This window comes from Chamaesiphon sp. VAR_48_metabat_135_sub (genome assembly GCF_031418915.1).
GTDB lineage: Bacteria > Cyanobacteriota > Cyanobacteriia > Cyanobacteriales > Chamaesiphonaceae > Chamaesiphon.
Genome location: NZ_JANOJV010000268.1, coordinates 1 through 57,671, shown reverse-complemented (window position 1 = coordinate 57,671; position 57,671 = coordinate 1). Strand labels below are relative to the sequence as shown.

General features: G+C 43.8%; 52 protein-coding genes (1 of these 52 running past the window's edge). 33 read left to right on the top strand and 19 right to left on the bottom strand.

Features of this window, described 5'->3' with window-relative positions:
- A protein-coding gene (gene glgP, locus RMO55_RS18905; RefSeq protein ID WP_310429169.1) for an alpha-glucan family phosphorylase crosses the window boundary here: on the bottom strand, positions 1-2,137 show its 5' portion. Its footprint begins 422 nt before the window's first position; only the first 2,137 of its 2,559 coding nucleotides appear in the window; the start codon lies at positions 2,135-2,137; its stop codon lies off the left edge, out of view.
- Between the two features lie 429 nt (positions 2,138-2,566).
- Here glgP and RMO55_RS18900 point away from each other — a divergent pair, with 429 nt between their 5' ends.
- Positions 2,567-3,052 carry a hypothetical protein gene (locus RMO55_RS18900; protein ID WP_310429167.1) on the top strand — a complete coding sequence of 162 codons (486 nt, stop codon included), beginning with the start codon at positions 2,567-2,569 and terminating at the stop codon, positions 3,050-3,052.
- A 59-nt stretch (positions 3,053-3,111) separates the two neighbouring features.
- On the opposite strand, the gene RMO55_RS18895 is transcribed toward RMO55_RS18900, so the two are convergent.
- Entirely contained in the window at positions 3,112-3,549 is a 438-nt protein-coding gene (locus RMO55_RS18895; RefSeq protein WP_310429165.1) for a peroxiredoxin, read from the bottom strand.
- A 192-nt stretch (positions 3,550-3,741) separates the two neighbouring features.
- A complete protein-coding gene (locus RMO55_RS18890; protein WP_310429163.1) occupies positions 3,742-4,161 on the bottom strand; it encodes a hypothetical protein in 420 nt (139 codons plus the stop codon).
- A gap of 107 nt (positions 4,162-4,268) precedes the next feature.
- Here RMO55_RS18890 and tmk point away from each other — a divergent pair, with 107 nt between their 5' ends.
- The 8 genes from tmk to RMO55_RS18850 all read left to right on the top strand — a co-directional run bounded on the left by tmk (position 4,269) and on the right by RMO55_RS18850 (position 17,072).
- Positions 4,269-4,919: a dTMP kinase gene (gene tmk, locus RMO55_RS18885; protein ID WP_310429186.1), complete on the top strand. Its 651-nt coding sequence runs from the start codon at positions 4,269-4,271 to the stop codon at positions 4,917-4,919.
- 168 nt (positions 4,920-5,087) lie between these two features.
- The gene (locus RMO55_RS18880) at positions 5,088-6,092 is read left to right on the top strand and encodes an S-layer homology domain-containing protein (protein ID WP_310429161.1); all 1,005 of its coding nucleotides are present in this window, start codon (positions 5,088-5,090) and stop codon (positions 6,090-6,092) included.
- Positions 6,093-6,218: 126 nt separating this feature from the next.
- The gene (locus RMO55_RS18875; protein ID WP_310429159.1) at positions 6,219-7,484 is read left to right on the top strand and encodes an MFS transporter; all 1,266 of its coding nucleotides are present in this window, start codon (positions 6,219-6,221) and stop codon (positions 7,482-7,484) included.
- A 136-nt stretch (positions 7,485-7,620) separates the two neighbouring features.
- The gene (locus tag RMO55_RS18870) at positions 7,621-8,754 is read left to right on the top strand and encodes a DUF5009 domain-containing protein (protein WP_310429157.1); all 1,134 of its coding nucleotides are present in this window, start codon (positions 7,621-7,623) and stop codon (positions 8,752-8,754) included.
- Between the two features lie 8 nt (positions 8,755-8,762).
- Positions 8,763-11,198, top strand: a complete 2,436-nt coding sequence (locus tag RMO55_RS18865; protein ID WP_310429155.1) for a glycosyltransferase family 39 protein — start codon at positions 8,763-8,765, stop codon at positions 11,196-11,198.
- 232 nt (positions 11,199-11,430) lie between these two features.
- Positions 11,431-14,214 (top strand): filamentous hemagglutinin N-terminal domain-containing protein, encoded by a 2,784-nt coding sequence (locus RMO55_RS18860; protein WP_310429154.1) that lies wholly within the window; start codon positions 11,431-11,433, stop codon positions 14,212-14,214.
- Between the two features lie 208 nt (positions 14,215-14,422).
- Positions 14,423-16,012 carry a glycosyltransferase family 39 protein gene (locus tag RMO55_RS18855; RefSeq protein ID WP_310429151.1) on the top strand — a complete coding sequence of 530 codons (1,590 nt, stop codon included), beginning with the start codon at positions 14,423-14,425 and terminating at the stop codon, positions 16,010-16,012.
- A gap of 61 nt (positions 16,013-16,073) precedes the next feature.
- The gene (locus RMO55_RS18850) at positions 16,074-17,072 is read left to right on the top strand and encodes a pentapeptide repeat-containing protein (protein ID WP_310429149.1); all 999 of its coding nucleotides are present in this window, start codon (positions 16,074-16,076) and stop codon (positions 17,070-17,072) included.
- A gap of 154 nt (positions 17,073-17,226) precedes the next feature.
- On the opposite strand, the gene RMO55_RS18845 is transcribed toward RMO55_RS18850, so the two are convergent.
- The gene (locus tag RMO55_RS18845) at positions 17,227-19,164 is read right to left on the bottom strand and encodes a nucleoside-diphosphate sugar epimerase/dehydratase (protein ID WP_310429147.1); all 1,938 of its coding nucleotides are present in this window, start codon (positions 19,162-19,164) and stop codon (positions 17,227-17,229) included.
- Between the two features lie 476 nt (positions 19,165-19,640).
- Here RMO55_RS18845 and RMO55_RS18840 point away from each other — a divergent pair, with 476 nt between their 5' ends.
- The 6 genes from RMO55_RS18840 to RMO55_RS18815 all read left to right on the top strand — a co-directional run bounded on the left by RMO55_RS18840 (position 19,641) and on the right by RMO55_RS18815 (position 26,726).
- Positions 19,641-21,377, top strand: coding sequence for an S-layer homology domain-containing protein (locus RMO55_RS18840; protein ID WP_310429146.1), 1,737 nt, complete (start codon positions 19,641-19,643; stop codon positions 21,375-21,377).
- 97 nt (positions 21,378-21,474) lie between these two features.
- Entirely contained in the window at positions 21,475-22,152 is a 678-nt protein-coding gene (locus RMO55_RS18835; RefSeq protein WP_310429144.1) for a hypothetical protein, read from the top strand.
- Positions 22,153-22,330: 178 nt separating this feature from the next.
- A complete protein-coding gene (locus tag RMO55_RS18830) occupies positions 22,331-22,972 on the top strand; it encodes a hypothetical protein (RefSeq protein WP_310429142.1) in 642 nt (213 codons plus the stop codon).
- Positions 22,973-22,981: 9 nt separating this feature from the next.
- On the top strand, positions 22,982-23,845 hold the full coding sequence (locus tag RMO55_RS18825; protein WP_310429140.1) for a pentapeptide repeat-containing protein: 864 nt from the start codon (positions 22,982-22,984) through the stop codon (positions 23,843-23,845).
- Between the two features lie 182 nt (positions 23,846-24,027).
- On the top strand, positions 24,028-25,962 hold the full coding sequence (locus RMO55_RS18820; RefSeq protein WP_310429139.1) for a fumarate reductase/succinate dehydrogenase flavoprotein subunit: 1,935 nt from the start codon (positions 24,028-24,030) through the stop codon (positions 25,960-25,962).
- Positions 25,959-26,726, top strand: a complete 768-nt coding sequence (locus RMO55_RS18815; protein WP_310429137.1) for a succinate dehydrogenase/fumarate reductase iron-sulfur subunit — start codon at positions 25,959-25,961, stop codon at positions 26,724-26,726. The genes RMO55_RS18820 and RMO55_RS18815 overlap by 4 nt, the downstream gene beginning before the upstream one ends.
- A 95-nt stretch (positions 26,727-26,821) precedes the next feature.
- On the opposite strand, the gene RMO55_RS18810 is transcribed toward RMO55_RS18815, so the two are convergent.
- The 3 genes from RMO55_RS18810 to cdaA all read right to left on the bottom strand — a co-directional run bounded on the left by RMO55_RS18810 (position 26,822) and on the right by cdaA (position 30,405).
- Positions 26,822-28,387, bottom strand: a complete 1,566-nt coding sequence (locus RMO55_RS18810) for a peptide ligase PGM1-related protein (protein WP_310429136.1) — start codon at positions 28,385-28,387, stop codon at positions 26,822-26,824.
- A 306-nt stretch (positions 28,388-28,693) separates the two neighbouring features.
- Positions 28,694-29,443 (bottom strand): isoprenyl transferase, encoded by a 750-nt coding sequence (locus RMO55_RS18805; protein WP_310429134.1) that lies wholly within the window; start codon positions 29,441-29,443, stop codon positions 28,694-28,696.
- 62 nt (positions 29,444-29,505) lie between these two features.
- Positions 29,506-30,405, bottom strand: coding sequence for a diadenylate cyclase CdaA (cdaA, locus tag RMO55_RS18800; RefSeq protein ID WP_310429132.1), 900 nt, complete (start codon positions 30,403-30,405; stop codon positions 29,506-29,508).
- Between the two features lie 322 nt (positions 30,406-30,727).
- On the opposite strand from cdaA, the gene RMO55_RS18795 reads away from it, so the two are divergent.
- Positions 30,728-32,428, top strand: coding sequence for a DUF3084 domain-containing protein (locus RMO55_RS18795; protein ID WP_310429130.1), 1,701 nt, complete (start codon positions 30,728-30,730; stop codon positions 32,426-32,428).
- A 50-nt stretch (positions 32,429-32,478) separates the two neighbouring features.
- On the opposite strand, the gene RMO55_RS18790 is transcribed toward RMO55_RS18795, so the two are convergent.
- The gene (locus tag RMO55_RS18790; protein WP_310429128.1) at positions 32,479-32,964 is read right to left on the bottom strand and encodes a helix-turn-helix transcriptional regulator; all 486 of its coding nucleotides are present in this window, start codon (positions 32,962-32,964) and stop codon (positions 32,479-32,481) included.
- Between the two features lie 469 nt (positions 32,965-33,433).
- Between RMO55_RS18790 and RMO55_RS18785 the strand changes: the two genes are divergently transcribed.
- Positions 33,434-33,718 carry a hypothetical protein gene (locus RMO55_RS18785; protein WP_310429126.1) on the top strand — a complete coding sequence of 95 codons (285 nt, stop codon included), beginning with the start codon at positions 33,434-33,436 and terminating at the stop codon, positions 33,716-33,718.
- Between the two features lie 191 nt (positions 33,719-33,909).
- Here the strand turns inward: RMO55_RS18785 and RMO55_RS18780 are convergent, their stop codons facing one another.
- From RMO55_RS18780 to RMO55_RS18765, 4 genes are all read right to left on the bottom strand, one after another.
- Complete coding sequence (locus RMO55_RS18780; RefSeq protein WP_310429124.1) at positions 33,910-34,428, bottom strand: DUF1003 domain-containing protein; 519 nt, start codon at positions 34,426-34,428, stop codon at positions 33,910-33,912.
- 11 nt (positions 34,429-34,439) lie between these two features.
- Positions 34,440-35,564 carry a glycosyltransferase family 4 protein gene (locus RMO55_RS18775; RefSeq protein WP_310429122.1) on the bottom strand — a complete coding sequence of 375 codons (1,125 nt, stop codon included), beginning with the start codon at positions 35,562-35,564 and terminating at the stop codon, positions 34,440-34,442.
- A 542-nt stretch (positions 35,565-36,106) separates the two neighbouring features.
- Positions 36,107-36,424 carry a c-type cytochrome gene (locus RMO55_RS18770; RefSeq protein ID WP_396134407.1) on the bottom strand — a complete coding sequence of 106 codons (318 nt, stop codon included), beginning with the start codon at positions 36,422-36,424 and terminating at the stop codon, positions 36,107-36,109.
- A 318-nt stretch (positions 36,425-36,742) separates the two neighbouring features.
- On the bottom strand, positions 36,743-36,877 hold the full coding sequence (locus RMO55_RS18765; protein WP_310429188.1) for a hypothetical protein: 135 nt from the start codon (positions 36,875-36,877) through the stop codon (positions 36,743-36,745).
- Here RMO55_RS18765 and petG point away from each other — a divergent pair.
- Positions 36,831-36,944, top strand: a complete 114-nt coding sequence (petG, locus tag RMO55_RS18760; RefSeq protein ID WP_310429119.1) for a cytochrome b6-f complex subunit V — start codon at positions 36,831-36,833, stop codon at positions 36,942-36,944. The genes RMO55_RS18765 and petG overlap by 47 nt on opposite strands.
- Before the next feature lie 230 nt (positions 36,945-37,174).
- Here petG and rsmD read toward each other — a convergent pair whose 3' ends face one another.
- Positions 37,175-37,738 carry a 16S rRNA (guanine(966)-N(2))-methyltransferase RsmD gene (rsmD, locus tag RMO55_RS18755; protein WP_310429117.1) on the bottom strand — a complete coding sequence of 188 codons (564 nt, stop codon included), beginning with the start codon at positions 37,736-37,738 and terminating at the stop codon, positions 37,175-37,177.
- Positions 37,739-37,843: 105 nt separating this feature from the next.
- A complete protein-coding gene (locus RMO55_RS18750) occupies positions 37,844-38,377 on the bottom strand; it encodes a hypothetical protein (RefSeq protein ID WP_310429114.1) in 534 nt (177 codons plus the stop codon).
- Here RMO55_RS18750 and RMO55_RS18745 point away from each other — a divergent pair.
- Positions 38,372-38,584, top strand: coding sequence for a hypothetical protein (locus RMO55_RS18745; RefSeq protein ID WP_310429112.1), 213 nt, complete (start codon positions 38,372-38,374; stop codon positions 38,582-38,584). The genes RMO55_RS18750 and RMO55_RS18745 overlap by 6 nt on opposite strands.
- Positions 38,585-38,686: 102 nt before the next feature.
- Here the strand turns inward: RMO55_RS18745 and RMO55_RS18740 are convergent, their stop codons facing one another.
- The gene (locus RMO55_RS18740; RefSeq protein ID WP_310429110.1) at positions 38,687-39,028 is read right to left on the bottom strand and encodes a hypothetical protein; all 342 of its coding nucleotides are present in this window, start codon (positions 39,026-39,028) and stop codon (positions 38,687-38,689) included.
- Between the two features lie 314 nt (positions 39,029-39,342).
- On the opposite strand from RMO55_RS18740, the gene RMO55_RS18735 reads away from it, so the two are divergent.
- The 4 genes from RMO55_RS18735 to RMO55_RS18720 all read left to right on the top strand — a co-directional run bounded on the left by RMO55_RS18735 (position 39,343) and on the right by RMO55_RS18720 (position 44,576).
- Complete coding sequence (locus RMO55_RS18735) at positions 39,343-40,170, top strand: photosystem II manganese-stabilizing polypeptide (RefSeq protein ID WP_310429108.1); 828 nt, start codon at positions 39,343-39,345, stop codon at positions 40,168-40,170.
- A gap of 188 nt (positions 40,171-40,358) precedes the next feature.
- The gene (locus RMO55_RS18730) at positions 40,359-41,561 is read left to right on the top strand and encodes an argininosuccinate synthase (protein ID WP_310429106.1); all 1,203 of its coding nucleotides are present in this window, start codon (positions 40,359-40,361) and stop codon (positions 41,559-41,561) included.
- A 539-nt stretch (positions 41,562-42,100) separates the two neighbouring features.
- Complete coding sequence (locus RMO55_RS18725) at positions 42,101-43,579, top strand: MBOAT family O-acyltransferase (RefSeq protein ID WP_310429104.1); 1,479 nt, start codon at positions 42,101-42,103, stop codon at positions 43,577-43,579.
- Positions 43,580-43,607: 28 nt separating this feature from the next.
- Entirely contained in the window at positions 43,608-44,576 is a 969-nt protein-coding gene (locus RMO55_RS18720) for a hypothetical protein (RefSeq protein WP_310429102.1), read from the top strand.
- Positions 44,577-44,603: 27 nt separating this feature from the next.
- On the opposite strand, the gene RMO55_RS18715 is transcribed toward RMO55_RS18720, so the two are convergent.
- Entirely contained in the window at positions 44,604-44,993 is a 390-nt protein-coding gene (locus RMO55_RS18715) for a DUF2358 domain-containing protein (protein ID WP_310429100.1), read from the bottom strand.
- Between the two features lie 94 nt (positions 44,994-45,087).
- Complete coding sequence (locus RMO55_RS18710) at positions 45,088-45,732, bottom strand: hypothetical protein (protein ID WP_310429098.1); 645 nt, start codon at positions 45,730-45,732, stop codon at positions 45,088-45,090.
- 100 nt (positions 45,733-45,832) lie between these two features.
- Here RMO55_RS18710 and RMO55_RS18705 point away from each other — a divergent pair, with 100 nt between their 5' ends.
- Together RMO55_RS18705 and RMO55_RS18700 are read left to right on the top strand one after the other, a co-directional pair.
- Positions 45,833-46,504, top strand: a complete 672-nt coding sequence (locus tag RMO55_RS18705; protein ID WP_310429096.1) for a DUF3386 domain-containing protein — start codon at positions 45,833-45,835, stop codon at positions 46,502-46,504.
- A gap of 256 nt (positions 46,505-46,760) precedes the next feature.
- Positions 46,761-47,507, top strand: coding sequence for a Ycf66 family protein (locus RMO55_RS18700; RefSeq protein ID WP_310429095.1), 747 nt, complete (start codon positions 46,761-46,763; stop codon positions 47,505-47,507).
- Positions 47,508-47,597: 90 nt separating this feature from the next.
- On the opposite strand, the gene RMO55_RS18695 is transcribed toward RMO55_RS18700, so the two are convergent.
- Positions 47,598-48,284 carry a response regulator transcription factor gene (locus RMO55_RS18695; RefSeq protein ID WP_310429093.1) on the bottom strand — a complete coding sequence of 229 codons (687 nt, stop codon included), beginning with the start codon at positions 48,282-48,284 and terminating at the stop codon, positions 47,598-47,600.
- A gap of 436 nt (positions 48,285-48,720) precedes the next feature.
- Here RMO55_RS18695 and RMO55_RS18690 point away from each other — a divergent pair, with 436 nt between their 5' ends.
- The 7 genes from RMO55_RS18690 (at position 48,721) to RMO55_RS18660 (ending at position 54,871) form a co-directional block, all read left to right on the top strand.
- Positions 48,721-49,272, top strand: coding sequence for a hypothetical protein (locus tag RMO55_RS18690; RefSeq protein WP_310429091.1), 552 nt, complete (start codon positions 48,721-48,723; stop codon positions 49,270-49,272).
- Between the two features lie 670 nt (positions 49,273-49,942).
- A complete protein-coding gene (locus tag RMO55_RS18685; protein ID WP_310429089.1) occupies positions 49,943-50,071 on the top strand; it encodes a hypothetical protein in 129 nt (42 codons plus the stop codon).
- A 9-nt stretch (positions 50,072-50,080) separates the two neighbouring features.
- Positions 50,081-50,509, top strand: a complete 429-nt coding sequence (locus RMO55_RS18680; protein WP_310429087.1) for an AMIN domain-containing protein — start codon at positions 50,081-50,083, stop codon at positions 50,507-50,509.
- Between the two features lie 48 nt (positions 50,510-50,557).
- The gene (locus RMO55_RS18675) at positions 50,558-52,018 is read left to right on the top strand and encodes an N-acetylmuramoyl-L-alanine amidase (protein ID WP_310429085.1); all 1,461 of its coding nucleotides are present in this window, start codon (positions 50,558-50,560) and stop codon (positions 52,016-52,018) included.
- 43 nt (positions 52,019-52,061) lie between these two features.
- Positions 52,062-52,904 carry a glutamate racemase gene (gene murI, locus RMO55_RS18670; protein ID WP_396134400.1) on the top strand — a complete coding sequence of 281 codons (843 nt, stop codon included), beginning with the start codon at positions 52,062-52,064 and terminating at the stop codon, positions 52,902-52,904.
- Between the two features lie 199 nt (positions 52,905-53,103).
- A complete protein-coding gene (sds, locus tag RMO55_RS18665) occupies positions 53,104-54,075 on the top strand; it encodes a solanesyl diphosphate synthase (RefSeq protein WP_310429083.1) in 972 nt (323 codons plus the stop codon).
- A gap of 94 nt (positions 54,076-54,169) precedes the next feature.
- Positions 54,170-54,871, top strand: coding sequence for a RibD family protein (locus tag RMO55_RS18660; RefSeq protein ID WP_310429081.1), 702 nt, complete (start codon positions 54,170-54,172; stop codon positions 54,869-54,871).
- A gap of 203 nt (positions 54,872-55,074) precedes the next feature.
- On the opposite strand, the gene serS is transcribed toward RMO55_RS18660, so the two are convergent.
- On the bottom strand, positions 55,075-56,358 hold the full coding sequence (serS, locus tag RMO55_RS18655; protein ID WP_310429079.1) for a serine--tRNA ligase: 1,284 nt from the start codon (positions 56,356-56,358) through the stop codon (positions 55,075-55,077).
- 384 nt (positions 56,359-56,742) lie between these two features.
- On the opposite strand from serS, the gene RMO55_RS18650 reads away from it, so the two are divergent.
- Complete coding sequence (locus RMO55_RS18650) at positions 56,743-57,645, top strand: ParA family protein (protein WP_310429077.1); 903 nt, start codon at positions 56,743-56,745, stop codon at positions 57,643-57,645.
- Positions 57,646-57,671: the final 26 nt, after the last annotated feature.

Below are 57,671 nucleotides of genomic sequence, written 5' to 3'. Positions count from 1 at the left end.
TAGCTGGGAAGTAGCCAGTATTGGCGTAATCGCGCAGCATCCGTGAGGTGTTGAAGGTCGGACAATTGAGGCGGATTGCATCTTTCATCTTGGCTACCCATTTGCGAGGTAAGCCTTCTTTATCGCGATCGTAGAATAGCGGTACGATTTCCTGTTCTAACAGGTCGTAGAAGGCATTTGCTTCTACTTCATCCTGATACTCTTCATCTGAGTATAGTTCGCCATGTCCGATCGGCCAACCAGTCCGCACGTAATCAGCTTCATCCCACCAACCATCGAGAATACTCAAGTTTGGTAAGCCATTCATGGCTGCTTTCATCCCACTGGTACCGGATGCTTCATGTGGACGGCGTGGAGTATTCAGCCAGATGTCGCAACCTGCTACCATCACTCGCGATACATAAATATCGTAATCGGGGACGAATACGACTGAGTTCATCCCCTCGGTGCGAGTGAAGTGAACGATATCACGGATCAGAGCTTTACCTGGAATATCCTTGGGGTGAGCTTTTCCGGCGATTACGAATTGAACTTTACGTCCTTTCGTACCCACCATGATCTCTTTGATTCGATCGAGATTCCGCAGGAATAATGTGGCACGCTTATAAGTAGCAAACCGTCGGGCAAATCCGATCGTGAGTACGCCTGGATCTAATGCTTCCTGCGCGTGGTTGATTTCTGCCAGGGTCGCACCGCGCTCCTTGAGATGACCTACAATCCGATCGCGGACGTAGACGACCATTTCCGAGCGACTATGCTCGTGATTGCGCCAGAGTTCTTCATCGGGAATAGAGTCAATTTTATTCCAGATTGGATCTTCGATCGATTTCTCCGACCATTCTGGGCCGAGATAGCGATCGTATAGTTCCTGTACGGATTTCGCTACACAACTGCGGGCGTGAACGCCATTAGTGATTGAAGTAATCGGTACCTCGTCAATGGGGACATCTTTCCACATATTCTGGAACATTTCTCGCGAAACGACTCCATGCAGTTTCGCTACACCGTTGACGAAGCTGGAGGTTTTCATCGCCAGGGCTGCCATACTGAAGGGCGACTCTAGATCTCCAGTATTTTCGCGTCCCAAGCCCATAAACTCATCCTTACCCAAGCCATAGACACTAGCATAGTGTCCGACATAGTACATGGTTTTGTCTGGTGGGAATAAATCGAATCCCGCACTTACAGGCGTATGGGTGGTGAAAATTTGGGTAGATTGAGCGACTTGTTTCGCTTCGATAAAAGAAAGTCCATCTCGTTGCATCAAGACTTTGATGTGTTCGAGGATCAGGAAACCAGAGTGTCCCTCATTCATATGATAGACGCTAGGCTTGTGTCCCAACGCTTCGAGCGCGCGGAAGCCACCGATACCCAACATGATTTCCTGATGGATGCGCGTATCTAAATCGCCACCATACAGGGCATCGGTAATATCTTGGTCATAGGCGTTATTTGGCTCGATATTGGTATCCAATAGGTACAGGGATACAACACCGACTTGAACGCGCCATACTCTGGCGTAGACCATCCGTCCAGGGTATTCTACCGCGACCCGTAGCTCGGTGCCATCAGCCTTGCGTTCGAGTTGAACGGGAATATTATGGAAGTCGTTAACAGGATAACGTTCTTGTTGCCAACCTTCAGCATTTAGATACTGAGCGAAATATCCTTTTTGATATAATAATCCAACTGCAACCAGCGGTAAACCTAAGTCACTCGCTGATTTGAGGTGATCTCCAGCCAAAACGCCTAAACCACCCGAGTAAATCGGTAGACAGTCTACCAACCCAAATTCAGCGCAGAAGTAAGCAAAACACTCTTTACCCGCACGGTTAGTCCGCTGGTGCTTGTACCAACTGCGATCGTGTAGGTAGGTGTTGAGTTCTCCCAAAGCCCGTTCCATGTGTGCTAGAAAACCATCATCAGCCGCAACTTCTTGCAAGCGCGACTGACTGACTCTAGCTAACAGTGCGACTGGATTGTGACGAGTGGTTTCCCACAAATCTCGATCGAGTCTTCTAAATAGTTCTTTGATCTCCGTGTTCCAGTCCCAATACAGGTTATAGGCAAGCTGCCGTAGGGGTTCGAGGGAGACTGGTAGGGAAGGAGAAACATTGAATGTACGAATCGGCTGCATCAATAAACGTCCTCGGCAATTAATTCCACAATCTTCTATTGTCGCCGACCTTAGTCAGTCGAGACAATTTTCTCCACAATATCTTTATAAGTTGGCGATGCTCTTGTCGCAACTCTTCACAATCGAACACACCAGTAGTTGGCGATCGATTTGTTGTAGTCGCTGTGAGCCAGTGCCAGATCGTGTATCTTCACACCAACTTTAGATGACTGATCGTAATTATGTCTGTCTAAATGGGTACAAATAAGATAACGCAGTTGTGGCTGAGTTTTCGATCCTTGACAGTGGGTTAGCACTATGATGTCATAAATCGAAGTCCAGCCAATATGCGGAAGCTATACCCAGCTTTGACGATCGCTAAAGCAAACCGATTAAAATGGTTGGTATGGCAAGACACACATCTCTCAACACAACACACGGTACCACTGTATGAAAACCAGCAAATATTTGTCTGCCATCATGTTTATCAGTGCGATCTGGATTTTGCTAGATGTCCAGTCTCCCGCCCAAGGTTTCAGTCTAGAGTTACCATTTGGCAATCTCACTCTGGCGAAATCGCTACAGAAACCGACCCGAACCATCGCCCAAAATTCAGCAGCTAGTTCGGAGAATACTGCTGTCAATAAGGATCTAAGATTACAAGATATCAATATTACTCGCGATAGCACCGACAAATCCCTATTAACGATCGCCGGATCGATTAATAATCAGAGCGAGCAGCCTCACTATGTTTACTATATAGTCGCCAAATTTATCTCGAAAGACACATCAATCAAGCAAACTATTATTCCCGTAAATATTAATCTCGAACCTGGCGAATCCAAATTATTCACTCACGAAATTTCTACCACTAGTAGCAACTCGATCTTGCTAGAAACGGTCAAGCCCGTAGTTGTTAAGTATGAGTACCGTTAATTAGGGGATAGGGAATAGTGAATAGGGGATAGTAAATATCCGCCCTATTCTAGAATTAATTAATAACCTAACGCCGTTAAAACATCGTTGGCGTGAGTATCGGTTTTGACGCTGGCATCGACATGGACAATTTTACCAGTTTCGTCGATCGCGTAGGTGACACGTTTGGCATAGCCGCCGCCATCTACATCATAAGCAGTAACGATCTCACCATTTGTATCGGCTAAGAGTGGGAACGGGAGACTAAATTTTTCAGTAAAAGCTTGGTGGGAAGATTCATCGTCTTTGCTCACGCCGAGAATCACAATCCCCTTATCTTGATAGACAGCATAATTATCGCGGAAACTGCAAGCTTGTTTGGTACAACCAGGGGTATCATCCTTGGGATAGAAATACATGACAACTTTCTTGCCAGCTAACCCAGCGAGAGTTACAGAATTACCATTGGTGTCTTTAACGTTAAAATCAGGAGCCTTTGTGCCTACAGCCAGAGCCATGAGATGATTTCCCTACGAATTTAAGATTGATATCACGTTCACTGTAGACGGAATCACCTTGTTTTTCAAGGAAATAGTAATAAAATACTATTCATGGATAGTTGTGGTAATTATCTGAAACACAATAGTTAAAAAGCAAGCAACTAAAAATCGGGGTGATAAGCTAAAATCCACAATCTAAAATCCAAAGTTCTAATTACACGATCTCGCGTACTCATCTGCTGCGGATGGATTGGCTGCTAATTTTGGTGCTGAAGGAGTGGCATTCGATTGTAAACTACTAATAGGTTCCCAGTCATAGTTGTGAGCGAGTGTATAACGCAGGAGATCGAAGACTTGACGGCAGTGATTATTTTGCTGGAGTGGTAATTCCTCATTTTTGAGGACAAAGCTGAGTTTGACGGTATTTTGAGTGGCATTGGTGACATCGATTAATACTTCCGCTCTGACCAGTTTTGCAAATGAAACTCGACCTGGAATCTCTCGCGCCATTAGGTAATCCTCGACCTCATAGATTGTTTCCATTCCGCAAGTCTCCAGCAATTTTCGCAATGGAGATCGAACATTCTGGGATGAAAGATTGACTGAAAAATGGCAGACATAACGAGACATAGGATGTAATCTTTTTCAAAGTAAAGTTTAGTTATCTCAAATTCTCTTGACATCCTAGCAGATTAGCTGACTAATTTATAGTGAAGATATATCGAGCTGGCGGGAAAATGAGTGGTAAGTTTATCGTATTTGAAGGAGTCGAAGGTGCTGGTAAAACTACCCAGATCCACAAGACAGCAAATTGGCTCCAAAGCTGGTGTGGTAAGGATCGATCTGTATTTATTACCCGCGAACCAGGTGGCACAAAGTTGGGACGACAGATTCGCCAACTTCTACTCGAAGATCCAGATACTTGGGTAAGTAATCGAACAGAATTGTTATTGTATGGTGCCGATCGAGCACAACATGTCGAATCGGTAATTAGACCTCAGCTCGATCGCGGTGATATTGTATTATGCGATCGATTTACTGATTCGACGATCGCCTATCAGGGCTATGGTAGGGGGTTCGATCGAGATGAGATCGATCGGGTGAATCAATTGGCTACAGGCGGTTTGCAGAGCGACCTTACCTTCTGGCTCGATTTGGATGTCAAAATTGGGTTACAGCGCGTTTTATCGCGCGGAAAACCCGATCGAATGGAACTGGCAACTTTAGATTTTCATCAACGAGTCAGACAGGGCTACCAAGAGTTAGCAAATATCTATCCAAATCGGATTATCAGAATTGATGCAGATCGATCTGAATCAGTCATCCAAATCGAGATTCAGTCAATCCTAATGCAGATAGACTGGATCGATTTTAGCGGTTTGACTTAGACAATCGATCGGTACGAATATTGCCAATCTTTAGTACTAAATACTCAACATTTGTGCAACTCAAGACAAATAATGCGATAATCCGATCTAAAATCAGACCAAAGCTGGGTAAATAAACATAGTATTTCTATCTGTTTAACTCTATCAATCTAGTACTAAGGTAAAAACATGACTAATTCACCTAATCCTACTCCAAATCCTAATCGTCGCCGACGGCTGACTGCGGATGAATTAATTGCGATCGTCGTAGCGATGGCAGGGATTGGCACAGTATTTTTCTGGGGAATCGGCCAAAAGTACCAGTCAATGAATTTTTTCAACGGTGGAACTTCAATTCTGGGCAACGATGGAGCTAATCGTAAAATCGGTCTGTTCGATCGTGGTGATAATAGTGCTGGACAGGAAAGACGAACGATTGCTAATGTTGCGACTAGAGATCGACAGGAGCAATCCACAACAACGATAACGGCTCCAGCCCAGACAATTATTAAAACAGTTGAAGTTCCGGCCGAACCGACTAAAACTACGGCTCCTGTGGCGATTGTGCCAGCACCTATAGTACCAGCAGTCGCACCAACTACACCTGTTTCGACAACACCAGTATTTACAGATGTCCCTAAACAGTTTTGGGGTGAAACCTATATTACCGAGCTGAAAAAACGCGGTATTCTCGATGATTTTGGTACTGGTAAATTCGATCCTAGCAAGGAGATTACTAGAGGAGAATATGCCAAAATGCTCGACCGGGCATTTGCGGATAAACCAACTACTGCCATAACATCTAATTTTAAGGATATTCCTGCCAATTATCCGCGTAAAGAAGCTGTGTATAAATCGGTACAGCTTGGGTTTATGACTGGCTATTCACCGACAAAATTTGCACCGAATCAATTGATTCCTCGCTACCAATTACAAATCTCCCTCGCAAAAGGGTTGAAACTTCCAGTCGCAACTAGCTCAGATCAAACATTGAGCAAGTTTAGTGATGCTAAAGAAATGCCAACATATACACGGGAAAAAATGGCAGCCGCAGTAGATGCGGGATTGGTAATTAAAGATAAAACAGCAGATCTGCTCAAACCCATCCAAAAAGCCACCCGTGCTGACGCAGCAGCTTTAATCTATGAAGTGTTAGTCAAAGAAGGTAAAATTCAACCCCAACAACCACAGTAATAAGAGTTGGGGCGTTGGGGCGTTGGGGAGTAAGGTAATAATAATAAACGATCCAACACCCCCACACCCCCGCACCCACATACCCCCACCCCGACTCCCTACCCTCTACTCCCTACTCCCTAATTTATGAGACTCGATCGACTGCCGCGCCATGTGTGGATTTTGAGTATTGCTAGCCTATTGACAGATATCAGCGCGGAAATGATTCGATCAGTGTTACCGATCTTCGTATTGTTAAAATTACAGGGCGGAGCTTTGACAATTGGCGAGATCGAAGGCGTTGCAGCAGCAACAGTCGCCATTATGCGAGTATTTTCGGGGGGACTGAGCGATTTTCTGGGGATGCAAAAGGGATTGGCTGTAATTGGCTATGGAATTTCCACTTTGACGAGAACGATTCTGCCGATCGCGATCGATCCATTATGGGTGATCGGTGCCCAGTTTGGCGATCGATTTGGACAGGGAATAAGTGTCGCACCTCGCAAAGCTTTGATGGCAGATATTACTTCTGAAGAAATGCGGAGTGAAGCTTATCGGTTGCGACAGTCGCTACTAATTGCTGGGGCATGTATTGGTTCGATTATCGCTGGAACGATCTTATTTTTTTTCCAGAATGACTACCAAATGGTGTTTTCTGCGGCAGTAGTACCCAGTTGCATGGGGTTAGCCCTACTCATTATCGTCGTTAAACCAGTCCAAAAGCAACAAAAACTATTGATGATGCCTGCGGAGATGACGGGCTTACTGGCTGGCAATGATGAATTCTACGAGCCAAGTCCACGCCCGAAATCATCATCGGTAGCTGATAATTACAACCCAATCTACTGGCGAGATTTACCTTATTTGGGTACAGAATATTGGCTGCTGCTCACCGTCGCAATTTTCTTTAATCTTGGTAACTCCAGTGATGCCTTTCTATTGATCCGATCGGTAGAAATCAGCATTTCTCCAGCATTGATTCCCGTGGGGCTGATTATCATGAATTTAGTCTTTGCCTTAGTATCGTATCCGGTAAGTGCGATTGTCGATCGAGTTCTGAAGGTTCGGCTCCTGCTGGCAGGCTTTTTGCTACACATCATTGTTTACTTTGGATTGGCAGTCGTCTCTACAAATGTCCAGATTTGGTGTTTATTTGCCCTGTACGGGCTGCATTTGGCAATGATTCAGGGTTTGCTCCTCGATCTGGTCGATCGCTCTGTAGAGCCAGCTAGAAGGAGTACAGCGTTTAGTCTGTTTAATTTAACGATCGGCATCACATTACTAGTTGCCAATCTGATTGCTGGTTGGTGTTGGTACGCTGTCGGTTCTGGATTTACCTTCGCTGTCGGTGCCTTTTTTGCAGGAATTGCAACTCTAATTCTCTTGATTGGTAGTGAAGAAGTTGAAAGTTGAAAGTTGCGTTGCGCGCACGCCCTAGTTCCCCGACGGTTTAGCGCAACAAGACAGAAAGTTGATAAATTAATTATTTCCCCTTTCCCCCCTTCCCCCACTAAGGTGGTACAGCACACCCCTACAACCCCACTCCACTATGCGCCTAACTTCCCTAGATGTCTTCCGTGGGATGACGATGGCTACGATGATTTTGGTGAATATGGCTAGTCTCGGTGATACTTATCCCTGGCTGGATCATGCGCCTTGGCATGGTTGGACGATCGCAGATTTAGTCTTTCCATTTTTTCTGTATATTATTGGCGTGGCGATGGCTTTTTCACTCGCTAAATATACGAGTGGAAATGCACCAATAACGAAGCAGGTATATTTCCAGATTATTCGTCGCAGTCTAATTTTATTTGGATTGGGCTTGATTTTAAACAATTTATTATGGAATTACAATTTAACCGATCCTAAAATCTTCCCCGATCTCGAACACTTGCGGATTATGGGAGTATTGCAGCGAATTGGAATTGCTTTTTTACTGAGTTCGATCGCAATTTTAATGCTCTCGCAGCGGGGGCTTTGGATTTTAGCTGGAACGATTTTAATTGGGTATTGGTTAATATTGACTTTTATCCCAGCGTTGGATAATAGCGATGGGGTATTTACCCAATTTGGCAATTTTGGATCTTATGTCGATCGCTTAATTATTACTAAAGCTCATCTACATAAAGGTTCTAAATTTATGAGCGATCCAGAAGGATTATTTAGTACGATCCCAGCTATAGTTAGTATCTTATTTGGTTACTTAACAGGGGCATGGTTAAAGCGTCAATCGGTAGCTTCTCGAACTAGCCTCAATCTGTTAATGTTTGGATTTGCGGCTGTGGTCATCGGGTTAGTTTGGAATGGATTTTTCCCAATTAATAAAAAACTCTGGACGAGTTCTTTCGTGCTATTTACGACTGGTTGGGGTTTGATTTCCCTGGCAGCTTGTTATGAGTTGGTGGATGTCCGCAAGTATGGGAAGTGGTTTAAACCGTTTGAGATTATGGGTTTAAATGCAATTTTTATATATGTAGCTTCGATCGTGTTAATTAAGTTATTGATGGTAAATCAAATTGGCAAGGGAGAGCAAGCTAAATCGATCTACGAGGTATTAAATAGTCAGTTATTTGGATGGGCGGGTACCCTTAATAGTGGCGTACTATTCGCAGTCGTGACTGTCTTGCTATGGTTTGGTGTATCCTATCTAATGTATCGTCAACGGTGGTTTTTGAAAATCTAAACTAGTGCATGAGAAAATCTATCGCCGTAGTTAAATTAAGTTCCGAGCAGTTAATACTAATAGCAATTATCTCGATCGCCACCAGTATACATGTTATTTGGTTGATACTCGATCGATCTGTGCCGACATGGGATGATGCAGCACATTTTACTAATGCTTTAAACTACCAACGAGTCATCAGTCATATTCAAGTTTTTTCTCCAGATTGGTGGCATGAACTATGGGCACAATCGCCTTCGTATACAGCACCATTTATTTATCTGTTAACGGTTCCATTTTTAAACATTTTTGGTCAGTCTGTCGATTCAGGTATTCTCGTTAATATCCTGTTTATTATCATTACTGTCTTAACAACTTACTTTCTTAGTAGCACCGCATTTAGTACTCAAGTGAGTTTATGGGCATCTGGCTTATGTTTGATGTTTCCCGCCCTGCTAAATATCCAAACTATGTATATGCTCGACTATGGTATTGTTGCCATATCCTGTCTGACATTTTTAGCTCTCACTCATTGGAAAGATGCCGATACGAGATTAAAAAGTTGGCAATGGAGTTTAATTTTTGGAGTTACTTTTGGTTGCTTGATGTTAAGCAAACCAACAGGATTTTTGTTCATGCTCTTCCCTATCATTTTTTTGATAGGCTCGTTTATCAAACATCGCAACTGGTGGGGCATATTCCAGTTTGGAGTAGCTTTAATCATTGCTTGGACGATCTTTGGTGGCTGGTTCAGTCAAAACTGGCTGACAGTGATTACGTCAGCAATTGGAGCCAATGGGATGGGTAAAATAGAAGGCGATCCTGGTGGTGATACCCTAGCAGGTTGGTTTTACTATCTCAAAATGTTACCAGAGCTGATTTCTCTACCAATTTTAGTTGTGACAATCGGGCTGATGATACTCTGGGTATTTAAAAACCAATCCAGCAATATTCTCGTTAGAAATCGACATTCATTTTGGTTGATATTGTATTGTTTGGGCGGCTACTTCTTCTGTAGTTTAGCTATAAACAAAGATTCTCGATTTATCTTACCAATCTTACCAGTGCTGAGTATTTTTTTCGCCTATGGTTTGAATTTATTTCAGACTACTTGGGCAAGAAGATTGAAGTGGGGGGCAATTGGGGTAACGGGATTAATCTTATTAATTAATCTGTTTGCGATTCCTGGAATAAATAGTTTATCAAAAGTACCCTATATTCATTATGGGCTAATCCATAGAGCAGATATCGGATCGAAGTTTCCTCATCAAGAGATAATTAGTGAAATTACGCACGATCGACCGTATCTCAAGTCAACTATTGGTGTATTATCAGCTAGTCCCGAATTTAATGCTGAAAATTTAGATTCATACGGACATCTCGCGGACTTTCAAGTTTATGCTAGATATTTAGTTGAAAGTTCGACAGAGAAACAGCAGTTTATCGATCGAGGTTTAAAAGCTTTGAATTGGTATGCGATCCAAATCGGTAATGCCAGTCATAATATTATCGAGAAAGTACCATTATCGATCGTCGAACAAAATCCAGACTTACAGCTTCATAAAACATGGACGATGCCAGATGCTAGTACTGTCAGATTATATCGACGTAAAAATACATCAATTTCTGTCGAGCCTATTTTAGATAAGATTGAGAAAGTTAAACTAGAAAAAGTTATTATTTCTCCATCATCAAGACTAGCAGTTAATACCAGTTATCAAGTAAGTGGCGATCGAGAGTTACTCCAAAATGGCTTGCTAATATTAACCTGGCAAAGTAAAGATAAAACTTGGCATCACGATCGAAGTATTGGTTTAGGCAATCTATATTTAGATCGAACAAGTAACTCGAATTTTAGAGTTACTGAAAAATCTAGTATGTTCCCCTCAGGACAGCTACCATTAGACACCTATCAATTAACAGCTACTTACCTAAATCGACGAACTGGAAAAACATTTCCCTTAGCAGTTCCCAAAATTGAAATTAAATCTTTACCAGAAAATCTACACGAACCAGACTCGATCGTCAAATTAACACAATTAAATAAATTATTCGCGCGTGGGAAGATCGATCCAGTCTTTAGCGAAGTTAATACTCTCAATCAATACGATCCCACTCAAGATTACTTAGCACAAGCACGACAGGCGATCGAATACCGCATCAAACAAGGCGAATCTCAAGTAGAATTAAAATACACCCTCGCGCTGATTCAAGCCTTGCAGCGGCGAATTGAACCATTACTAGATAACTTAACCAAAATTACTCAAACAGACCCTCAAAACCTTTATGCTTGGACTTACTTGGGATTTATTAGACTATATAATTGGCAGCCACAAGCAGCAGAAATAGCTTTTCAAGTGGCAAGTAAATTACCATCACCACCACCAGAATTAGCTACACTAAAAGTAGTCTCATCGATATTTCGATTCAATCTATTAGAAGCTTGGCAACGATCGAAAATTTAGATCGGACAATCCGTGTAATTTTAGAGTAGGGGCAATTCATACCGCAAATCAGCAACGCTGATGTTTAAAAATACAGAGATAGTAGATTCGATCGATATCTGCATCAAGAATTGTAACCAAAATTACCACAACTATTTGAGATCGATCGAAAGAGAACTATTATATATTAGATAATCGCAAAATTACACTATTGGGAACTATTTAAAAGGTTTAATCTTCATCCTTCCTTATCATGATTAAACATGTTCTTCCGCTCCTGACTACTACCACTTTATCTTTCCTCCCTATCATCGCCTACGCCCAAACATATCAACCTTCTAACCGCATTCCGCAAGCCGATAATATTCAAATTGGTACTCAAGTAAAAAACTTAGGTAATAATAACTTTGGTATCGAAGGTGGACTCAAACGCGGGCAAAATTTATTCCATAGTTTTACAGATTTTTCCATACCGACGGGCGGATCGGCGAACTTTAATAATCCTGTCGGGAATCAGTCAATTATTTCCCGCGTGACGGGAAATTTATTTTCGGATATTAATGGGTTATTAAATACTAATGGAGCAAACTTTTTACTCATTAATCCTCATGGAGTGGTATTTGGAGCGGGTGCAAAATTAGATGTGGGTAAGGCATTTGTAACGAGTACGGCAAGTGGAGTAGACTTTGTCGATCCTCAAGGCAGAAATTATAATTTTGGAACGAACAAAGCGGGTGATGCGCTGTTATTAACTATCGATCCAAATGTTGCTTTCAATCCAGCAAGATTGATAATAAATGCCAGTATTCCTGGGAGTAGGGGCATCGAAAATTATGGGACGCTGACAACTAATAACAAGAGTCAATACATCGGGTTAATTGGCGGAAATGTGAATTTGAATGGCGGCAAGATTATCGCTCCTGGTGCAAAGGTAGAATTAGGGGGACTACAGCAAAGTGGATCGATCTCGTTTAGTCTCAATAATGGTGTCCAGTTTCCGGCAAATGTAGAAAGAGGGAATGTATCGGTGGGATCGATCGAAACATCACCTAGTATAATTGATGTTCGATCGAGCGGGGATGGCAGTCTTAGTATTTTTGCTAAAGATATTACCATCCAAGGAACGGGAACGAGAATTAGGGCGGGTATTGCCACGGGATTGGGAAATTCAACTGCCATCGCAGGCGATATCAAGCTAGATGCGACAGGCAATATTCGGCTTGCGGACACGGCTTTCATTGTCAATATCGTCTATCCTGGCGCAGAAGGAAAAGGAGGTGGAATTGAAATTAAAACTGGAAATCTCTCCGTCACGAATGGTGCTCAATTAGTTACCAACACTCGCGGTAAAGGAGATGCTGGGAGCATCAAAATTATCGCTACTGGTAACGTCTCCTTTGATGGCATCCAAGATGGTTTTGGTACTGCCGCCTTTAGTTCGGTAGGCAGGGGCGGCGAAGGAAAAGCGGGTGGGATTGAGATTACGACGGGGAGTCTTTCTGTTACTAATGGTGCTCAATTAATTGCCAGCACTTTAGGCAAAGGAGATGCGGGAAATATCAAAATTACTGCTACGGGAAATGTCTCCTTTGATGGCAATAAAGATGGTTTCCTTAGTGCAGCATTGAGTACAGTAGAACCAGGTGCGATGGGTAAAGGGGGTGAGATTGAGATCGCAGCTCGCAATCTACGTGTCACTAATGGTGGTGGATTAGCTGCCAGTACTGACGGACAAGGAGATGCGGGGAGCATTAAAATTACGGCAGCAGAGAATGTTTTATTTGACGGCGAAAGTGTGGCATTGAGTACATTAACACAGAATGCAGAGGGAAAAGGCGGTGGGATAGAGATTATGACAGGGAATCTTTCTGTCACTAATGGTGCTGAATTATCTGCCACCACTTTCGGCAAAGGAGATGCGGGGAACATCAAAATTACCGCTACTGGTAACGTTTCCTTCGATGGCAGCCAAGATGATTCGGGTAATAGTACAGCATTGAGTGCAGTAGCACCAGGTGCAGAGGGGAAAGGTGGTGGAATTGAGATTAAGACAGGAAATCTCTCCGTTACTAATGGTGCTCAATTAATTGCCAGCACTTTAGGCAAAGGAGATGCGGGGAATATCAAAATTACCGCTACGGGTAACGTCTCCTTTGATGGTAGTAAAAATAGTTTTAGTAGTGCCGCAATCAGTCAAGTAGAAGAGGGCGCAGTGGGCAAAGGGGGCGGGATTGAGATTAAGACTGGGACTCTCTCTATTACTAATGGTGCTGGATTATCTGCCAGCACTGGCGGACAAGGAGATGCGGGGGATATTTTCCTGAACAGCAACACTATCAGATTAAACAAGGGCGAAATTTCATCAAAATCGACCAGTTCTACTGGCGGGAATATTAATATCATCACTAATGACTTCCTGCTGCTGCAAAATAGTAGTTTTATTGCTACCGATTCTAAGAGCACTGACAAAAATGGGAATGGTGGAAATATCACTATTGGTAGTCCCCTAATTATTGCTCTACCAGGAAACAATGACATCACGGCTAATGCCAATCGGGGTAATGGTGGTAACGTCAAGATTGATACCCAAGGACTATTCGGCATCCAATATCGCCCAATCGGTACAGCTTTTACTAATGATATTACAGCTAGTTCGACCTTCGGACAAAGTGGAATCGTCCAGATAAACACCCCAGGCACAGATCCAGGGAAGGATAAGGGCGAACTTTCTGCGGCTACTAACGATGCGAGTAAGCAAGTTTCCCAAGCCTGTAGTGCAAGTCAGCGGGATCATAAATTTTATATGACTGGACGCGGTGGATTGCCACCCAATGCTAGCGAACCCCAGGAGAGTGATGCTTTGTGGTCAGATGCGCGTGCGGAGGAGGCTCAAGCTGCGACTACAGCAAGTCTACCACCAAAATATGCACCGCCCGCGATCGGGTTAGTATTGGAGCCGAATGGACGGGCGCGATTGATTGCGGCTCAGACGGCAGGGGGATTGACGGAGACAAAGGTTGTTTGTCCGAATAAATAACGCTAAAAATTTGTAGGGACGGATTTATGCCAGTAATCGTGGCTATAACGATATCGGGCGTTGCTGAATTCAGGTACGATTTACCTCTGAGACAAGCCCTGAAATTCAAGGTAGGGGTAATTCATGAATTACCCCTACCTTGAATTTCGAGAGCATTTCATACATCAATTCAGCAACGCCCAATTTTACTATTAACCTTAAGAATATCATGCAAATATCGATCGATCGCAAATTAACTCAACTAGTCGATCGATATCTTATTCCAATATTAATTGGATTATCACTATTACTCTGGCTAATTTTCTTAGGAAATGTACCATTAAAAGATTGGGATGAAGGTACATATGCTTTAATCGCTCGCGAAATTATGAGAACTGGCGATTGGATATATCTCAAAATCCAAGGCGATCCATTTTTATTAAAGCCACCATTGGGGATGTGGGCAATTGCCTTTGCCTACCAGATTGGTGGAATTAGTGAATTTACCACTCGATTACCCTGTGCGATCTTGACAGCGATCGGCGTACCAATTTTATATCAAATTAGTTATCTACTATTTAACCAAAAAACTCCAGCTTTATTATCTGCATTAGTCTATCTAACGCTGCTACCTGTAGTTCGGCACGGTCGATTGGCAATGTTAGACGGCATGTCAATTACCTTTTGGCTGTTATCATTACTCTGCCTGCTCTACGCTCATCGCGATCGACGATGGAGTATCGGGATTGGCTTAATGTTGGGCTTAATTACCCTCACAAAAGGATTACTCGTTATCGTATTTGGACTGATTATTCTATTAATTTTAATAGCGACTAGACAGCTATCTTTACTCAAAAGTCCCTATTTATGGTTAGGATTAACCATCGGTCAAATTCCGGCAACTGCTTGGTATCTGGCTCAGTATCATCAATATGGCGATCCCTTTATTCAGGTACATTTTTTCGCCCAATCATTCGATCGATTGTCCCAATCTGTCGAAGATCATCAAGGGCCGATTTGGTTCTATGCTTTCGATATTATTGAATATACATTTCCGTGGTTGCTATTTATCCCTGGCGGGATGGTATTGGCATGGCGCAACTCCAATCAAAATTGGGCGAGATTTGCCCTAATTGGAGGCGTTGTATACTTTGCGATCGTCTCGCTGATGAAAACGAAACTGAACTGGTATATCATGCCCGTATACCCCTTTCTAGCGGTCTTTGCTGGTGCTTATTTATCCCTCATCTGGCAAGGGGAAAAACCAATTTATACAACGGCTCGATTTGGCTGGCTATCATTTGCCGCATTCGCGGGGATGGTGGGTTGTGGCTATTTTGCCATCGTCGAACGAGATCCGATTTTAGTCTTAATGAGTTTATCCCTAGCAGTCTCAATGGGATTAGCAGCAGCGTTTGTTAAACAGCAGAATCGGTTATTTATCCCGACATTATTTATCGGTATGTATCTAGTCTTATTTGGGTTGATGAGTTCCCATTCCTGGATTTGGGAAATTAATAGCGACTTCCAGGTGAAGCCCGTCGGACAATTAATTCATCAACATGTCGCTAGAGATAGTAAAGTCTATTCCTCATTGCCAGGTGGTAGACCCAGCCTAGATTTCTATGCCGATGCCAAAATAGAACCGACTCCACTCGATCGATTACCCCAGTTATTAGCTCAACATCAAACTATTCTGATCGATCGACAGTTCCTGCTGAAATCCGCCTCCTTACCAGCAAATCAACAGTTAAAGCAGCCATATCAGATCTTGGGACAAACAGAAAAATTTGCATTAATTAAATCTCATCAGCAGTAATAGCGATCGCAATCTAGGGAATACTAGGCAAGACATCATCAACAAAGATACTAGCCAAGTTATGGATGCGGAAGAACTATTGTGGCGATATCGTGGTGGGGAACGGGACTTTACCTCCGTCGATTTGAGTGGATTTAGTTTAGTTTCTCAAGACTTAATCGATATTGTCCTCAACCAAGCCGACTTACGCAAGAGCAACCTCACTTTTGCCTATCTCAATCGCGCGCAGTTAGTCAAAACCAACCTTTCTAGCTGCAAATTAGGCGGCGCGACACTGATCAGAGCCGACCTCCAAGGTGCTAATCTCCGAGATGCGGATTTACATGGAGCTAGTCTCCAATATGTCGATTTTCGCGGTGCAGATATGACCTGGATCAATCTCCTGGATGCCAATCTGATGGATGCCGATTTACGAAATGTCAATCTCAGCGGTGCCAATCTCAGTGGGGCTTGTTTGCGCGCAGCCAATTTTCGCGAAGAAAAGCGCAGTTATAATTCCAATCTCCGTAGTGCCAAACTCTGTCGTGCCGATCTCCGTAATGCGAATATGGCAGGGGCAAATCTATCGAAAGTCGATCTGAGTTATGCCAATCTCACCGAAGCAAATTTGAAAGGGACAGATCTTTCTGGCGCGAATTTGACAGGTGCAAAATTAAATAATGCCATCCTTACGGAAGCCAATTTGCATGAAGCAAATTTACCCCATGCCGATCTCTCCCTTGCCAAACTCGAACGCGCAATCTTGACAGCCTGCGATATGACAGGGGCAAATCTAACCAGAGCCATCATGTCCAAGATCAAGTTGGCAAATACCAATTTGAGTTATGCAGATCTTACGGATGCTCGAATGCACCATGCCGATCTCACTCGGACGATTTTGTGTTATTCAACCATGATCCGAGTGGAATTAATCGAAGCTCATCTGGCTAAAACCGATCTAGAAGATGCCAATCTCACCAATGCTAATTTGATGCGTGCAGAAATGAGCAGTGCCAGTATTGTAGGTACGATCCTCACTGGTGCCAAGATGCCCGATGGTCGCATTTATGCTAACGTCTAGATTTCTTGCAGAAATCAGGGGATAGGGGATAGGGAATAGGGAATAGGGAATAGGGAATAGGGAATAGGGAGTTGAAATATGATTCACCAAAGTTAGATACTGCTGTTGAACTCAGGGCCTCGCTATTCACTATCCACTATCCCCTATCCCCTATCTACACTGCAACAGCTTCATATTTGACCTTGGCGTACTGTCCCATTGGTTGATATTCTGGAACTAAGTGATGGAGAGCCGATACACATTCAGTGACCTCACACTTAGCCGCAGCTTCCAGTAGGTTAGTAAGTTGGGGTGCTAGCTCTTGCCAGCCTATTTTAGCCTCACGAGCACAAAAGATCTTGGGATGCCCTGTTGGTAACGCTGCATCACAATCGATCAACAGCTCTTCATATATTTTCTCCCCAGGACGTAAACCTGTTACCTCGATTTTGACATCCTTGTGTGGTTCCAGACCATGCAAGCGAATCATCTGAGCGGCAAGATCGTAGATTTTGACAGGTTCGCCCATATCTAAGAGAAATACTTCCCCTCCTTTGGCCATTGCGCCAGCTTGAATTACGAGAGTAGCGGCCTCAGGGATGGTCATGAAATAGCGAGTAATATCTGTATGAGTAAGGGTGATCGACTTACCAGAGATAATTTGTTCGCGGAAACGGGGGACGACAGAACCACTGCTTCCTAACACATTCCCAAACCGCACCATGGTAAAACAGGTGTCGTGAGAGGAAAGATCGGCTAAAGATTGGAGTACTAATTCTGCGACCCGCTTGGTTGCACCCATAATATTAGTGGGACGAACTGCTTTATCCGTGGAGATCAAGACAAATTTCTTAACTCCACAGGAGATCGCACATTGAGCCGCCGTGAGCGTCCCGCCGATATTGTTGTTCATGCCCGAAATGGGATTGGCTTCGACGATCGGGACGTGTTTGTATGCGGCTGCATGATATACAGTATCTACTTCATATTTTTTGATAACTCTTGTCAATACTTGAGCGTCAGTGACCGAACCCAAACAAGCAATTTTACTCAGATGGGGATAGTGTTCGCCAAGTTCCATGTCCATTTGATACAGAGCAAACTCATGTAGCTCGTAGACGATTAGCAGTTTAGGCTGCTGTTTGGCAATTTGACGACAGAGTTCGGAACCGATCGAACCTCCGCCACCAGTGACCAATACGACTCGATCAGTAATATCATGCTGGAGTAATTCGGGACGAGCAGCGATCGCTTTGCGGCCTAATAGATCCTCGATGTCCAGTTCGCGGACTTTATTAACGGAGACATGACCGCTTAAAATTTCAGTAATACTGGGTACAGTTTTTACAGGTACACCTAGAACTTGCAATTTTTCTAAAATATCGCGTTTCCGTTGTCCTTCGATCGAAGGCATCGCGAGGAGAATTTCCTCAAACCCAATTACGGCCTTCAATTTTAGTAATTCTGCTGGAGTGTATACCCGAATACCTTGGACATTCCGACCTTGGAGATAGGGGTTGTCATCGACAAAACCAATTAACTTTTTGCCATTTTCGCCAGCTAAAGCTTGAGCGAGGATACAGCCAGCACTTCCCGCTCCATAGATGACTACCGAACAAGTCTCTTGACCCGGACGATTAACCTGTCTGATTTTACTAAGAGTCAGACAGGCGCTGAGCCGAAAGGCAATAATTAAAATGAGTGTCAGCATTCCATCATTTATCAGCACAGAAGCTGGCATGATGGGCGGCGTAATCCAATTAAAAATTACGATAATTGCCAGGAGGCTGGTGACTACTGCTTTGGAGATCGTCAAGATAAATTCGCCACCTGCATAGCGTAATACCTGTTGATAAATTCTAAATGCCCAAAACAATCCAATTTTGATCCCGATCTCCAGCACCACAAACCTACCTTGGTGCAACATTTCCGTAGGCACTAGGCCTAGTCCCCACTCGAAGCCGATCGCCGCACTGATGGAAATCAGGAACAAACTGACATCGACACACGTCAGGATTGTATACTTCTGATTATTGGAAAGCGCATTAATAAGTTTTTCAAGAATCGTGGCGGTAGCTTCAATACTCAACAAAGATCGGCTTTTAGTGGACATAGTATTATGACACGATCGACAGGTTTTAAAAAGTTGAAAATTATTTTTTTACTCAAGTTAAAAACTTGATTTCCGACTTTTGCTAATGCGATTGCGACTAGCATTATCGTGTAGTGTAAGAAGTTGGCAACCGATCGATTGAAGCGATCCAAACCAAGTGATTCTGATTAACCACAATGACTAAAAACAGTCGTAGAAGTTTCGCCAATACATCTAAGGTATATTTTTTTTTGGCAAATGTACTCAGCCAAATATCTGAACTTGGAAGCTAGATGCTCAGAGCAATCGACGCGATGCCTTCATGTTTGAGTATTGGATTGAAATATATGTAAATTCAACCGATGGGTAAAAGCAAGCTGACTTAAAAATCGATCGCTGTGTAAACTTACAATAAACAACTAATTTATCTCGATCCGTAAAATTGCAGTAGAATGTAAACTGACAACTTTTCCGGTGAGGAGTGCACTAGGGAAACCATGAACCAAAATAAACAACAATCTAATTTCAAACGTGCCCAGATCGGTAGACTTGCATCCTTATTACTAGGATCTGTCTTCACTGGTGTATTAATTACTACTGGATCTGCATTTGCAGTGCCAAATGCACCTGAAAATAATAATTCATCGAACAAAGTTACAGTATCTGCACCCCTGGCAGCAGCGGTGAAGGAAAATAAAAATACGGCACCAGTAACCCCAGCAACCGACAAGGTCGCACAGGCTAGTGATGTTGCCGGCAACTGGGCCGAACCTTTTATCAAAGCTCTGGTTGAAAAGGAAATTATCAAAGGCTACCCTGATGGTACGTTCAAACCCGACCAACCAGTAACTCGGGCCGAGTTTGCGGCCTTACTCAACAAAGCCTTCGATCTCAAACAGGTTCGGGCTGGTCGTAAATTTAAAGACGTACCCAAAAAATTCTGGGCGAGTGCCGTAATTCAAAAGGCTTACCAAAGTGGATTTTTAACTGGATATCCTAACGGTACCTTTGCTCCTAAGCAAAATATTATTCGGATTCAGAGTTTGGTTTCCCTCGTTAATGGCAGCAAGCTAGAGCCTTCTGGCAGCTTAGACATCAACGGTGTATTCGGTGACGCGGCTCAAGTTCCTAGCTACGGTCAAAATGCCTTAGTAGCTGCGACTCAGCGATGTATCGCTGTCAGTGTCGAATATGACAGCAGTAAGCTGCCTGGTGGTAACTTTGGTCCAAATACTGTAGCGACTCGTGCTGATGTTGCTGCTTATATCCACCAAGTATTAGTTGGTTCGGGTAGGTTGACCGCTTTAGATAAAGCCAGCCCAGCGAACAAATACATTGCATCCTGTCCTCAAGGTGTATATGTTACTAGTATTACTGGTACTCCAGTAGAAGTTCCCAAACCAATGACTGCTGACGAGGCGATCGCCAAGTTGAGCATTCCTAGCCAAGTTCCAGAGGTTTCTGGTTCTACTTCCGTTGCTACCTTCCCAGTTGGTGGTTTAGGTACTCCTACGGCATTTGGTGCTAATTGGGGCGATCTTTTCTTTGGTGCAGGCTTCCAAGGTGAAACTCGTCCGAATATCTATAGCAATACTAATCTACCTAACAACCCTGCGGCAACAGCAGCAGAAAAAGCAAAAGGTCCAGAGACTTATGCATACTCTGTCGGTCTTGGTTTAGGCGATGCGCGTAATTTCCTAGGCTTAGAAACTGTTGCTACTACCTATAACCGAACTGGATCTGGTTCATTTGAGAATGGTGGCATTAGTTTCAAACTGCACAAGTTGTTAGGTGACAACTTTGCGATCGCGGGTGGTTATGAAAACGCGGTGACGTTCGGAAATAACCCTGCAACAGCAGATGGTGGTGTTAATGGTGGTCGGACTGGCTACGGCGTAGCTAGCTTGATCCTTAACCCCGATCCAAACATGGGCTTCTTTAGCAACACCACTCTATCCGTTGGTGCTGGTGCTGGTCGCTTCCGTAGTGTTGGTGATATCCGTGCCAATAACGATACTATCAACGTCTTTGGTAGCATCGGTACTCGGTTATTCTCCAATGTTTCGCTAGTTGCTGACTGGAACGGTCAAGACGCAAGCGTTGGCTTACCCATCTCGATTCCTTTTGGTGGTGGTTCTTCATTCCAAGTCACCCCTGCAATCGTCGATCTGGGTAATAGCGAAACTGGTGGTTCTCGCTTTGTCGTTAGTGGTGGTTTGGGTTTCCATTTCTAATCCTAGCTAGTCGATTTGTTACCTGTTCGGAAATTTGAGGATCGATCCTCAAATTTCCGGCAGCATTATTCATCCTCTTCAATACATGAGCGTAAACATGAAAATCTCGTCCTATTTGTTAGGGCTGGGTGCTGTAGCTAGTTTAGTGGCACTCAACCTCAATCCAGCTAATGCCCAACTCGGGAACGGTTCCGATAATGGCAACACATTTACTTCTGTCACCAGCGTTGGTGGTGGTGGTGTTATCGGTGGTGGCGAACCAACTTATGCGTCCCAAAGCCAAACTGCCGTCAACCAACTTTCACAGTCCTTAACTGCGAATACTGTTGGTGATGCAGCGACATTTGATGTCGTTAATGGTGCCGAACCCGCTCCGTTAGTTGCGGGATTGTTACCTGCTGGTGTTGCACCTGATGGTCCCACAGGTAAAGCGGCTACTGTGTTAGCTACTACCGTCAAAGGAATGCGCTCTGGTAATGGTAATATTAATGCTACAAAATTAAACGCATCTGTTGGTGCTTATAATGAGTACGTCAAAGCAATGGTCGGCGAACTCGGCCCTGAAAAAGCAGTAACCAGTGCTCCCAGCGGCCAAAAAGCTCTGCAAGGATTGTTGGGTCAATTGATTCAAACTGCGAACTCAGCGACACCTACTGTGGCTCCTACCCCTAGTGCGGCACCAGCACCGGATGCTGCGCCAGCACCTGTTGCGCCGCCTGCTCCTGGTGCTCCACCAGCCCCTGAGGTCACTCCTCCACCAGCTCCTAAGCAGTAGATTGAGTTAGGTTATCTTCAGAACTAGTTACTGAATCACAGGAGTAAGAAAAGCTTTTTCTTACTCCTGTTGTTGTAAATATTGATGTCGAATCTTGGCAATCCACTTGCGGTATACTGAGTAAGCTCTGGCGAAAATATTCAGGGCGGAAGACACAGCTTTCAACTATTTAAAAGTCTTGGGAATCGACCTCCGCAGTTACGTTTTTATCGATCGCCTGCAACGCCAACATGCCGCATATCTGGGTACGGAAGCCCAGGGATTTTTACCATTGCCATCGGATTCATCCCTGTGGATTGAAGTCTCTCCTGGAGTTGAAATCAACCAAATGATGGATATTGCCCTCAAATCCGCAGATGTGAAACCAGGGGTGCAGATTATTGAACGGTTGTATGGATTGATGGAAATCCATGCTAGCAGTCAGGGCGATGTCCACGCAGCGGGACGGGCGATTTTGGCATATTTGGGAGTGAATCAGTCTGATTGTCTCAAGCCGCGAGTAATTTCGAGTCGGATTATTCGGAATATTACGGCGCATCATACTCAAATGATCAATCGCGGGCGACGAGGGAATATGATCCTGGCGGGAGAAACTTTATATGTATTAGAGGTAGAGCCAGCAGCATATGCAGCTATTGCGGCGAATGAAGCGGAGAAGTCCGCGAGGATTAATATTCTCCAAATTTCAGCGGTGGGTGTGTTTGGTAGGTTGTATCTAGGTGGAGAAGAACAGGATATTAAGGCGGCTGAGGCGGGTATTCTAGCGTCACTAGAGAGTTTACCAGGTCGTCCGTTTCCAGACAGAGGTAAGCAGGAGTAGGGGATGGAAGTGAGTGCAGATGCCGTGTTGCGGTGTGGAGCGGTAGCTTGGTTGGCTTGGCGAGTCAATTGCTTGGAAATGCCGGATTTGAATGATGCTCAGTTGACGGGGTTGAATCTGCGGGGAGCGGATCTCCATGAGGTCAATCTACGGAGAGCGAATTTAGCATCAGCTAAATTGGTGGCAGCAAATTTGATGGGATCGAATCTCAGTAATGCGATCTTTAATGGTGCAGATTTAGTAGATGCTAATTTAGGATCGATCGAGGCAATCGATACTAAAGCTATCGGCACAGATTTTCGACGTGCAAACCTCTGTAATGCCAATTTGGTGGGTAGCAATTTTACTAATGCCGATCTACGGGATGCAGATTTATCAGCCGTAAATGCGATCTCGATCGATTTAACTGGAGCTAAGTTACGTGGTGCGAATCTCGATCGAATCCAATTGCATCGCGCCACTCTCTGTTATGCAGATTTAGTGGAAACCAATTTAGCTCACGCAGATCTGAGTCAAGCGATCTTAGTTGAAACTGAATTGAGTGCGGCACATTTATATCGATCGAATTTAACTCAATCTCGACTGACTCGATCGCATCTAGTGAATATTTACGCAATGTTTGCCAATTTTGATCGAGCAAACTTAACTGGTGCCGATCTATCTTGGGCTAATCTATCTAAAACTATTTTTACTGGCGCAATTTTACACAACGCTAACTTGCGTGGAGCCAACTTAACTGGAGCCAATTTAGCTGGTGCCAATCTCACAGGCGCGAATCTCACAGGGGCTAATCTCACAGGTGCCAATCTCCGTCACGCGATGCTCGCTGAGACAAATTTATCGGAAACACTACTTACAGGTGCGATTCGTTAGTCAAATGACGACTCTCACCCCTAATCCTGTAACACCGTAACCATTACACCAAGCAGATTTCTTACTGCTTGTGGAGTTAAACTAGAGACAAAGCTATCAAGCAGATATTTTGTCTTTGCTATATTCTAGTTGTGCCTGGGTTATTTAGATGCAGTTCTCCTGCCCTTTATTCCTTAGTTCCCATGTTCGATGCTAAAATTCCCACAGTACCTCTCGATCGACAGTGGCAAACCTATCAAGAAACTGCCCGCCTGATTAGCCCAGCAAACAAACGGCAGCTAGAAATCATCGTCATTGGTACGGGACTTGCGGGCGCATCCGCCGCAGCTACTCTCGCCGAACAGGGCTATCGGGTGAAAGCCTTCTGTTTCCAAGACTCTCCCCGCCGCGCCCATAGTATCGCCGCCCAAGGCGGAATTAATGCCGCCAAAAACTATCAAAACGATGGGGATTCCGTTCGGCGGTTATTTTATGACACGATTAAGGGCGGTGACTATCGATCGAGAGAAGCCAATGTTTATCGACTCGCGAATATCAGCACCAAAATCATCGACCATTGCGTTGCTCAAGGCGTACCGTTTGCGCGAGAATACAGCGGAATGCTCAGTAATCGATCCTTCGGTGGTACCCAGGTACAACGCACTTTCTACGCCGCCGGACAGACGGGACAGCAACTGTTACTGGGTGCCTATCAAGCACTAGAACGGCAAATTGAATTGGGCAACATCACCATGTATACCCGTCACGAAATGTTGGAAATCGTCCAAATCGACGGCAAAGCGCGGGGGATTATCGCGCGTAATCTATTGACTGGTGAATTAGAACGACATTTCGGACATGCCGTCTTGCTTTGTTCTGGTGGGTATAGTAACGTCTTTTATCTATCTACTAATGCGATGGGCAGTAACGTCAGTGCTACCTGGAAAGCCCACAAGCAAGGGGCATTATTTGCAAATCCTTGTTTCACCCAGATTCACCCGACATGTATTCCCGTCGCTGGCGAATATCAATCCAAACTCACCCTGATGTCCGAAAGCTTGCGGAATGACGGAAGGATTTGGGTACCCAAAACTCTTGGAGATCGCCGTCTCGCTCCAGATATCCCCGAATCCGAACGCGACTATTTTTTAGAGCGGCGTTATCGGGCTTACGGCAACCTCGTCCCCCGCGATATTGCCTCACGAGCGGTCAAAGAAGTGTGCGATGCTGGTTATGGGGTGGGCAGCTCCCATCGTGCCGTGTATCTCGATTTCACTGATGCTCTGCGGCGATCTGGTCGCGAAGTGCTGCAAAATAAATATGGTAATCTATTTGCCATGTATGCTCAGATTACAGGTGAAGACCCTTATACAGTGCCGATGCGGATTTATCCAGCGGTACATTACACGATGGGCGGTTTGTGGGTAGATTATGAATTGATGACAACTATCCCTGGTCTATATTGTTTGGGAGAGGCTAATTTTAGCGAACATGGTGCCAATCGGCTCGGTGCTTCAGCTTTGATGCAAGGCTTGGCCGATGGTTATTTTGTAATACCTGCGACGATTAGCAACTATTTGGCCAATGATGTTGGTAGTAGTCCCAACTCGATCGTTGGCGAAGCCTCTCGGAACGAGAATCGACCGGAATTTGCCCGCGCGGAGGAGATGGTGAGAGCCAGACTCGATCGATTGATCGATATTCGGGGCACTCAAACCGTCACCAGCTTTCATCGACGTTTGGGTCAAATTCTGTGGGCGGATTGCGGTATCGTCAGAACTGCAACTGGGTTGCAGTCAGCGATTCAAGAGATCCAAGCTTTACAAGCAGAGTTTTGGCAGGATGTAAAAATACCTGGAAAAGTGCCGGAACTCAATCCAGAACTCGATCGCGCCCAACGTGTTGCTGATTTCCTGGAGCTAGGCGAATTGATGTGCGTTGATGCCCTGCACCGTCAAGAGAGCTGCGGCTGTCATTTCCGCGAGGAATTCCAAACCGATACGGGTGAAGCCCAACGCCGCGATGCTGAATATGCCCACGTCGCCGCCTGGGCATATCAACAAGAGCATCAATGGCAGTTGCACCTAGAAGCATTAAAATTCGAGCTGGCGCAGTTCAGCCAGCGTTCCTACAAATGAAAATCACTCTCAAAATTTGGCGACAGCCCGATTCTCAAACTGCTGGTAAATTCGTCACTTACCAACTAGCCGACGTTTCCCCAGACATGTCTTTTTTGGAGACGATCGATCGACTCAATCAAGACCTAATTCTAGCTGACGCAGAACCGATCGCCTTCGACCACGATTGTCGGGAAGGGATTTGTGGTTCCTGTGCCATGTATATCAACGGTCGCCCCCACGGTGCCAACCAAGGTAGCACCACCTGTCAGCTCTATATGCGATCGTACCAAGATGGCGACACTATCGTCGTCGAACCCTGGCGAGCAAATGCTTTTCCTGTCATTAAGGATTTGATGGTCGATCGATCGGCATTCGATCGCATTATCCAATCGGGTGGCTATATTTCCGTCAATACTGGCAATGAGGTGGATGCCAACACCATGCTCGTTGCCAAAGATATTGCTGATGCTGCTTTTGCTGCGGCGATGTGCATCGGTTGCGGAGCCTGTGTTGCCGCCTGTAAAAACAGTTCGGCCATGTTATTTGTCGCCGCCAAAGTATCCCACCTTGCCCTATTACCCCAAGGACAACCCGAACGCCAGCGGCGGGTGATTAAGATGGTGGCTCAAATGGACGAAGAGGGGTTCGGCTGTTGTTCCAATACTGGCACCTGTGCCGCTGTCTGCCCCAAGGAAATCTCGTTGACGACAATCAGTCAACTGAATCGGGAATATCGTCAAGCTCGATCGAATCCAGGTTGGTTAAGTAATAGTAATAAGTAATAAATTCGTTTTTGAGACAGAGATTATAACAAGGTGTCAACTTCTTATCTCCAAAATTTTCATACTTTTAGGTACTTGTTCTAGACTCTGGAAAACTATCGACATTTCCAGGCAATTGGTAGTGTCGATTGAGGATCGATCGATTGAGTCTCTAAATCCAAAACTTGCTCAACTTTCTGATATATTTGCTGCGCTTCAGCTAGAGAATTACCGATACTTGTCAGCCCGACTTTCCCAAACTCTGACAGACACCCCAGCAGATGAAAAACTGTCCCGGTCTCCGTACTAGTGTCAAAATGCAATCGATGATGGGCGATAATATCCATCAAATCGTTTGGTAATAATCCTCGATAATGAGGATGATTAAGATTGTCTGAAGCAACATAATATTTAGGCTTACCCTGTTGACTATAAAACAAACCATCATCCATTTGATAATAACCATTAGTCAGAAATTTTAGCGTCATAAATGGATGAGTTGTCCCCCCTTTCCGCAGGTTAATTTCGATCGCGTGTAAATCCCAATTACCATCACTATCCGGCACCGCGATAAAATCTACAGCGAATCTCTCGATCGCCCCTTTCGCCGCGAGATTTTTACCAATTTCTAATCCCAAATCCTGAAGTTGGCGACGATATCCTTCAGCAGCCGGAAACTGACAACCGAGGAAAATTTGCCCGTCGGGGCCGCCTAAAATTTGGTCGTGAGTAGAGAGGATTTCGACCGCTCCCGTGGGGGTAATGCATCCCTGAACGCTGGGAGATTGTTTTCCATCTCCTCCTACAAAAGCCTCGACGATCGCCCCGAGATGACCAATTTTAGCCTTGAAGTTTGTCCAGGTTTCATTGTGTCCCTGAAAACTCAGAGATGGGAAAGCTTGACTAATTGCCTCAATTCGTGATAAATAATTTGTACTATCGCCTAATCCTTGCAAATCGAGGATCGCATTTCCCTCGCCCGAAAAGCCTTCATTTAATTTGACAACTAACCGCTGAAGATGGGGTTGTCTAGCCCACAGATCCGCCGCCACCTGAGCTAAATCTCGATCGTTAAATACCAATTCACTCCCATCGGGATGGGGTAGCCCACATTCAGCGAAAATCTGCCGACTACCTGCTTTCGTTCCCCAGTAAAGTAAATCGGGATCGAGTGCGTAGAGTGGGACATCTAATTTCAGAGCTAAGTCTCGCTCGATCGAGGTCGAATTATAACATGTCATCACCGATCGATCTGGTCGTAGTGCTTGTTTAATCCGATCGAGTAAGCGCGGACGATCGAGAATTTTCTGGGTCAGGGGTTGGAGCGAATAATCATCAGTGGAAAAGAGCAACAATCGATCGCGCGCATGGGAAAAGGGAATCCCAGGCAATAGTTGTAAATAATAATCGATCGCGATCGGGGCTAATGGTACGGATGTAACATAAATTAGCCGCGTGCGCGGATTCGATAACCGCATCAGGGAAAATAACAACCGCTCTTCGTAATGAAGACACCCCTCAACTTTAGCTAGCTCCCCTCGATCCAAACTTAGGGATGGCACCACCAAAATATCGCTATCGCTGTCAACCTGTGCATCTAAACTATGCCATTGACGTTGCAGTCGCGATTGCAATTGTTGAAATTTATCGTGTGTCGATCTAGACTCATCGCAATCCGGCATCGAGACAGATCTCCAGTTGACTAAAGGAACAATAAAGATATCTCAATTCTTAATCGATCCTAGTATATCTTGAGTGGTGAACTACCTTAAATTAATCGCTCGTAAAAAATTGTGAGCTGCTAGAGATTACTGATAGACTCTATTCCTAGTCGGCACAAGTCACGGGACTATTCCCAATTCCCCTCTGAATAGTCTCTTTTGCTGTAAGGCTTTGATTCCGATTTCGATCTCGTTACGCTGACAAGCAAAACACAAATCGATGACCTAAAATTCACCCCGATTTAGTTATCGATTATCAATTACCAATTAAATCTTACCAAACCGCCGATGGCGTTGTTGATAATTCAGCAGTGCTTGATGAAAAGCCCGCCTGTCGAAATCCGGCCATAATGTATCCGTGACATAGAATTCAGCATATGCTAATTGCCATAATAAAAAGTTACTAATCCGCATCTCGCCGCTCGTGCGAATTAGCAAATCTGGATCGGGCAAATCGGCAGTATGTAAATGTTGTGAAAGGATATTTTCATCGATATCAGCGGGTCGAATTAATCCCTGTTGTACCTGAGTAGCAATTGTCTGGCAAGCTCGGACGATTTCTTGCCTACCGCCATAGTTGATCGCTACAGTAAATCTCACCCCTTGATTATGCTGGGTGGCGGTTCTAGCGCGATCGATCGCATCGTAGAGCGATGGTGGGATATTTTCTAAGTTCCCCACCACTTCTAATTTCACTTGCTCGGATACCATTTCTGCTAGTTCTATTTGAAATAAATTTTCAAATAGAGTCATCAAAAAATCAACCTCCTCGATCGATCTGCCCCAATTTTCAGTCGAAAAAGCATAGACAGTCAGTGCCGAAATTCCCCAATCCTTGCAGCAGCGGAGCAGATTTCTGAGCGCGTCAGCACCGCGTTGATGCCCCACAATCCGAGGAAATCCCCGCTTTTTTGCCCATCTGCCATTCCCATCCATGATTGCGGCCACGTGTTGTGGTAGTCGAGTGCAATCTAAATCGGCAGGTAGTTCGATGAGACTGGTTGTTTTGGGAGTCATCTGAGGAATTAATGGATTATGAATTATGAATTATGAATTGTCAGTAGTGGTAAATTCATCGTTCATTTATTTTTGGGCGGTTGTAGCAAACGGCGAAATATCATCATACCGCGAGAGCTAAACTTCCGCCCTAAGGTGCGTAAATTCGGCGCAACCGATTCGCGTTCGCTGATGGGGGCAAATTTGATTTCTAATAACTCCTTCAGTTTACTGCTAGTCAGCGGTCGATCGAGTATCCCAGATTCTGCGAGCGAAATTGAACCAGTTTCCTCAGAGACGACGATACAGACACAATTGTTCGTCCGTTCGGTAATCCCCATCGCCGCTCGATGTCGAGTGCCTAGCTGTCGGGATGCCGTGCGATCTGACAGAGGTAAAATGACTCCCGCCGCCACGACTCGATCTCCCCGAATGAAGACAGCACCATCGTGCAGTAAGGTGGTGTTCTGAAAAATTGTCTGGATCAATTCCTTGGATAACTCAGCATCTAATTTTACCCCTGGTACGGCAAAATCGCGCTCATCCATCAGCTCATTTGTCTCCAAGATCATCAATGCCCCAATCCGTTGTTGAGACAGCTCCTTAACGGCATCGACAATCCGATCTATGGCTCGATCCGCAGCATCACTGACCCGCCGTGCCTGTCCGATTGAAGGCAGGAGATTCCCCCGCCCTAATTGCTCCAGAAAGCGGCGAAATTCCGACTGGAACACCACCGACATTGCTAGTGCAGCCCCCACTACCAATTTGTCCAAAACAAAGTTCAGCAGCCGAAATTGACACCGTTCAGCGATCGCTGCGGCAACCATCAACACAATTAGCCCCCGGACCATCCAGAGCGTTCGGCGATCTCTGACCGCTAATAACACCAGAAAAGTGAGGGCAATTACTAATCCTAGGTCTAGACTTTGGCGCAACCAGGATTCAGCAAACTGGGAATCAAATCCAAGGCCCAAAGTCATTGGCAACTAATTTACTACAACCAATCCCTAGATTCTATGCCACATTGGAGTCGATCGACAATTAATTTTGGTGATTATTTATTCAGTCTTGTTGGATTTAGGTCTGAAAAGGGAGGAGGTGGGAGGGGGGAGACGAATTGTTTACATTACTTTCAATTGGCAACACTAACGATAATCTCATCTAGCACAGAATCTCCAAAATGGCTGTGATATCATAATTATTAGCTCTTCACTACAATCGGATACAAACCTTAAAATTTAGTGAATAGAGTAGTTTAAACGCTTGCGTCCCCTACACGCCCACACCCCTCCCTCCCTCCCTATGACCAGTGGCTACATTCTTATCGGGGCAATTTTAATCCTGGGGGGCATCATTGCGGTGTCTGGGGATCGGATTGGGACGCGGGTGGGTAAGGCAAGATTGACATTATTTAAATTACGTCCGCGTCAAACCGCAACTTTAGTGACGATCTTTACGGGCACACTGATCTCAGCTTCCGTACTAACACTGATTTTTGGAGCCAGCGAACAACTCCGTACAGGGGTCTTCGATCTCCAAAAAATTCAGCGCAAACTTTCGGATACCAAAGAAAATCTCGCTCGCGCTCTCGAACAAAAAGATCGAGTCCAAAAAGAGCTAGAAATCGCACGCAACGAGCAGTCAGAAGCCAAGAATCTGCTATCAGGAATTAATAAATCGCTCAAAGATGAAGTACTCAAACAATCAGTTGCCGCACAGAACTTTAAAAATACTCAACAGCAGCTCCAGTCTGTCTCTGGAGAACGGAACGATCTCGTTCGCGAAGTAACGGAGATCGCCCGCCAGCGGAGCGATTTAAAGGCACAGCAGCAAACGATCTCCGCACAGGTAGAGGAACTTCAAGAACGGGCTAACGACCTAGAAAATGGGATTTTGCCGCTACAGCAGCAACTCAATAGTACGAGCAGCAAAAAATCTCAACTTCAACAGCAACTCAATACGATTACCGCCTTACCCAATTTAGTAAGTCAAACTCAACGCCTTCAAACCTATGAAAGTACTGTTAAAAAAGTAGGCCGAGATTTGGAACAACAGACTACGAGATTGACCAATATGGAAGTGCAACTGCAAACACAGGAATCAGAACTATTGAAGTTGGAAACTCAAATTAAACAACTCGATGGCAAACTCGCAGTTCGCCAAGCTCAACTCAAAGAAAAGGATAGACAGCATCAACAGCTAGAACGAGAGTTTCAAACTCGCGCCATGCAACTAAAACTTCGAGATCGACAGCTCAAGAAAATTGAGTTGCAGATTAAAGCTAATCGCCAAGGTTTGGCTTCGCTTGAAAAAGAAGTCAATAATATTGAACAAGAATATCGCAAGATTCGTCAGGGTAATATCGGTATTTTACGCAATCAAGTTTTAGCTAGTACTATTCTGAAAGTCAGTAGCATAGAAACCGCTACCAAAGCTATTAACAGCTTATTAATTCAAGCTAATCTTAATGCGCTCCAAGCTACTAATCCTGATGATTTTACAAGTAAGCGACAGGTGATTGAAATTGCACCCAATCAGTTAACACAACTCAAACAACAAATAGCCGATCGTCAAAACTATGTGGTTCGAGTTTTTTCGACGGGTAATTATGTTATTGGTGACAAAAATATTCAAGTCTTTATTGACGCTACACCTAATCGAAAACTATTCGATCGAGATACCAAAATTGCCGGAGTAACTATCGATCCAATGACCATGACCGAAGAACAGATTCGGCAACAATTAAATATTCTCTTGGTAACATCCCAACTCCGCGCTCGACGTTCGGGGATTTTGGACGATCGACCACAAATTGGCGACGGACAACTGACAACATACGTCCAATTTTTAGAACGAGTCAAAAAACTAAAATACTCGATCGAAATCCAAACGATTGTCGATCGAGATACCTATACATTAGGGCCATTAATTATTAAATTACAAGCAATCGCTGGAAACAAGGTATTATTTAATACTTACTCAAATGTCTCAATCGATCGGTAAAATCTAGATCGAGCTACTGACATCATCTGAACAAAAGTATTATTTAATACTTATTCAAATGCCTCAATCAGTCGATCGAGTGTACATTGATACACGGACATCATCTGTTTGAGTTGAGAAGGCACTAATTTAGGTTGAGAACGCTTTTGCTCCCAATCATTAATCGTTCTCACACTCAAACCTAATTCTGCCGCAAGTTGGATTTTTGTCAAACCAGCGACTTCCCTTAATTGCATCGGTGTTACGTTGCCAGAACTATTTCTAGTTGCTAGTTGAAACGGATGCTGGGACTGAATTCTCTCCGATTTAGAGATATACACAGGGGCTAATTGTGCACCATCACTTTGCCGTCTAATAGCTACTTTTCGGCTAGCTATTAGAATTTTTAGACAAATTTGAATCATCGAGATCGGACGGTTTAAAATATTGGCTAATTCCTTAATTGTTAAGCCATTAGGGTAATTCTCAATCGTCTCTAGTAGTCGGTCTGTCGTAGTTGAACCTGGGAAATTGGGGGTTATTTCAATAATTGCCAAAGTTAAGGTTTCCTAACTCGTCGCATAACAGCTTATCATCTTTATTGTAAATTTAAGAATGTTGTAAATACTAGATTTTATCGATAGATCCGATCCATCCGGACTCGATCGTGTCCGTTTTTCCACCCTTGACAATTATGATTTATTCAGATATGGTCTACACAACTAAGTTGGCACGCACTTAAATTTAAGTAGCTAGGTGCAAATATTTATTAAACAGAAATTGCCAAAACCTTTGATGGTGGGCGGTGCCCACTCTACGCAATATCTATGCTGGTACGCATTTAAGTTTAGTAGCAATTTAGGCAATGGGTAGCAGATCGATAGGCGATTGCAAGAAGTGGGGAACAATATTCCTAACTAAAAAATATCTGATTTGAACGCCGAGCAGCTTATCTCTAAAACAAAGTCAAAAATTAGCTCTATCGAAAACGATGGAGATTCTCATTCACCATAAATTTTCAAATTTATGCCTCAATTTTGGATTGCAGTCTTCTTCATCCTCTTGGCTATTGCCCAATTGTATCAGTCAATTAAGGATATCAATTTACCATTTCCAGTGTATTTAGTCTTAGGTACGGTGTTAGCTGTTGCATCTAATTCTCAAGCTAAGTTTTCACTCAGCCCAGATCGACAGGTCACACTACAAGAGATTAAAGAATCAGATCCAGTCTCGATCTCCATTTCGTCACCTCTCTTAACAGCAGCAGATAATAACAGTCGCGATCTTCCAGATCCACCTCGGGTTGAGTAAAACAACCTAAAACAGCTCGGTTTCAACTTTTCTGCTCGGACAGAGACAGATCTTCTCAAAGCTTTTAATTCTTGGTTGAGCTTCAGGGCAAGCTTTCAATTTCTGGCACGGTTGGCGTAGCCTCGCCTTTGGCGATACGTCAGTTGTAGCGTGGTGTTGAGCTAAGGAGAAGCGTCAACTTTCAACTATCTTCAGATCTTTTGTTGCAAGAGCAATTGCTCGATTTTAGCAATTGTTTCAGATTGAGTTTTAATTAATAAGTGCAGCTCGGCTATTTCTCTGGCTCTGAGAGAATCTAGTTTTTCATGCAGTAATTCAATTTCCATTTCCGCTTTTAGATCGCAGTCCAAATCCTGTTGTGCCTTGTCTCGATCGATTCCAGACTGTCGATTCTGACTCATCAAAATAAACGGAGTCGCATATGCTGCCTGAAAACTCAATGCAAGATTGAGTAAAATAAATGGATAGGGGTCCCAATGACCGATCCAAGCAATAATATTCAGAACGATCCAAATTGTCAATAAGCAACTTTGAATGATGATAAATCGCCATGAGCCAACAATCTCTGTCACTAGATCGGCAATTCTCTCGCCGCGAGAGGAAGATCTTACAATAGCCGATCTAGCCGGTTGGATCGATCGTAAATAGGCTAGCCGTTCTAAATCTAATGATGACAGTTGAACTGGTTTAATGACTGGTGGAGAATCCATAAATACTTAACTTAATACTTCCCGATATCAATAGATTGGTAAACAAGTTTTGTTTGGTTTATCATGCGATCGATCGTAAATTCTTTAGCCAATTTTTTTGAACCTTCATCACCCATTTTCTTGCGCATAACTGGATCATTCATGAGTTTGACGATCGCTTCAGACAATGCATTAACATCTTGATGAGGAACTAGTAATCCGGTGACTCCATCCGCAACCTGTTCGGGAATGCCATTTACATTAGTCGCTATGACTGGAAGCCCTGCACGCATTGCTTCTAGAATACTGATCGATAAACCTTCATAATGTGTTGCTAATACAAAGAATTGTGATTGAGCTAGCAGATTTTTTACATCTAACCGATCTCCGAGGAAAGTAACTTTCGAGCCAATATTTAAGTCCTGGGCGGCGATCTTCGCTTCTTCCCAATCTGGCCCTGTACCTACTAGCAAAATATTGAATTCTCGATCGATACTTTTAATTGCTTGCATCAAGGTTTCATGGTCTTTTTGCTGTTTATTAAAACGGGCTACTACGATCGATTGAGGTGGATTAGTTTCTGGAGTTGCCAATGGTGCATCGATAGTACTAATTCCATTATGAATTGTGACAATTCGATCGCTATTTACCACTTTTAACTTAATTGCCAGTTGGCGATCGCTTTCACAGACACAAATAATTTTAGTAGCTAACGGAGTTAATAGTTTTTCCACTACAAAAGCAATGTTTCTCCTCAGTTTTGGGATATGTGGATCGAAACTCCAACCATGAGCGGTAAATATAACTGGAATCCTGCAAATAGCCCCACTAACTCTGGCAATCAATCCTGGTTTGCCACTATGGGCATGAATGATATCTGGTTTAATTTGCCTGACTAACGCAACAAACTCGCCGATCGCCCATAAATCTTTAAGTAAACTAATATTTCTAGTTAATATCGGTAAATGATGACAGACAACACCTAATTCGCTACATCGATCTACTAGCCAACCCAGACTGCCAACGACGAGATGGATCTCATATGTATGATGTAGGGATCGAATTAGATCGTAGAGGTGCATTTGGGCACCGCCTAACTCAGACTTTGTGATGATATAGACCAAAACTAGCTTTTTGTTGTCATATGCTTGCATCATATTAAAATATTTATTTTTGATTGTCTCGTTTAATTGTTTTTAGTTTAGACTAAAATGGTCTTTTTTTACTGTATTTCGATTATCTTAGTATCAATTTTTTGTCTTTCATCCAAACATAAGTCGAGCAATGATATCGATCGAGATAGAGACAAGATGATATTAATTCTCATTATTTCTGCCTCTGTAAATGTGACTGTTGCGATCGAATCTAGCTCCGACATCTTTAGCCCAAATCATCCACAATGGCAAGTATCCTAGCTCTAAATTGCCCTATAAATCGTTCTAAACCCGTCATCGCGCCACCATAAACCCAACTCACGCATGAAACCTCATGCTCGCTAGATTCACTCTCTGGAGTCGAATTTGCACAAGTTCGCTTTACTGGGGAAAATGCAATTAACAAATCTGGCGATCTCATGCGCGTAGTATCTGCGCTAGATCGTTATCACAATTGAGATTTTACATCAAGGGTCATCCAAAATTAGCCACGCCGCAATCGTCGCTGGAAATCTTGACGCGCTAATCTGGGGGTACCAAAGCTGCTAGAGTGTTGCTAAATAACTGAGGAGATCGGCCATTTCTTGCGGATTGGGCTGAAATTGGGGCATGGGGGGCGTATTACCACTTGTCACTTGCTCGATCAGACTATGTGGCGACTTGCGTCTGGAGATTTCGCGAAGACTCGGGCCAACTCGGCCGCCTGCATACAATCCATGACAGCCACTACAATTAATCTGAAAGATTGCATGTCCGAGAGTTGGATCGCCTGTTTTTGCTAACACGCTCGTAGTATATGGATTGGATTCTTGAAGCGAGTGCCAACCAACGATCGCGCATAGACAAATCGACAAGCAAGCCATTACGATCGATCCGATCTGTTGCCACGATGTTTGCCTGAGTTTAGGTAGTCGGATATCCAAGACGTGCCTGCTATAGTTAGAACTTAAATTAAGAATGTATAAAAATGCAGATCTTGCACTTGAGGCTCTTGTCTGCCACTAATAGTGTATCCATAAATCTCAGATTGGTGATACATTTCTTAAATATCTTAAGCTTTTTCTCCGAATGTAAAGTTTTACGATAAAAAGTTACGACTTACGACTTACGACTTACGACTTACGACTTACGACTTACGACTTACGACTTACGACGTAATTTAAGTATCGCCATTTATACGGCTACAGCAGTAACCAGGGACGAATACCTTGCGCCAATCCCCCTAAACCCGATACTCTAGAAGGAATCATCTCATTGCGGAGTCTCAACGTGGTAGAACCTTTACTAGCTGGAATTGTCCTCGGTCTAGTTTTCATTACTCTCAGCGGCTTATTTGTTGCTGCTTACATGCAGTATAAGCGCGGCAATCAGCTCGGTTTGTAGATGGTGGATAGCGGATGCGCGCTCCTCTGCTTCCCCAAGGGTTTGCGAAAAGGTGCTTTACCTGGGGAAACCCCAAGCGAAGCACCTTTTCAAGACAGCGAACCAAATCGCGCTGTAGGCGTTGGCGGAAGCCTGCCGTAGGCACAGACGTGTCGTTAGAAAGTTTCCTGTGCGTGCGTTTGGCTCAAGACAGCGCACCAATCAGTAGATCGTTCAACTGTTGCGGCTGCTTATCCACTTATCTTTCTGAGTTGATAGAAAGAAATCGCTGTATTGCCATAGTTTTTAGAGCGGCAGAGTTCGAGTTTTGATAGTGCTGTGGGTAAGCCACAGATGTTGGGATCGGGACTGTGTTCTACCGCAAGTTCTCCCCCAATCGCCAGTAGCTCGGATCGATCGATCGCTTCTAAAACTAACTGATATATTTTTCCCGCATAGGGTGGATCGAAATAAATTCGATCGAACTTTTGTCCGTCTAAATCCGCTAACCGCTTCACCACATCGCCACGCCAAACGTGAAACTCTTGGAATTCACCTGCGACTTTCGTCCAATTTTGCTCGATAATACTACAAGCTGCCATCGATCGCTCGATCCCGATCGCACTCTTGGCACCCCGACACAAAGCTTCCGCACCCATCGCACCACTACCAGTGCAAAGATCTAACCATCGACAATCTAAAATCGATCCTTGCCAAATATTAAATAATGCTTGTCTGACTCGGGCTGATGTAGGTCTAGTTTCTAATCCTGGCAATGTTTTTAACTCTCGATTGCCATAAATTCTGATGCTCATGGGATTAAGTCGTAAATCGTAAGTACTGCCCTGAGCCTATCGTAAGCACAAACAGCAGGCTCTGCAACCAGACTATCGGTTACGATTTACGACTTACATCTTGTGTTAAAGCTCGTGGATTTTTTCCAAGGTGCGTTGATAATCCCAATCCCGATCTTGTTGTCGGAATAGCTCGGCGGCGGCTTGGAGATCTGCTTGTGCGCCTTGTCGATCGTTCAACTGAGAGCGAACTAAACCCCTGTTGTAATGAGCTTTTGCATGGGTAACATCCAGTTGAATGGCGCGACTGTAGTCACTTAATGCACCCTGTCGATCTTCGAGGCGGTAGCGAACATTGCCTCGATCGTAGTAACTAATCGGACTACGATCGTCGAGTTCGATCGCGCGATCGTAGTCCGATAAAGCACCCTGTCGATCGCCCATCCGATCGCGCAACAATCCCCGATTGACGTATGCTTTGGCATAATTAGGATCGAGTTGAATCGTGCAATTATAGTCCGCCAGAGCACCCTCTCGATCGCCACCAAGATCGCGAGACCGACCCCTATTGTAATACTCGCGTGCGTCTTGGGGATATTGTTGCAGGTCGGGGTGAGAATCTATCGGGATGTCAGGTTGGTCATTTAAATTTTCATGCATATTTTCATACTTTTATGTCATCTCGATCGAGCAAATCCCACACTTCTGCTCAGGCAAAGGCTCCGCCAACGCGAACGATATCAGAGCAATAGCATTTGCGATCGAAGCTGCGAAACGGTTAGTTCGATTGCTTATAGGATCGAGACTAAGACATTTACAGTAAGAATTCTAGCAGTTTCAGCAAATTGGTTGGTATTTCTGCTGTAAAATCCAGCCGAATTGCTTAATCTCACTATCTTCCGATCGAAAATGAGCGAGCGTCGTATGTGTAGGTAATTGAGATCGGGTACCGGTCGCCGTTTGCAATCCTTATTTTTCTGTTTTGGCTAAATTCGCAAATAGAGCTTGGAGTTTCCACCGTTGAATATATGGCCAGCCGCCATTTTCTTCAATATCTCGCAGCAGGGTATATAGAGCTTGACGACTATTCGGGAGTGCCGATTGAAAATAGTCTTGTTGAATTTCGCGATGAAGGTGTTCTAGAGTGCGCAAAAGTTGAAGGAGTGCGAGCGGATCTGTGCGATCTCGATCGGCAAGATCGTATATTTCATTGGCGATCCGATCCAGATGCTCGGCATTGGTTGCAAGTGCATCGGACAATTCGGCTGGTGCTAACTCTGAAGATGAAAGGGAATTTTTGTCTATATTCATTTAGCTTGGCTTGTCAAATATTTTTAATATAAATTTACATTCTGAGATCTGCGGGCAAACGTACAAATAAATATGCTCGAATTATTTATTTGCAGATGGGAAGCTCTTGCGAACGAACCTGTAAATTTGCCTTAAAAAGGCGGGGCTTTAAACCCAATTTTTTGGTAAGATACCGATCGACAAGACAATTATCTTACTGTGTCTATAGCTACGATCGAACACAATCTTGAAGATTAATTCGATTAGTTCGATTTAGGCTAACACACTAGCAAAGACTGTAATAACATAAAATATATCGAAGATTGAGGTTAATCATGAAATTTCGCGGATTAGTTGCCGCTCTGCTCGCCATCTGTATTGGCTTGCTGACGGCTTGTAGTGATGCTCCCGTATCAGCAACAACAGTACTGACTTATGAGGATATTCGGGGCACTGGATTAGCCAATAACTGTCCTGTCATTGACGATACCAGTCGGGGTTCCATTCCACTGGATGCAGCAAAGAGTTACCAATTGGTAGACATGTGTATCCAGCCAACCAATTACTTTGTTAAAGAAGAATCTCAAAACAAACGTCAGGAAGCTGAATTCGTGACAGGTAAATTGGTAACCAGAGCAACTTCTAGCCTCGACCAGATCAGAGGTTCTGTCACTTTGACAGCAGATCGGACTCTAACCTTCAAAGAAGAAGACGGGATTGACTTCCAAGCTATCACGGTTAAACTGCCTGGTGGTGAGTTAGTACCCTTCCTTTTCACCGTTAAAGAGTTAGTTGCTACCAGTCAACCTGGTGTCGATAGTATCAATACTTCTACTGATTTTGCGGGTGAATATAAAGTCCCATCCTATCGCGGTGCTGTCTTCCTCGACCCCAAAGGTCGTGGTGTTGCTAGTGGTTATGATAATGCCAATGCACTCCAAGCTGAATCAAAAAGTCGCGAGGGCGATCGTAAGAACACCAAACGCGCACAAACTGGCAAAGGCAAAATCAAGTTTGAAGTTGCCAAAGTCAACAGTGATACTGGCGAAGTCGCTGGTATCTTTGAAAGCGAACAGCCTTCCGATACCGATTTAGGTGCTCTAGATCCCAAAGAAGTCAAAATTCGCGGTTTATTCTACGCTCGTCTAGAAGCTAAATCTTAAATTTAGGCTTTAGGGTCAGAGTTAATATTTTGATAGGTGTTGTATCGACTAGATATGACACCTTTTTTACACTTTAGGTGTTAGGTTTTAGGTTTTGCGATCCGAACAAAAAATCTCAGTCCTAAAGCCTAAAGCCTAAAGCCTACCCCCTATAATAAAACTCGTTGTTCAAAAGTGAAACTACTGTTATGAGTCGTGCTAAAAAAGTTGTGCTTGCTTATTCTGGTGGGGTAGATACCTCCGTCTGTATCCCTTACCTCAAGCAGGAATGGGGTGTCGAAGAAGTAATTACCCTCGCCGCAGATTTGGGACAGGGAGATGAACTGGAACCGATTCGTCTCAAAGCTTTAAATTCAGGTGCTAGTGTCTCGCTGGTGGCTAAAGCTACGGAGAGTTTTATCACTGATTATGCTTTTCCTGCGCTCAAGGCGAATGCGCTGTATGAAAATCGTTATCCACTTTCTACCGCTTTAGCTCGTCCATTGATTGCTAAATTGCTAGTCGAAGCGGCTGAGGAATATGGAGCGGATGCTGTGGCGCATGGTTGTACTGGAAAAGGTAACGATCAAGTGCGATTTGATGTATCGATCGCGGCACTCAATCCTAACTTAAAAGTGCTAGCACCAGCACGGGAATGGGGTATGAGCCGCGAACAAACGATCGCGTATGGCGAAAAATGTGGTATCCCTTCCCCCGTGAAAAAGTCTTCGCCCTACAGTGTGGACTTAAACTTACTCGGACGCAGCGTTGAAGCTGGTCCCTTGGAAGATCCTTGGGTAGAGCCGCTCGAAGAAGTTTACGCGCTGACTAAAGCGATCGAGAATACCCCAAATGAGCCAGAATATATTGAAATTGGCTTTGAATGTGGTGTTCCCATCAGCATTAATGGTATTGCCCTCGCTCCAGTAGCTCTGATTAGCCAATTGAATCAAATTGTTGGCAATCATGGGATCGGGCGAATTGATATGGTTGAAAACCGCCTCGTCGGGATTAAATCGCGCGAGATCTACGAAGTTCCCGCATTATCCGTGCTGATTCAGGCTCACCGAGAGTTAGAAAGTCTCACGCTTACGGGCGATGTGACCCAATATAAACGGGGAATTGAAGAAACCTATAGCAAGCTTGTCTACAATGGTCTCTGGTATTCGCCCCTTAAAGCTGCCTTGGATGCCTTTGTCGAACAAACCCAAGCGCGAGTCTCCGGAACTATCAGGATTAAGTTATTTAAGGGCAATGCGGTCATCGTCGGGCGGCGGTCAGAGTATAGTCTTTATGACATGGATTTGGCTACCTACGGTGAAGATGACAAGTTCGATCACAGAGCTGCTGAGGGATTTATCTATGTTTGGGGATTACCCACACGGGTCTGGTCGCAACGAAATAAATTCTAGGTTTTAGGCTTTGGAGGGTATTTGGAAAGTATAGATTCAATCCCTCCAGCCTCTTCTTTTATATTACGTAGTAATATTCAGTTCGTTTAAGTTGCCGCATCGATTTTTAATCACCCAAATCTCCTTTTTAAGGGGGCTAGGATCGAACTATAGAATTCAAAGTTCCCATTAAAAAGTAGTGTCGATCTATTTGAAAAAGAATCATACTGAAACTCAAATATTTCGGCAAACTTCCATCTACACTCGATCGAGGTTTAATGACAGAAAAGAGTTAGAGTAATTTTTCTTTGGTGGATAGATCGAACCTGGCTTAACAAATCTGGTTCCCCGAGGGTTGAGCGCGTCAAGACAAGCAGCGAGACAAGAAAAGACAGCGCACCAACCAGGTAGACAAGACAGGGAGATTCAACTTTAGAAAATAAATATAGTCAACTTGTATATATACAGCAAGCTTTTTTAGGCGAGATTAATTTGTATTTTTCAAACAACATCTAAAACCTAAGATTACTAATAACCAACGTACTAAATTATAAAAGTGTATGTTATTCAATAGTTTTCCATTTTTAATCTTATTTTTAGCTACATCTGTTATCTATTACATACCAATATTTCGTCAATTACAAGTTATTATTCTTGTCTGCTCTAGCCTGATTTTTTACAGCTATGACTCACCATTGCTACTAGTGCTACTACTCGTATCAATTTTTATCAATACCATAATTAGCTATAAAATTGCAGACGGTAGCAATTCAAAACAAATTCGATGGGCTGTCACGGGAATTGCACTTAACTTGTCCATATTAATATTATTTAAGTATGCGGCTTTAATTACGAATTTATTCATTAAACTATTGCCTGAATCTAATAACTCAGCGGCGGGTGTCGTCACAATGTTTTTGCACTTACCACTGCCAATCGGAATTTCTTTTTATACTTTTGAGGGCATCAGTTTACTTGTGGATGTTTTGCGTGATACTGCAGATCGAAAACAATCTTCTTTTATAAAAAGAGGACTTCCTCAGCATTTTTTGAAAAGTTCACTTTTTATCGCATTTTTCCCACATCTTATCGCTGGACCTATATTAAAGGCAAGTAATTTCTATCCACAAATCAAAGCAAAATATTTTAAAGATATCAATTGGGATATAGTCTTTCGTTCCCTGACGGTCGGATATTTTTTGAAAATGGTAGTTGCTGATAACTTAAAAGATTACACGTTCTGGATTGCTTTTCCGTATTACCAAACTCTTAGCACCCTTACATGCATTGTGCTGCTACTTGGCTACTCAATGCAAATATTTGCAGATTTTGCTGGCTACTCCTTAATTGCGGTCGGACTAGCATCAGTGTTAGGTTATGAGTTGCCACAAAATTTTAACTTTCCTTATATTTCTCGCTCAATTACCGAATTTTGGAGACGTTGGCATATATCATTATCAAATTGGTTAAGAGACTATTTATATATATCTTTGGGCGGAAATCGAAAAGGAGAACTAAGAACGTATGCAAATTTGATGATAGTTATGCTCCTTGGTGGTCTTTGGCATGGGGCATCATGGAATTATGCAATTTGGGGCAGCTTTCATGGCATAGCATTAGTATTAGAACGCTTTTTCAGCAACAAGATCGATGTAAAACTCCACACTAATGGCAATAGATGGTATCAATTTGTGCTTGACACGCTCAATATTTTAGTAGTATTTTGTTTTGTCTCTATAGGTTGGCTATTCTTCAAATTATCCGACATTGGGCAGGTTTTTAATTTTGTCAATACTATGATTAGGAATGTAAATTTACCTAATAATAATAGTTATATAGAGTTTGTTTTATTGTTTTCATCGCCAATTATTGTTTATCATTTAATTCACTTGCCCTGCATGAATATTCTCACGACAAAACAGATGAGTAAATATGAAAATTCTTGGAAATTCTGTAAAAATACAGCTTTAGGAGTAATGATAGTAATGATTATTTTAAATAGCGGTAATTCAAGTGGATTTATATATTTTCAATTCTAGGCTGAACAATAAAAACGTAATTATTCTAATGAATTTACCTGTGCTTAATTTTAAGCTAATTAAAAATCCCATTATTCATTCATTATTGGTAACATTATTTTTGTCAATCGGTTATTCTTTGCTAGGTGGATTGAAGGTTCTTCAACCATCAGAGGGAGTCAATCAGTGGCAAAGGAATGTAATTAGAATTCAAAGGTATTCTTACCAACCATATTCAAAATTGAATGTAGTTTTAGTCGGTAGTTCACTCACGGACAACATTCCTACTGACAAAATTGGAGACTATATTATTAATCTAGGCATGAGCGGAGGTTGCGCTCAAACAGGTCTGGAAGCTATTATCAGACAAGATATAAAGCCAAAGCTATTATTGGTTGAACTTAACCATACTATCCGGATTCAAGCAGACAAGAAAATAATTGAATCCAACTATAATCCAGTTTTATATCCTTTACGTCGTTATTTACCTAGTTTCAGAGAAGAGTATAAACCATCTGTCCAAATAATATTAATGTTTCATACACTATCTAAAATATTTCATGAGTTAATATATCAGTCCCAGGTAGTCGATCGACAAATAAAGACGCAAAAAGATCTTGGAGAAAAAGAGGATAAGCCTTTAACCTCAGAGTATAAAAAATTAGGAGATCGGCTGATATCTCAAGCAATTCAGAATAATTCAAAACTTTTATCAGAAGGGGAAAAAAGTTCATTAAGACAGGAATCTCAACATATTAAGTCACAAATTTCAAAAATCGAACACGATGGTACACAGGTTATTTTATTTAACGTCCCCGGTGACTATCGGCTAAAAAGTACTTTATCTGTAAAAGAATATCGAATATTTATGAAAGAGCTTTTTCCTAGTAACAATTTTGATTGGCTACCAGAACCACCATCGAGAGAATGGTTAACTGGAGATGGAGTTCATTTAGTTAAATCGGATGCTAGAATTTACGCTGATTTTTTAAGAGGACGTTTAATAAAGTTATTTTAATACTCCCGATCGGTGACGATCCATTCTCTACTTTTCGTATCTAATTTTGATGTGTTGTTTTAAAACATCTAGTGGCGATCGATCCCAATAGTCAATGTGACTGATAATTAAGTCTCGATCGTTTAATCTCATCTCACTTTTACCAGTAATTTCGATCCGTGGATACCAGGGTAGCGGTGTATTCCAGCTCAATGACCAACGAGTGGTGATTAACTGTTCGACTCGATCGATCTCATATAATTCTAGCTGTGGAGCTTTAAACCATTTCTGGATAAACTCGATTGTCTTTTGATAGCGTTTGAGTCCGTGAAATCGGGTCAGGGGATCTTGAAAATATACATCGTCGGCATATATTTTGTAGTTTTGCTCGATCGGGAATTTAGCATAGTCTTCCCGTAAAATTGTCATAATATCCATGAGTTAGTTGAAAGTTGAAAGTGAATTAAAAAAATCGAGTAAGTTGGGTTGAAAAATGAAATTAAAAGCATTAGGAACACCTAAGATCGAAAGCCTAAAACTGTGCTGCGACGAGCATACTTTTAATCAGATCGTTTTTGATTAACAATTCCTCTTGCATTAAGTATGCAAAAATCATTTGGTTTGTGACCTCATGTTGCTGCTTCTGTTGAAACACCGATAAAGTAGCCAGTAAAAATAGGACATCTTTAGATCTAAGTGGGATAAAATGACCGCCAATATCTGTAGATAATAACTTAGGCAAACAGGTCGGTAACTGACGCACATTATTCATCAGATCGCTTTGACGAAGTAAACACAAGCGATCGAGTCCAAAATCCTTGTAAACTAAAAGTCTAGTACAAGCTTCGCTCACAATCGCTGGATCTGAGAATGGTAATATGCAAATCCCCAAATTAACTTGAATTTGAGTGGGGAGCAGACAGACTAATTTAAAATCGATTAACCCTTGATTGCGACCTGGGGGATAAATGCGATCGAGTCTTTCAATTTTGACACCAGCAATCGTTTGACCGATCGCCAATGATAAACATAATAATAGTCCAGCAGCGATCTTTTCTTTATCCTCAATCGATCGCGCTAGTTCTGGTATTAATACTTGGCGTTCGACAGCGAAAGCTGCGGCGATCTGTCCAAGAGTGGGACTCGATAGTGGTAATGGTAAATCGGGGCTAGTCATCTTACTTGATAATTTATCATCATCTCGATCGCAATATAGAGAAAATTCAGGAAAAAATCTCTAAAATGGGATTAAATACCAAATAGCACGTTTACGCAAGATGACAGAATCAAAATCAGCACAGGACTTATTTCAAGCTGCTTACGAAAATCGCTATACTTGGGAGCCGACTTTTCCTGGTTACACAGCAGCCGTTAAATTTCAGAAAGGTGATGATATCTTTACTGGCAATATTTTGGTCAAACCTAATTTGAGTGCGGAAGTCACGGGGATCGATAATGAAGAAGCACGAAAATCGATTATCGGACAACTTCGCGAAGTTGCGATCCACCGCGTGCGCCGGACTTTTGCGGAAACTCACAGTATGAATACTTTCGCCTATGGTGAGACCGACGCGACGGGTGCTGTCGAAATCCTCATGCCAGAAAAACCGATGGGAGATCGATATAAAGTCCGCAATAATGAGGTATGTCACGTTCATCGTCATCTGCATGGCGTGATGGTGACGATCGATACTTTTAGCAGTCACGATACTGGTGCTGGCTATCTTTCCCATCGCTATGACTCCATCTACGCCGATCCTGCAACGGGAGAAATCAAAAGCGAGAAAATCGTCTTTGAAGACAACTATCAACAAGTCGGTGGGTTTCAACTTCTCAGCCAACGTATCATCGAAGGCGTAGATGATGGACAACCTACAACTACTGAGTTTAGCTTTACCAATTTTGAGTTACTACCCGCGAAAGTAGAAGCTGTTGCAGTAACAGTTTAAGGCTTTAGAGTATTACGCCATATCCTCGACTATCTTGTCTCGCTGCTGGTCTTGACGCGCTGTCTTGTCGTTTTTTTATTCGGGGGGAACCCCCGAATAAAAACGCCGCTAAACCCTCGGGTTCCCCGAGGAGCGCGCGTCGCTTCTCGAAGCAGTCGGGGATATGTCCCACGAGTTAAGATCGATCGACTGACTACCAAGATGTGAGATGCTAAATCTAGTCAAAGACATTGGCCCATAGGAGTGTTCTATAAAAATGCTGGCATACATCTTAGCTGTTTTAGTAGGTACGGGTAGCGTTGGTTTGTATATCTCCGCCTTTTTCTTTCCCGAACTCCATCGCAAACAGGATTTTATCTGGAGTGGAGTTGGTTTTTTCTATGCTCTTGCGCTCTGGATTTATGCTCGTCAGGAGACGGGGGGTATTTTAGTCGGACAAACGGCTAGCGTCGCTCTGTTAGGCTGGTTTGCATGGCAAACCCTCAAACTTCGCCGTCAACTGGTACCCGTCAGTCAACAAACGCCGATGCCTACTGCCAATAAACTCAAAGAGCAGCTAGGTTTAAAACCATCAGCACCAAAAGTAACTAAACCCACAGCTAAAAAGCCCGCTGCCACTCCCAAACCATCGACACCCACAAAAACTACGACCCCAGCCGTCGAACCTCTAGCTGCAAGTTCTCCCATTGAACCCTCAGTTACCCAGGAAGCAGCACCCGGAAACGAGCCGGTATCTATGCCTGTTCAGCAATTTTCTCCACCAGCCAGCACCGATTTGGCGGCTGACGATGAAGCCTGGATCAGACTAGAAGTGAAGCCAGCTCCAGCTCCATCCCAACCCCTCGGCAAGGCAGTGCAACCCCCTACAACTGCCAGCAAACCAGAAGCTTCTAAGTCTCCAGCAATTATCCCTGAAACCATCTCCACAAATGTCCCAACTGACACAATCCAAACCACCGCAGAATTAACATCAAAGGATCGGGGAGAGGGGGAAACTGGGTGATAGGGAGATAGATTGGTTTCAAGCACGGGAAATAATACCTCAAATCAGCAACATTGGAATATTTGTTTATTCTCCCGATTCCCAACTACCTTAATTTGTCAACCCATGTTCTAGTGCATAGCGCACAAGCTCGGTGCGACTATTCGTACCTGTCTTGCCAAATAGACGACTGACATACTTCTCGACATTCCGCACGCTAGTCTCAAGCTGTTTGGCAATTTCCTTATTCATCAATCCAGCCGCGACTAAATCCAGCACGCTTTGCTCGCGCGGGGTGAGATCGATCCGAATCGGGGGTGGCGTTTTGACAATCCCACTGGTGGGGTTGAGCATCCCCCGCAGCTCGGCGGCGATTTGTTTAGCAATACCTTCCATTTCAGGATTTTGAGAGGCTGCTACCGCGACAGTGCGGCGTTCCAGGAGATTCCCGACGATCGCGATCAGCTCATCAGGATCGAAGGGTTTGGACAAATAAGCATCGCACCCAGCTTGATAGCCAGAAATTCGATCTGCTTTCATGCCTCTGGCTGTCAAGAAAATGACAGGTGTCGCCTTAAAGCGAGGATCTTCTCGCATTTGTTTGAGAAACTGATAGCCATCAACCTGGGGCATCATCACGTCAGAAATCACTAAGTCGGGTAACTGTTGTTGAAGCAATTCCCAGGCATCTTTGGCACTACTAGCCACTTGAACGAGATACCCGCTATCTTCGAGATAAGCTTGGACTGCTTCCCGCAATCCGGGTTCGTCATCTACGAGTAAAAGTTTACCTGTCATTGTGTTGCGTTCCTATGCCCTTGCAGTCTGCACTTCTCACTTTAGCAAATCTTGTCCGGTTTAAGATGATATCGGTATTAAATTAGAACTCCTTGCAACAGTTAAAAATTATTGTTTTTATTAATATTGCCATCAAAACTGACAACCGATCTTCTGACTGATGATAGCAGTCTATTGTGCTGTCAGTACTTTGGCGGATTCCATTTCAGGTATGTTTGTTATGATGGCGGATAGAGAAATACGATTTAGATTTTGTCGGTCGCCGATCGCGAAAGTTGTAGTTAACGATTGCTTGATATTTTATTTTCTAGCGTAATTTTGAAGAATTTGCCTAATTCTCAATGAACGTGAAACGATCTCTTTCTCAATTATTCTAGATCGCCCTGGACTATTAAATTATTAAATTCATTATTTTAGATTGATGCTCCTCACAAATATGTCAACACCCACATCTCTAATGGTCGCAATCTGGAGTTTACGCTCTGTACCCATTAGTATGCTGATATTAATGTTTGTGTTTAATAGTGGTAGTATTCAATCTCCTCATGCAACTATGCATTTCTGGTTTGATGCGATCGCTATTACGGTTCTGCTAGGTCTGATTGCTTATTGGAATCACCTGAAACGGTTGCAGTGGAATGCCAGCTTTACGATCTATCTGTATATTTTTCTGGTTTTGCTGCTACGCAATCCCTATGGAATTTTAACCACCGTACCTGAGGGGAAATTGGTAGCAGTTAACGTCCAATCAATGCTAAATAGTTTGTGGGTTGGAATTGGCATCTTTGGGATCGGGATGTTGTTAGAAGTGTTGATTTTCCACCTTCGTCAGTTCAAGCGTTGGGCCTGGTGGATCGCTTTGTCGATCTCGATTTTATATGTATCTAGTATTATTTTCTTCTTTTCCGGTACATTAGGCATTTGGAGTTTACTAGATTCAGAAACTAAGCAGACATTCAAACGTCATCTTCGCTATCGCAAAAATTAGTTGAAAACTCGCGCAAAAAATGGGGTCTATCCATACTCACATTTGGCACCACCTCGCTCAATCCCTCTGTAAAACTAGCGAGATCGAGCAATATCGCCTCAATTGAGCGGCATCTCGTTAAATATGTAAGTTCAAGCCCTTCCAATCCTGAATGTTGCCGTCGTATCGGATCTCAGCAAGCTGGGTATGGCTAAGATCTCAGAAACGCAAAGTGTCTTTACGGGAGCATCGATGATCTAAGACAAAAATCGTAAATTAGCTAGTTCGATCGGAAAATCGGGCATTCTATAGTTAAACTATTTAGTCTAAGCTAGCTTGGAACTACCAATTCAATTTAGCAGTCAGTCGTAAAAATAATCAAGTGTCTGGAGGATAACACTAGGCGAATATCTGCCCAGATTGATGCCGAACATCATAATTTCGAGAAAATGAGCTTTACTGCGGCTTGTCAGAGTCGATCCAGATATCTCGATCGGGTTACAGCTTGAATTGAGTATCTAGATACCAGATTCGTGTTATCTTACCACAGAGTCCTAAACTGTTAATTTTTCGCAGCAAACAGAAACAATATGATATGCAAATTCATCTAAGTAAATGCCAGTAATTGTTGGCAAACTTGTATCAAGTGTAGTTAAAGTAGCCCCTCTCTTGGAGAATCGATTCTTGCAGATTGTCCGTAGCTGCCAAGCAAATCGTTGGTATAGCTTCTGCTGAAGCGACAGATGCTTTGCATCTGACAGGCTATCGCCAACGCAAAGGAGAACGAGAATCGATGGTTGGCGGTCAAGTTCACTGTTAAGGATGAAGTATGGCGAGATTTCAATTTTTACTAATTAGTGTCTGTAGTTTCTGTTTGCTAGCTATTCCAGCAGATGCTGGTCAATTGGTGTCTTGGAAATTCGATCCAAGTAGAAATCGGTTAGATTTTAAGACTGATGCTGGGGTTCAGCCCAAAGCTGTCATGTTACTAAATCCGACTCGACTGGTGGTAGACTTACCAGGAATCAGTTTTCCCAAACCAACAATCACCCAAAAATTAACGGGTAACTTTAGATCTTTACGAGCAGGGCAATTTGATGGTAATACGACTAGACTAGTTTTAGAATTACAGCCAGGGTATACCCTCAACCCCAAAAGAGTGCAGTTTACTGGCGAAAATCCGATCGATTGGTATGTGACTATTCCAGTTCCCGAGCGCGGATCGACCTTACCAACTCTTTATCCACGATCGAATTAATCCATGTAATCCCCATCAGTAGGAGTAAGTATAGTGAGATACAACTGGTTGTTACCCAGTATTTTTAGTTTCGTGATGGTATCGCTACCAGCAACGGCGGCAGAAATTCTGTCTTGGCAATTTAATGCGACTGAAAATCGCATTGATTTTAGTACAAATGCCGCAGTGAACCCAGAAGCGCAAATGCTGGCTAACCCCAGTAGGCTGATTATCGATCTGCCAGATACAAGGCTCAATCAGCCGACTTCTTCCCAAGTCCTCAGTAATGGTCTCAAGTCGCTCAGAGTAGGTCAATTCGATGTCGATCGAACGAGAATGGTCTTGGAACTCGATCCTGAATATGCCCTCGATCCACAGCAAGTGCTAATCCAAGCTAGTACAAACAAACAGTGGTCGGTGCAGTTGCCCACACCTCAATCGCTCAAATCTTTTTCGCGAGGTGCTCCAGTCGGACCAGTCGCAGTTTTCAACGAAAACGGTCAAATTGTGGCAGCGCAACCTAATCGACCGAGGATTGTCACTAGTAATACAGGCACGCCAATCAATTATATCGCTCTCGATCCCACCCGCACGGGAATTTTGGTGCAAGCTGACCGCCTGAATAAGACCCAACTCAGATATACAATCGGGTTGGACATGCAATCTGGCAATTATCGGGTCGTAATCCCCAATGCAAGGCTAGCACATGGATACCAAGTTCCTGCCGACTCGCAACGCTACATGACCGTAACTACTCAAGGCGATGATATTTCGATCGTCGTTCGCCGTGCGGACGGGATCAAAGTCGATATCGTCCGTCAGTATCTAGATAGTCGTTGGGTCTACTTGCAGCCTGTTTCCGGAACTAGCCGCATTGCGAGCCGTCCACCTGAGGCGGTAACCATTACTGTTCCCAGAGCGGCAAACCGTCCGATTCCCAAGCAGGACACTTCACCCCCAGTCAGGGCGAATAATGGACGAACTTTAGTCATGCTCGATCCTGGGCATGGTGGTAAAGATCCTGGCGCAATCGGTTTGGGTGGTCTAAGGGAAGTCGATGTAATTTTGCCAGTTGCCAAGAAAGTTGCCGAAATTCTCGAAAAACAGGGCATTGCTGTGAAAATGACCCGCAATAGCGATTATTTTGTTGGTTTGGACGAACGAGTCACCATGTCGCGGGAAGCAGGTGCAACATTGTTCGTGAGTATTCATGCCAACTCGATCGATAATCGTCCCGATGTCAATGGTTTGGAGCTATATCATTACAATCTCGGACAATCATTTGCCGAAACCGTGCATAACGCTGTTATCGATTATGTAAATAAAAATGGTTTCTACTTAAATAATCGACGAGTGCGATCTGCGCGGTTTCTAGTATTGCGAAAATCGACAATCCCCGCTATTCTAGTCGAAACTGGTTATTTGACTAGCGAAGCAGAAGCTGCTCGTCTCCGTCGAGATGATTATCAAAAGGTGATGGCAGAAGGCATTGCGAAGGGAATTATCCAGTACATCAAAGACCGTAATTAGGTTTCGATCGACTACTGATATTTATTCGACCTTTCCCAACCATATGCAAGACCGACTCACTCCTAACCAGCACATCCAGTCAGATGAAGTTGCCAGAATTGGTGTATTTGATAGTGGAGTGGGGGGATTAACTGTTTTGCAAGAAATCTATCGCCAACTCCCCCATGAGTCGGTTCTGTACTTTGGGGATACTGCGAGAGTGCCATATGGCAACCGGAGTGCAGCAGAGATTTTAAAATTTACCCGCGAAACATTGGATTGGATGGTGCAGCAACGGGTGAAGATGGCAATTATGGCATGTAATACCAGTTCGGCACTAGCTTTAGAAACCGTTCGCGATGAATACGATTTGCCGATTCTGGGTGTGATATTACCTGGTGCTAGAGCCGCCGCTCGACAGGGGCGAAGGATTGGAGTAATTGCGACTCCAGCTACGGTAAATAGTAATGCCTATCTCCACGCAATCCGCGAAGCAAACCCAACTGCCCAAGTATGGCAAGTTGCTTGCCCTGAATTTGTCCCGCTGATCGAAAATAATCGCTTAGAAGAACCATATACGCTAGAGATTGCCAAGGAGTATATTCAACCATTACTCGATCGATCGATCGATACTCTAGTCTATGGCTGTACCCATTATCCCCACCTCGAACCCATCTTGCGGAAATTTGTCCCCAGCACTGTCAAATTTGTTAACCCCGCTATTGATGTTGTCGCCGCTGCCGCTAAAGAACTCAACCTTCTTGGCATCCAAAGCCACAGTAACGCTCTATCCACCAAATTCATCGTCAGTGGCGATCCTCAGCAATTTGCCCAACTTGCAACTCAATGGCTGCCTACTCAGCCGTTGGTCGAACAGATAACTCTCCCGACAGTTACAGTTTCTTAGGCTTGAGGTTTTAGGCTTGAGCACTAAAATACCTAATCCTCAATAACTAAGATTGGTCAAAACACCCCTGAAAACTCGAATTCACCCCCTAAGGCCTAAAACCTAACACCTAATACCTAATACCTAATACCTATGTGGGGGAAAATAGCTTAGAATATATGTAAACTTTCGTAAACTCATCCTCTGAGCCGCTCGATCGATGACCTCAGTGAAATCCCTATTTGCTCCTGTTGAAACTGACCTAGAAGTTTTGACGGAGAACCTCAAAAACCTCGTCGGTGCCCGTCACCCAATTTTATACGCAGCCGCCGAACATTTATTTGGGGCTGGGGGAAAGCGCGTGCGCCCAGCTATCGTCTTGCTAATTGCCCGCGCCACAATGCCTGACGGGGAAATTACCCCACGTCACCGCAGACTCGCAGAAATTACCGAAATGATCCATACGGCGAGTCTAGTCCACGATGACGTGGTAGACACAGCCGCCACCCGTAGGGGTGTACCAACAGTACACAGTCTATTTGATAATCGAATCGCGGTACTAGCGGGCGATTTCCTCTTCGCCCAGTCGTCTTGGTACCTGGCCAACCTTGACAACCTAGAAGTAGTTAAGCTGCTGTCACAGGTGATTATGGACTTAGCTGAAGGAGAAATTCAGCAGGGATTGAATCAATTTGAAACGGATTTCTCGATCGAATCCTATTTAGAGAAGAGTTATTATAAAACTGCCTCCCTACTTGCCAATAGTTCCAAAGCGGCTGGCTTGCTCAGTGACAAATCTCCAGAGACTTGCGAGCAACTATATCTCTATGGACGCAATCTAGGGCTAGCTTTCCAGATTGTCGATGATATTCTCGACTTTACCGCTTCCGATGAAGTTTTGGGTAAACCGGCTGGCTCAGATTTGGCAAGTGGAAATCTAACCGCTCCAACGCTATACGCGATGGAAGAACATCCCCAACTTGTCGAATTAATTGCGACTGAATTTGAAGATGAGGCAGACTGGGAGAAGGCGATGAGTTTGGTACTCAATAGTGATGGGATTGCCAAATCTCGCGCTCTTGCCAACCACCACGCCCAGTTAGCTCTCGCCCAACTGAAGGGTTTAGCTCCCTCAACTTCACTCCAAGCATTGTTCGATCTGTCAGATTACGTCCTGAAAAGGTTGTATTGAAGAAGTGGAAAGTTGAAAGTGGATTAAAAATCGCTCGTCAATTTTCCCCACACGCCTACTGTGGTACAGCCAACTCCCAACTCCCCACTAATTAATGAAGACAACTCTCGTGCTCGCGATGACTGCCGATGGCAAGATTGCGGATGTGACAAAATCACCTCCAACATTTGGCTCTGACAGAGATTATGCCCATATGGTAGAGCAAATATTATTAGCTGATGTAGTTTTAGTTGGTAGCGGTACCCTGTTGGATGGAAATGAAAGTAGTGAAGTACGGGAACCAGATCGAGCGTTGATTCAAGCTAGGATCGATCGAGGACAAACACCTCAACCACCCCAGATTATTTGTTCTCGGAGTGGTAAGATCGATCCTCAGTTACCATTTTTTAGTCAACCGATCGAACGATGGTTATTGACAACTAAAAAAGGCTCGCTCGATTGGATCGAGCGAGCTAGTTTCGGCCGCGTTTTAGTCTGTGAAACTGCCGATGGTAGCGATATTGATTGGCAAGCTGTGAAAGTTAAACTGGCTGAATTGGGTGTAGAAAATATTTGTTTTCTAGGTGGTTCTGAACTAGCAGCAAGTTTATTTGCGGCTGATTTTATAGACGAATTGTGGTTGACTATTTGCCCCTTTATCTATGGGGGTAGTGCGGCACCCAGTCCGGTTTCTGGAGTTGGCTTTACTTCAGACTTGGCTCCTAGACTGAGACTGTTGAGTGTCGATCGAGTCGAACAAGAACTATTTTTACACTATCAAGTCGAAAAGAAAAGTGAGGACATACCCCCGACTTAACTTGTAACCTAATTTCAACTTAAAGTAACCTCAGTTGGGTTAAGCAAAATTAATTTTCTTCGCTCTAGCCCCGCCCTAAAGTGCGGGCTGGTGGCTCAAGTCCGTTTCAACGGACTTGAGTGGTTAGCCTGGGGATTAATCCTCAGGCGGGTACCGAGCGGAGCAAAACATCATTGAGTGGAGATCCTTAACCTAAACTCACGTTAAAGTACCGCTCTGCCTAGATAAGATTGCAATACTTCCGGTACTTTAATGGTCCCATCTACTTGTTGATAATTCTCTAAAATTGCTGCCATCGTTCTCCCCACAGCTAATCCCGAACCATTGAGCGTATGGAGAAATTGAGTACCTTTTTTCCCTGTTTCCTTAAAGCGAATATCGCCGCGCCGTGCTTGGAAATCTTGAAAATTGGAACAACTGGAAATTTCCCGATATTTGCCAGCCGAAGGTAGCCAGACTTCTAAGTCATAGCATTTCGCCGCACTAAAGCCGATATCTCCAGTACAGAGTTCTAACACTCGATAAGGTAGTTTCAGAGCCTGGAGAATAGCTTCTGCATTGGCTACAAGGGCTTCGTGTTCCTGTGCCGATGTGTCAGGATGAACGAATTTGACTAGCTCGATTTTATTGAACTGATGGAGTCGAATCAAACCGCGCGTATCTCGCCCCGCACTTCCAGCTTCGCGCCGAAAACAGGGGGTGTAAGCACAGTGACGGATGGGAAGTTGTTCGCTATTGAGGATCTGTTCGCGATAGAGATTGGTAACGGGAACTTCCGCTGTGGGAATCAACCACAAATCATCTTCGGCACATTTAAAGCCATCTTCAGCAAACTTGGGAAGTTGCCCAGTTGCCGTCATCGAAGCCGTATTGACCAGAATCGGCGGACTAACTTCAGTATATCCTGCCGCAATCTGTCGATCGAGCATAAACCCAATCAAGGCACGTTCCAAAGCCGCACCCGCGCCGATAAGCGTGACAAATCGACTCTGAGCGAGTTTCGCACTGCTCTCGAAATTTAAGATCCCTAATTTCTCACCAATTTCCCAATGTGGCAAAATCTGCGAATTTGTCGGGATATATTCATCGCCCCACTTACGGAGTTCGACATTCTCATCCTCATTTTTACCGATCGGCGTAGTATCGCTCGGGAGGTTGGGTAGTTGTAAAATCAGAGTGGTAATCTGCGCTTTGAGTTCTCGCTCGGCTGGCTCCAATTCGTTTAACTGGGCTTTGACAGCATTTCCTTCATCCTTGAGAGCTTGAATCTCTGGCGCATTGGGGGCGGTTCCCGATTTCATTTGCACTCCGACGAGCTTACCGATTTCGTTGCTTCGCGCCTGAAGTTGACTGCGGGTAGATTCTAGCTCGCGCTGTTGTTTATCCAGAGCGAGAATGGGTTGGATGTCATACACACCCGCTCCTCGGAGATCTAGTTTTGTCTGTACTAATTCTGGATTTTCTCTAATCTGTCTAATGTCCAGCACCGTTTTTACTCTATATATCTATACTTCGCTAAATATAGCTTAACCTGACTTCGCGATCGGAATATCTGCTCTATACCCATTCTGCGGCAGAATCCCCCTGCCGTAATGGAACGAAGCGGCATTATGCCGAAACTTTTCTGCTTGTAAAGCATCCAGCGCAACATCTGCTGACTTTATCTCGATGTTGCTGGCAATCGAGATAAAGTCCGTCTAACGATTCCTTTTCCTATCTGTGTAGCATCTGCCTACTTCTAATAAGTAAAATTATGTCAACTAGAACAGCTCGAATCGATCTCAAGGCGATCGAAACCAACTATCATATGTAGCGGTTACGGATACTGTCCGCACCTCACACTAAAGTCAGGGAGCTATTTCAGATAAATCATGGGACTAGTTATTGCCACTGTCAATATGAAAGGAGGTGTCGGTAAAACTACCCTCACCGTCAATCTAGCTGCTTGTCTTGCCAAATTGCATGGAAAGCGTGTTCTAGTTGTCGATCTCGATACTCAGATTAGTGCTACTCTGAGCCTCGTCACACCTCAAGATTTTGCTAAGATTCGGCGCGAGAAAAAGACAATTAGTTATTCGATTGCTAAAGTTCTCAAACCGAGTAGCCGTTACAAGTTTGACACCAAAGATCTAATTACCGCTGATGTTTCCTGGGTCAAAGGATTGGATTTATTAGCTGGAGATATCGATATTTACGATGAGTTTTTAGTATCTGAAAAACTTCATGAGGAAACTATTAATAATCCCAATATAGATTTCATCGATGCCTGGAACGGATTTGAAGGATCTCTGATCAAAGATATTTTAGCTCCAGTTATCGACGAATACGATTTTATTATTCTCGACTGCGCTCCTGGATACAATCTCCTCACCAGAAGTGGGATTATGGCCAGTCATTTTTATATCATGCCCGCCCGTCCCGAACCACTATCTTTAGTGGGGATGCAGTTATTAGAACGGCGAATCTCTAAGCTTCGCGAAGCCCATCAAGGTGATAAAAACTGTTTGGAAAGTAGTTTATTAGGCGTTGTCTTTATTCTATCTGGTAGTACGTTATTTGCCCGTTACTACGACCAGGTAATGCAACGAGTTACCCAAGACTTTGATGCGAGTAAGATTTTTCAAACTCGCGTTCCAATGGATGTAAATGTTGCTAAAGCGATCGATAGTTTTCAACCTGTCGTTGTTGATAATCCTGGCTCTGCTGGTTCTAAAGCATTTGTTAAATTGAGCCAGGAATTATTAGCCAAAGTACAACAATTAGCTGGTAGTTGAAGTGTGGGGGTGTGGGGGTGTGGGGG

Coding starts and splice junctions, on each gene's coding strand:
- RMO55_RS18805 (WP_310429134.1), bottom strand. CDS start 29,443: ATGACTCCCAAAACAACCAGTCTCATCGAACTACCTGCCGATTTAGAT.
- RMO55_RS18700 (WP_310429095.1), top strand. CDS start 46,761: ATGCTGGCATACATCTTAGCTGTTTTAGTAGGTACGGGTAGCGTTGGT.
- cdaA (WP_310429132.1), bottom strand. CDS start 30,405: ATGACTTTGGGCCTTGGATTTGATTCCCAGTTTGCTGAATCCTGGTTG.
- RMO55_RS18840 (WP_310429146.1), top strand. CDS start 19,641: ATGAACCAAAATAAACAACAATCTAATTTCAAACGTGCCCAGATCGGT.
- RMO55_RS18695 (WP_310429093.1), bottom strand. CDS start 48,284: ATGACAGGTAAACTTTTACTCGTAGATGACGAACCCGGATTGCGGGAA.
- RMO55_RS18775 (WP_310429122.1), bottom strand. CDS start 35,564: ATGATGCAAGCATATGACAACAAAAAGCTAGTTTTGGTCTATATCATC.
- RMO55_RS18745 (WP_310429112.1), top strand. CDS start 38,372: ATGCATATTTTCATACTTTTATGTCATCTCGATCGAGCAAATCCCACA.
- RMO55_RS18660 (WP_310429081.1), top strand. CDS start 54,170: ATGAAGACAACTCTCGTGCTCGCGATGACTGCCGATGGCAAGATTGCG.
- RMO55_RS18855 (WP_310429151.1), top strand. CDS start 14,423: ATGCAAATATCGATCGATCGCAAATTAACTCAACTAGTCGATCGATAT.
- RMO55_RS18710 (WP_310429098.1), bottom strand. CDS start 45,732: ATGACTAGCCCCGATTTACCATTACCACTATCGAGTCCCACTCTTGGA.
- RMO55_RS18850 (WP_310429149.1), top strand. CDS start 16,074: ATGGATGCGGAAGAACTATTGTGGCGATATCGTGGTGGGGAACGGGAC.
- RMO55_RS18770 (WP_396134407.1), bottom strand. CDS start 36,424: ATGGCTTGCTTGTCGATTTGTCTATGCGCGATCGTTGGTTGGCACTCG.
- RMO55_RS18895 (WP_310429165.1), bottom strand. CDS start 3,549: ATGGCTCTGGCTGTAGGCACAAAGGCTCCTGATTTTAACGTTAAAGAC.
- RMO55_RS18870 (WP_310429157.1), top strand. CDS start 7,621: ATGCGCCTAACTTCCCTAGATGTCTTCCGTGGGATGACGATGGCTACG.
- RMO55_RS18765 (WP_310429188.1), bottom strand. CDS start 36,877: ATGAAAACTAGACCGAGGACAATTCCAGCTAGTAAAGGTTCTACCACG.
- RMO55_RS18880 (WP_310429161.1), top strand. CDS start 5,088: ATGACTAATTCACCTAATCCTACTCCAAATCCTAATCGTCGCCGACGG.
- RMO55_RS18725 (WP_310429104.1), top strand. CDS start 42,101: ATGTTATTCAATAGTTTTCCATTTTTAATCTTATTTTTAGCTACATCT.
- RMO55_RS18835 (WP_310429144.1), top strand. CDS start 21,475: ATGAAAATCTCGTCCTATTTGTTAGGGCTGGGTGCTGTAGCTAGTTTA.
- tmk (WP_310429186.1), top strand. CDS start 4,269: ATGAGTGGTAAGTTTATCGTATTTGAAGGAGTCGAAGGTGCTGGTAAA.
- RMO55_RS18810 (WP_310429136.1), bottom strand. CDS start 28,387: ATGCCGGATTGCGATGAGTCTAGATCGACACACGATAAATTTCAACAA.
- sds (WP_310429083.1), top strand. CDS start 53,104: ATGACCTCAGTGAAATCCCTATTTGCTCCTGTTGAAACTGACCTAGAA.
- RMO55_RS18785 (WP_310429126.1), top strand. CDS start 33,434: ATGCCTCAATTTTGGATTGCAGTCTTCTTCATCCTCTTGGCTATTGCC.
- RMO55_RS18865 (WP_310429155.1), top strand. CDS start 8,763: ATGAGAAAATCTATCGCCGTAGTTAAATTAAGTTCCGAGCAGTTAATA.
- RMO55_RS18715 (WP_310429100.1), bottom strand. CDS start 44,993: ATGGATATTATGACAATTTTACGGGAAGACTATGCTAAATTCCCGATC.
- RMO55_RS18705 (WP_310429096.1), top strand. CDS start 45,833: ATGACAGAATCAAAATCAGCACAGGACTTATTTCAAGCTGCTTACGAA.
- RMO55_RS18680 (WP_310429087.1), top strand. CDS start 50,081: ATGGCGAGATTTCAATTTTTACTAATTAGTGTCTGTAGTTTCTGTTTG.
- RMO55_RS18720 (WP_310429102.1), top strand. CDS start 43,608: ATGAATTTACCTGTGCTTAATTTTAAGCTAATTAAAAATCCCATTATT.
- rsmD (WP_310429117.1), bottom strand. CDS start 37,738: ATGAGCATCAGAATTTATGGCAATCGAGAGTTAAAAACATTGCCAGGA.
- RMO55_RS18735 (WP_310429108.1), top strand. CDS start 39,343: ATGAAATTTCGCGGATTAGTTGCCGCTCTGCTCGCCATCTGTATTGGC.
- RMO55_RS18815 (WP_310429137.1), top strand. CDS start 25,959: ATGAAAATCACTCTCAAAATTTGGCGACAGCCCGATTCTCAAACTGCT.
- RMO55_RS18900 (WP_310429167.1), top strand. CDS start 2,567: ATGAAAACCAGCAAATATTTGTCTGCCATCATGTTTATCAGTGCGATC.
- RMO55_RS18780 (WP_310429124.1), bottom strand. CDS start 34,428: ATGGATTCTCCACCAGTCATTAAACCAGTTCAACTGTCATCATTAGAT.
- RMO55_RS18740 (WP_310429110.1), bottom strand. CDS start 39,028: ATGAATATAGACAAAAATTCCCTTTCATCTTCAGAGTTAGCACCAGCC.
- RMO55_RS18890 (WP_310429163.1), bottom strand. CDS start 4,161: ATGTCTCGTTATGTCTGCCATTTTTCAGTCAATCTTTCATCCCAGAAT.
- RMO55_RS18750 (WP_310429114.1), bottom strand. CDS start 38,377: ATGCATGAAAATTTAAATGACCAACCTGACATCCCGATAGATTCTCAC.
- murI (WP_396134400.1), top strand. CDS start 52,062: ATGCAAGACCGACTCACTCCTAACCAGCACATCCAGTCAGATGAAGTT.
- RMO55_RS18845 (WP_310429147.1), bottom strand. CDS start 19,164: ATGTCCACTAAAAGCCGATCTTTGTTGAGTATTGAAGCTACCGCCACG.
- RMO55_RS18730 (WP_310429106.1), top strand. CDS start 40,359: ATGAGTCGTGCTAAAAAAGTTGTGCTTGCTTATTCTGGTGGGGTAGAT.
- RMO55_RS18690 (WP_310429091.1), top strand. CDS start 48,721: ATGTCAACACCCACATCTCTAATGGTCGCAATCTGGAGTTTACGCTCT.
- RMO55_RS18795 (WP_310429130.1), top strand. CDS start 30,728: ATGACCAGTGGCTACATTCTTATCGGGGCAATTTTAATCCTGGGGGGC.
- RMO55_RS18875 (WP_310429159.1), top strand. CDS start 6,219: ATGAGACTCGATCGACTGCCGCGCCATGTGTGGATTTTGAGTATTGCT.
- RMO55_RS18650 (WP_310429077.1), top strand. CDS start 56,743: ATGGGACTAGTTATTGCCACTGTCAATATGAAAGGAGGTGTCGGTAAA.
- RMO55_RS18820 (WP_310429139.1), top strand. CDS start 24,028: ATGTTCGATGCTAAAATTCCCACAGTACCTCTCGATCGACAGTGGCAA.
- RMO55_RS18860 (WP_310429154.1), top strand. CDS start 11,431: ATGATTAAACATGTTCTTCCGCTCCTGACTACTACCACTTTATCTTTC.